The organism is Azospirillum sp. P4_B5, assembly GCF_056402275.1.
On sequence record NZ_JBFUHT010000011.1, the window covers coordinates 1 to 57,671 of the forward strand.

The following is a 57,671-nucleotide window of genomic DNA, read 5'->3' on the forward strand; positions in this document are numbered from 1 at the left end:
TGGACGTAGCTCGCACCGTCCGCCGCCCCGTTGAAGCGGTTCCTCAGCACGATCTCATCCGCCGCGTTGCGGAAGCGCAGGTGGAGGTCGTTGCCGAAGCGCGCGTAGTAGAGGTCCGCCTTGGTCAGTCCGGCACGGATCTCCAGGACATCCAGGCCGCCCTCGTTGGCGATGATGTCCCGCCCGCCGCTGTGGCGGATCAGATCATCGCCCAGGCCCGTCGAGATCGTGTTCGCGCCGGAGCCGCCCTCCAGCGTGTCGTCGCCGGCTTCGCCGTACAGGCTGTCGTTGCCGTCATCACCGCTCAAGCTGTCGTTGCCGGCCCCACCGAACACCGTGTCCGAGTCCGCGCCGCCGCTGACGGTGTCATCCCCCGCGCCGCCCTCGACATTGTCGGTTCCGTTGCCGGCGACGATGACGTCGTCGCCGGCTTGGCCGTAGTGCAGGTCGTTGCCGTCGCCACCCTCCAGCGTGTCGTTGCCGTCCCCGCCCTCCAGCCGGTCGTCGCCGATGTTGCCCAGCAGCCGGTCGTCGCCGGTGCCACCGTAGAGCAGGTCGTTCCCGGCGCCGCCGTCCAGCAGGTCGTCGCCGGCATAGCCATAGATGGAATCGACCCCGCCCAGGCCCTGGATGGTGTCGTTGGCGTTGTAGCCCTCCAGCTTCTCGTACGCATCGGTCGCCACCGTGTCGAGCACCAGCATCGGGTTGGTGATGTCCACCAGCGTGCCGTCGGCGAAGCGCAGCGTCTGGAGGTAGGACGCGCCGTCCCCCGCCCCGCTGAAGCGGTTGGCGAGGATCACCTCGTCCGACCGGCCGCGGAAGCGCAGATGGAGATTGTCGGCGAAGCGCGCGAAATAGAGATCCGACGCCGACAGGCCACCGCCGATCTCCAGAATGTCCTGACCGCCGCTGTTGCTGATCGTCTCGCGCCCGCCGTCGTAGCGGACGAGGTCGTCGCCGAGACCGGTGAACAGCGTGTCGGTGCCCTCCCCGCCGGTCAGCGTGTCGTTGCCGTCGCCGCCCTCGAGCGTGTCGTTTCCGGCATCGCCGTTCAGAACATCGTCATCGGCGCCGCCATACAGGTAGTCGGACCCGTCGCCGCCAGACAGCGTGTCGCGCCCCGCCCCTCCGTAGAGGAAATCGTTGCCGAGACCACCGGACAGCGTGTCCTCACCCGTCTCGCCGTCGAGGGTGTCGCCGCCGTCGCCGCCCTCAAGGCTGTCGTCGCCGGTTCCGCCGAGGATGGAATCGCTGCCGGCCCCGCCATCGAGGGTGTCGTTGTCCGCGTAGCCGCAGATGGTGTCGTTGCCGGCCATGCCACGGATGACGTCGCCGACGTTGTAGCCTTCCAACGCCTCGCTGCCGGGATTCGCCACCGTCTCCAGCGCGATGTCCTTGCGGGTCACGTCGAAGGTCGACCCGTCGGCGAAGCGCAGGGTCTGCACGAAGCTGGTCCCGTCGCCCGCCCCGTTGAAACGCCCGGTCAGAACGATCTGCTCACCCGAATTGCGGAAGCGGATGTAAAGATCTTTCCCGAAGCGCGCGAAATACAGGTCCTCCAGCGCGATACCGGAGCCCATCTCCAGAACGTCGTTACCGCCTTCGTTGGTGATGGTGTCGCTGCCGCCGCCGTAGCGGATCAGATCGTCCCCGGCGCCGCTGTAGAGCGTGTCGTTGCCCGTCCCGGCGGCCAGCGTGTCGTTGCCGGCCCGGCCATAGACGGTGTCGTTGCCGCTTCCGGCGATCAGCAGATCGTCGCCGTCCTCCCCATCGATGGAGTTGTCGCCCTCCCCGCCGTCGATGCTGTCGTTCCCGGTGCCGCCGAACAGCACATCGCCGCCGCCGCCGCCCAGGATGGTGTCGTCGCCGTCGCGGCCATAGGCCACGTCGCGGGCGCCGTCGGTGCCCGGATCGTCGCGGCTGTCCAGCAGGTCGTTGCCGGCCCCGCCGTCGAGGGAGTCCGACCCCGTCCCGCCGACCAGCGTGTCGTCACCGGCGTAGCCGAGGATGCTGTCGTTGCCCGCCCCGCCCTCGATCCGGTCGCCGACGTTGTAGCCGAAGAGCTGCTCGTTGGCGGCGGTCGCCACCGTCTCCAGCGCGATGTCGGTCCGCGTCAGGTCGAAGCGGGTGCCGTCGGCGAAGTCGATCCGCTCGACGTAGGACGCACCGTCGCCCGCCAGACTGAACCGTCCGGTCACGATGATCTCGTCGGCCGGTCGGCCGCGGAAGCGGATGTGCAGGTCGTTGCCGAAGCGCGCGAAATAGAGTCCGCCGCGGGTGATCCCCGGCCCCATCTCGATGGTGTCGAACCCGCTGGTGTCCAGCAGCGTGTCGCGCCCGTCGCCGGACCGATAGACGTAGGTGTCGTTGCCCGCGCCGCCGTCCAGCGTGTCGTTGCCGATCCCACCGACCAGCGTGTCGTTGCCGCCGCTGCCGCTCAACCGGTCGTCGCCATCCTGGCCCAGCAGAAGATCGTCGGTCGCCGTGCCGGTCAGCAGGTCGCCCGCGGTGCCGCCAAGCATCGCCAGCTCGCCCAGCGGCAGGGTGGTGCCGTCGGCGAACTGGAGCCCGGCCAGCCCGGTGGTGCCGTCGCTGTACGAGAAGTGATTGACGATGCGGATCTGGCGGCCCGTCTCGCGGATCACGACGACGAGGTCGCTGCCCGATCGGGACAGCACCACGTCCTTCCAGTCCAGCCCGGGCGGCAGGCCGACCGTGTCGCCGCTGCCGGGGAAGACCGTCTGGTCCGACCCCAGATCGTCGAGCTGGAAGACCGAGGGGCCGTCGCCGCCGATCCACACATGCTCGACACCGAGATTCCACGACGGTCCCGAGGGGAAGCTCACCTCGTCGAGACGGTTCTCGAAATGGTTGACCACCAGGATGTTGACCGTGCCGTCCGCCGAGACGATGCGCAGGTCGTCGTGGATGCGCACCAGCCGCAGGTTGGCCGGCGGCACTCCGGCGGTGAAGCTGAGCCGGTTGAGCTCGCCGCCCGGATGGATCGTGGTCGGTCCGCTGTTGGCGCCGACGTTGAAGGTGTTGTTGCCCAGGCTGCCGATCAGGATGCCGTTGCCGCCGACCGTCCAGCTCTGCCCGTTCCCGTAGGTCACGGTGCCCAGGCCCGAGCCGGACCCCGCGACGCCGTTCGGCCCGAAGTGGTTGACGGCGATCAGGTCGATGCGCCCGTCGTCGGTGAAGATGTGAAGGTCGACGCCGTCCCGCTCCATGCGGACGTCCGCCGGCGCGATGCCCGGCCCGAGGGTGAGGCGGTCGGTGCCGCCGCCGGGGAAGACGTAGAGCCGCCCCTGGCCGGACAGGATCGTGAAGTCGTCGGTTCCGGCGTCGCCGAACACGACATTCTCACCCCACACGTTCACGACCTTGCCGCCGGAGAAGGTCACCGCCTCCAGACCGCGCGACATGCCCTCGGTCGGCGGAGCGAACTGGTTGACGACGCGCACCGTCCGTCCGCTTCCGATGAAGACCACCAGGAGATCGTTGCCGTCACGGGCGAGCGTCACGTCGCCCGGACCGACGTCGGGGCCGAAGTTGATGGTGCCGCCACCGCCGGAATGGATTATCTGCTGGGCCGGGCCGGTCTTGCCGATCTGGAAAACGTCGCCCCGGCCTCCGCCGATCAGCGTGTCGCGGGAGGAGAGGTCGAAGCTCCGCCCGTCGGGGAACGTCAGGTCCTTGATGGCGCCGTAGTAGTTCAGGACGGTGATGACTTGGCTGGTGCGGTCGATGTGGATTTCCAGGTCCGAGCCGGTGCGGAACATCACGACTTCGGTGCTGTCGATGTCGCTGAACACCAGCGAATCGCCGCCTTCGGTGTAGATCGTCTGCGAGCCGCTGTCCCGCCCGACCAGGAACTGGGTCGGCCCCTTCCCGCCGAACACCACCCCGTCGCCGGTCAGCGGCATCACGCTGCCGTCCGGTCGCTGGATCGCCTCCAGCGGCGCCCCCGCAAAGTGGTTGACGATGGTCAGGGAGTCCTTCGTGCCGTCCACCGTCACGCGCAGATCGTCGCCGAAGCGGGTCAGCCGGATCTTCGACCCGTCGACGGTGTCCACGATCCGCACCCGGTCGTCTCCGGAGGTGTCGGGATAGAGGATGACGTCGCCCATGCCGGCCTGGATGACGAACTCGTCATGGCCGGAGCCGCCGATCAGCACCTTGCCGCCCTGGATGTTCCAGGTGGTGCCGTTGTCGAAGACGAGGTCGCCGACGCCGTCCATCGCGAAATGGTTGACGACGACGATCTCGTCCTGCCGTCCTTCGATGGTGATGTGCAGATCGGCGCCGACGCGGACCACCCGCGTCTTGCCCGGGTCGGCGTCGATGCTCAGATGCTGGCCGGGGCCGCCGGGATAGATGATCGGGGCCGCCGGCAGGATTTCCCGGCCGCCTCCGCTGATGTGGACGGTGGATCCGGCGATCGGCCAGACCACGCCGTTGAGGAAGATGATCTCCGGGATCATCACCACCCCGCCCGACGCGAACTGGTTGACGATGGTCATGCTGTCGGCGCCGAGCGTGACGCGCAGGTCGTCGCCGACGCGGGTCAGCCGCAGGTCCTTGGGATCGACACCGGGGGCCGCGACGATCCGGTCGCCGTTGGCCTTGCCGCCGCCATACACGATGACGTTGCCCATGCCGGGCGTCAGCGTGAACACGTCGTCGCCGTCGGTGCCGACCTGGACGCCATTGCCGCCGACCGTCCAGACCTTGCCGTCGCCGAAGGCGACGCTGCGGAGCGCGTTGCCGAGGAAGTGGTTCAGGATGGTGACGACGTCGCCGCCGTCGCCCATGACGATCTCGAGGTCGCCGCCGGAGCGGCGCAGCACGGTGCCGAGGCTGTCGATGCGCGGATCGAAGCGCAGGACGTCGGTCCCGCCGCCGGGATAGATCGAGACGTGGCCGACGCCCGGCCTGGCCTCGAAGGTTTCGGTGCTGCTGCCGCCGAGCTGGATCTGGTGGCCCCAGATGTTCCAGATGTTGCCGTCCACGAACCGGATGGAATGGACGCCGCCGCTGGCCCCGCCCGCGAAATGGTTGAGCACGGTCAGCGAGTCGCCGAGGCCGTAGACGGTCACCACCAGATCGTCGCCGACCCGCTGGAGCCGGACGTTGGCCGGGTCGATGCCCTGGCCGATGGTGATCTGGTCCATGCCGATGCCCGGCAGCACGATCCGCGAGCCGGTGCCGGGCGCCAGCGTGAAGCTGTCGTCCCCGGCGCTGCCGACCAGCACGCTGGGATCGGTCAGCCGCCATGTCCGCCCGCCGACGACCACATTCTCCAGCACCGACGCGCCCCATCCGGTCGCGAAGTGGTTCAGCACCGTGATCCGCTCGGCGCTGCCCTGCACGGCGATAACGAGGTTCTCGCCCTCCCGCACAAAGCTCAGCTTGTCGGTCGGGATGCCGGTGCCGAAGGTCAGCGTGTCGAAGCCCTTGCCGGCGAACAGGGTCACCGCGCCGTCGCCGGGCTTCACCGTGAAGAGGTCCGCGGTGTCGCCGCCGATGCGGAAGCCCTCCGCCGCGCCGATGCTCCACACCGTGCCGTCGGCGAAGGTGATGGTGCGCAGCCCGCTGTTGCCGGCGGCCAGCCCGTCGAAATGGTTCAGCACGGTGACGCGGTCCGTGGTCCCGGCGATGCCGATGACCAGGGCGTTGCCGTCGCGGCTCAGCGCCACGTCCGTGGGGCGGATTCCGGCGCCGAGCACCAGCCCGTCCGTGCCGCCGCCGCCGGCCAGCACCCGCCCGCCGAGGCCCGCCGTGATGGTGAAGACCTCGTCGGTGCCAGTGCCGACGATCAGGCGGGTGTTGTCGACGGCCCATGCCGTGCCGTCGCCGAAGCGGATGGTGGAGACGCCGTCCGGGTTGCCGTCGAAGTGGTTCTTGACGATCCAGGAGTCGGAGCTTCCGGTGTAGGCGATGCGCAGGTCGTCGCCCTCGCGGGTCAGCCGCATCCGGTCGGGGTCGATGGTCAGAGCGAAACTGATGGTGTCGGTGCCCTCGCTGCCGTAGAGCGTCACCTCCCCGCCACCGAGGCCGAACACGGTGGTGTCGTTGCCGGTGGTGCTGATGACGATGTCGGCGCCGCTCACCCGCCAAACGGTGCCGTCGGCCAGCTCGATGGCCTGGATTCCGCCGTTGCCGGCCCCAGCCAGAACGTCGGCGGAGAAGTGGTTGAAGGCGATCACCGAGCGGTCGGTCCCGGCGATGCGTATCTCCAGATCGTCACCGCGGCGCGACAGGCGAAGGTCGGCGGCGGTCACGTCGTCGCCGAAGCGAATGACGTTCGCCCCGTCGTCGGCATGGACCGTGCGGCTGGTGAATCCCGGCTCGATGGCGATGGTGTCGTCGCCCGTGCCGCCCATCAGCAGAATGTCGCCCCACACCGGCCAGACCACGCCGTCCGCGAACACGAACTCACGGATGCCGCCGATGCCCGCCCCCGCGGCGCCGTTGGCGGCGAAATGCTCCATGATGGTGACGCGGTCGCGGGCGTAGCCGTCCTCGCCCGCCGGGCCGCCGCCCGCGTCGAACAGGATGTGCAGGTCGTCGTCGATGCGCACCAGATGCGCGATCTCGTGCCGGAAGCCCGAACCCAGCCGGACGACGTCGTTCCCGCCCTCGCCGAAGACGACGACATGGCCGGCGCCGGACGGCGCGGTGATCACGTCGTCGCCCGGCGTGCCGGTCAGCACGAGGTCGCCGAACATGCGGATGCCGTCCTGGACGTTCACCACGCTGTCGCCGCGGCGGTAGCTGTTGTAGAGGACGCCGTCCTCGGTCAGCGTGCCGACCCGCCGCCAGCCCGACTCCTTGAAGGTCACGAAGTCGTCGCGGTCGCCGGTGACGTAGAGCGGCGCGCCCCCCGCGTTGGCCCGCACACCCTGCTCGTTGAAGATCAGCGTCTGGTGGCCCTCGGCGGTCAGGTCGAACCGCTCGATCCCGTGGACGTTCACGGCGGTGCCCAGCAGCATCAGCCGGTTGCCCTCGAACCGCAGCGTGTCGTTGCCCGAACCGCCGTCCACCGAGACGAAGCCCTCGTCCAGGACCCGCAGCGTGTCGTTGCCGGCCCCGCCCGCCAGCGCGTCGGCCCCGCCCCGGCCATCGAGGTAATTGTCCGCGCCGTCGCCGGTCAGGCTGTCGGCCTGCCCGGTGGCGATCACCCATTCCACCCCGGACAGGCGATCCCCCTCCGCGTCGCCGCCGCTGCCGGTGCCCGCCGCGAGATCAACCGTCACCCCGGCGGCGGAAGCGGAATAGTCCGCAGTGTCAATGCCCGCGCCGCCGACCAGCGTGTCGGCTCCGGCCCCGCCGATCAGCGTGTCGTCGCCAGCATCACCGTCCAGCCGGTTGGCCCCGCCGTCGCCGATCAGGAGGTCGGCGTGGCCGGAACCCGACAGGTTCTCGATGCCGGTCAGCCGGTCACCTTCGGCGTCGCCCCCCAGGCCGGTCCCCGTGGTGAGATCGAGCGTGACCCCCGCGTCCGATCCGGAATAGTCGGCGGTGTCGGCCCCGCCGCCGCCCTCCAGCGTGTCGGCGCCCGCCCCGCCCTTCAGGACGTTGTCCAGGCCGTCACCGGTCAACCGGTCGTCGAAGGCCGAGCCGATCAGGTTCTCGACCCCGCTCAGCCGGTCGCCCTCGGCGGTGCCGCCGCTGCCGGTGCCGGCCGCGAGGTCCACGACCACCGCGTCGGCGGAGGCGGAGTAATCGGCGGTGTCGATGCCCGCCCCACCGACCAGCGTGTCGGCACCGTCGCCGCCGATCAGCGTGTCGTCGCCGGCCGCACCGTCGAGGCGGTTGTCCCCGGCATCGCCGGTCAGGCGGTCGGCCTGGTTGGAACCGGTCAGGTTCTCGATGCCGGTCAGACGGTCGCCTTCGGCGTCACCGCCGGTCCCCAGGCCGGTCGACAGATCGACGGTGACTCCATTGGCCGAGGCTAAATACTCCGCGGTATCGATGCCCTCGCCGCCGATCAGCGTGTCCGCGCCGCCCAGGCCGGCCAACGTGTCGTTGCCGTCCTGCCCGTCCAGCCGGTTGCGGTTCGCGTCGCCGGTCAGCCGATCGTTGCCGCCGGAGCCGAGCAAATTCTCGATTCCCGACAGCCGATCGCCCTGTGCATCGCCGCCGGTTCCCGTGCCGCTCGCCAAGCTGACCGTCACGGCGGCGCCCGACGCCGTGTAATCCGCCGTGTCGGTCCCCGCCCCGCCGACCAGAGTGTCGGCGCCGGCACCACCGACCAGCGTGTCGTCGCCCGCAGCGCCGTCGAGCCGGTTGGCCCCGCCGTCGCCGATCAGGAGGTCGTTGCGGCTGGAGCCGGTGACGTTCTCGATGCCGGCCAGGACGTCGCCCTCCGCATCACCGCCCAGACCGGTCCCGGTGGAGAGATCGACGGTCACCGCGGCGGTCGAGGCCGAGTAATCCGCGGTGTCGGTTCCAGCCCCGCCAATCAGCGTGTCGGCCCCGCCCAGGCCGGCCAGGGTGTCGTTGCCCGCCCGCCCGTCGATCCGGTTGCCCCCGGCGTCGCCGGTCAGACGGTCGTTGCCGTCCGAGCCGAGCAGGTTTTCGATGCCGCTCAACCGGTCGCCCTGCGCGTTGCCGCCGCTGCCGACCCCGGTCGTCAGGTTGACGGTGACCGCCGCCGCCGAGGCCGAATAATCCGCGGTGTCGGTGCCCTCGCCGCCGACCAGCGTGTCCGCCCCGGCGCCACCGGCCAGCGTGTCGTCGCCGGCCCCGCCGTCGAGCCGGTTGCCGCCGCCGTTGCCGGTCAGACGGTCGCCGAAGGCGGAGCCGATGACGTTCTCGATGCCGGTCAGGATGTCCCCCTCCGCGTCGCCGCCATGGCCCGTTCCGGCTTCGAGGTCGACGGTCACCGCCTCCGGAGAGGCCGAATAGTCCGCGGTGTCGGTGCCCTCGCCACCGATCAGCGTGTCGGCCCCGGCCCCGCCGGCCAACGTGTCGTCGCCAGCATCACCGTCGATGCGGTTGGCGCCGCCGTCGCCCGTCAGGCGGTCGTCGTGGCTGGAGCCGATGATGTCCTCGACCCCGCTGATCCGGTCGCCCTCGGCGTCGCCGCCGGCCCCGGTGCCCACGGCCAGATCGACCGTGACGCCGCTGGCCGATCCGCTGTAGGCGACGGTATCGGTGCCCTCGCCGCCGATCAGCGTGTCGGCCCCGGCGCCGCCCTCCAGGCTGTCGTTCCCGGCGGCTCCATCCAGGCTGTCGTCGCCGGCCCCGCCGGAGAACTGGTTGTCGCCCGCATCGCCGATCAGCGTGTCGTTGCCCGCCCCGGCCCGAACATTCTCGATCCCGGACAGGCTGTCGCTCATCCAGTCGCCGTGCTGCACGCCCCCATTGGACAGATCCACGGCGATGGGTCCGGTGCCCGCCCCGAAATCGACGGTGTCGATGCCGTCGCCACCGATCAGGACATTGTGCCCGCCGCCACCGGACAGCACATCGTCGCCGTCACCACCGATCAGCGTGTCGTCGCCCATTCCGCCGACCAGCGTGTCTGCGCCGTCCCCGCCGTCCAGAAGGTCGCCGTTGTAGTCGTCGCCGACGCTGAGTCTGTCGTTGCCTGCGCCGCCGATCAGCGTGTCGCTGCCGAAGCCGCCCTCCAGCGTGTCGTCGCCGTCACCGCCGTCGTAGCGGTCGTTGCTCCAGTAGGAGCCGCCCTCGCCCAGCCGGTCGTTCCCGGCGCCGCCCAGCAGCGTGTCGGCGCCCTCGCCGCCGTAGAGCACGTCGTCGCCGGCTCCGCCGTCCACATGGTCGGCGCCGCCGTCGCCATACACCGTGTCGTCACCGTCGCCCGCGGTGATGCGGTCCGCGCCGCCGCCCGCTAGGACGACGTCGTTCCCGCTGCCCGCGTCGATGGTGTCGTTGTTCTCTCCGGCGTCGATCCAGTCGTTCCCGGCGCCGCCGCGGATGCTGTCGTCGCCGGTTCCCGCGATGATGCGGTCGTCGCCGCTGCCGCCGTCCAGAAGGTCCTCGTTGCCGCCCCCCAGCAGCGTGTCGTCGCCCGCCCCGCCATGGAGCGTGTTGGCGTTGGTGCCGCCGTCCAGGAGGTCGTCGCCCAGCCCGCCGTACAGAACGTCTTCGTTGCTGCCGCCGATCAGCGTGTCGTTGCCGGAGCCGCCGTAGAGCGTGTCGTTCTCGCTGCCGCCGTCGAGGAAATCGTCTCCGGACCCGCCGGACAGCACGTCGGACTGGCTGCCGCCGGTCAGCGTGTCGTTGCCGGACCCGCCGTCCAGGCTGTCGTCGCCCCAGTCGCCGGTCACCACGTCGTTGCCGGCGCCGCCATGCAGGGCGCCGCCCCCGCCGCCGCTGGACAGGGTGTCGTCCCCACCGCCGCCGGACAAGGTCTCGGCCTGCCAGGTGCCGCCGATGGAAACGCCTCTGCCGTCCCGATCCTCCCCCGCCTCGGCGGCCAGTTGCACCGAGGCCGGGAGGCCGTTCTCGTCGGCCGCGCCGTCGTTCCGGCCGTCCGTCACGTCGATGTACAGCACCGTGTCCGTGCTGAGGCCGCCGCCGTCGGTGACCCGCACCGTGACGGCGTGGGCGGGGGCCGCGCCGGCATCGAGGCTGGCGCCCTCCGCCACGGCGATCCGCCCCGTGGCCGCATCGATGGTGAAGCGGCCGCCGGCGTCGTCGATCAGGCTGTAGGCGAGCGCCCCGCCCTCCGGATCGGCGGCCTGCACGGTGCCGACGACCGTGCCCGCCGGCGCGGCCTCGTCGACGCGCCCGCCGGCCAGCGTCGCACCGGCCAACGTCACACCGGTCGGGGCATCGTTGACCTCGGCCAGGGTGACCGTGATGGTCTGGGTCGCCACGCCGCCACGCCCGTCCGACACGGTGATGCGGAACAGGTCGGTGCCCGCGTAATTGGCGCCGGGCGTGTAGGTGAAGAGGCCCCCGGCGGTCAGGTTGAGGGTGCCGTGGGCCGGCCCCTCGGCGATGGCGTAGCTCAGCGCGTCGTTGTCAGCGTCCACCGCGCCGACGCTGCCGGTCAGGACGGTGTCCTCCGTGCCGGCCAGGGTCTGGTCGCTCACCACCGGGGCGCTGTTGGCCCGGCTGGCGAGGCTGCCCACGTCGGCGGCTACGCCGTCCACCAGCACCTCCAGCGCGTTCCAGTTGCGGACGGCGAGCTTGAGCGCGTCGCTGCTGAAAGTCTGGCCGTCGTCGCCATGCTGCCGGATGAAGTCGCGCAGTCGGACGAGTTCGCCCGCGACCGCTCCGGTGATCTGGGCCGAGGTCAGTTCGACCCGCAGCCGGTCGCTCCCCGCGCCGCCGTCCAGCGTGTCGGCGCGCGTCTGGGTGGACAGGCTCTGGATCGCCAGATCGTCGCCACCGCCGCCCTGGACGAGATCGCCGCCGTCGCCGCCGATCAGCGTGTCGCTGCCGTAGCCGCCGTCCAGCGTGTCGTCGCCGTCACCGCCGTCATAAAGATCGTTGTTCCAATAACCGCCGCCCTCGCCCATCCGGTCGTTGCCGGCGCCGCCCAGCACCGTGTCGTCGCCGTCGCCACCATACAGAACGTCGTTGCCGTCCGCGCCGTCCACCCGGTCGGCGCCGCCGTCGCCGTACACCGTGTCATCGCCGTCACCCGCGGAGATGCGGTCCATGCCGCCGCCGCCATAGATGGTGTCGTCGCCGCTGCCCCCGTCGAGGGTGTCGTTGTTCTCTCCGCCGTCGATGCGGTCGTTTCCGGTTCCGCCCAGGATGCTGTCGTCGCCCCAATTGCCGGACAGCACGTCGTTCCCGGCCCCGCCGTCAATAACGCCGCCGCCGCCGCCGCTCGCTATGGTGTCGTGCCCGGCCCCGCCCAAAAGGGTTTCGGTCCGCCAGTCGCCGGAAATGACTGAATTGGTGGCTGAGGTGGTCGTATCGGTCATCAGCGTCCCCTTTTCGGGCGTTCGGTCCGGTTGGGTCGAATGGTTGGAATAGGATCAGGCGGAGGGGTAAGACGCCGTCGGCAAGCGCGAGCAGGGTGTGACGACGGGTGACGGGCAAGCGGCTGTCGGCGGGCCGGATAGGGAACCGGAGCGCCTTACGTTAGAAACTGCATACCTTTGCGCGAAAACATCGCCTCAAATACGTCTATGAGCATCAAATTTCGCTCAATCTGATGGTATATTTTCGTGTTATCAATAATAAAATTCTACCAACACGGGATTATCCTGATGCCTGTGCGAGCCATTGTGTCGCATGGAAGGACGGTGACGTGAAATTCACGCAGCCCGGCCGGCGAGGCGCTCCTTAAGCGCGTCCAACATGAGACGCGGATCAACCCATACGTCTCCCGGATTCCATGGGAGAGCGGCAGTGCGAGGAGCGGGGCCTGACTCACACGAGCCCGGCCGCACCTGGGGATTTCGCCGAACCATCTGAACCAGCTCGAACGCAACCGGCGGCTTCTGACGGTAGCGCTGCTGCGGATTGGTCCGTGGAACTCCTCGACTTCGGCCCGCCGGCCTTTGAGCCGGCCTTTAAGGTGCCGGCCCTCAAGAAGATGTCGTCAGGTTGGCGAGCGGGAGCTGCGCATGGCAATTTGCCGGCTGTGAACACGACACCCAATCCGTACCGCGGTTTTCGCTCGTCAACCGGACAAGACCGAACAAGCACCCCGATAAACCGGCCTTGAGCACGAGTTGAGGCCGATGAAAGGGGCGCTCCGGTGGGAATGCGGCGTTCTTGAGGGTAAAGACCCTCGATTTTGCCTGAAAAGGCGCAAATATGGGGCAATTTTGCCGCTATACGGGCGCAGTTCGCCCCTCAAGCCAAGTCAGACGTCGGAAATCGTAGGCGAGGTTGGCGGCGCCGATCTTCATCGTCGCGCGACCGACGCCGAAGGTGGGAATGAACTCGTCTTGCACGGTTGGCCTTGTCCGGCGTCCGGCTCTCGGCGCTTCAGCGGGCGCGCCTCCATACCCGCTCGCCCGTCCGATCACCACCAGTCCGGCTTCTTGCACCAAGCCGTCCGGATCCGCCAATGCGCCGCCCCTTCCACCAAAATCCCTTCGGTGCGGATCCACAGCGTTACGGTTGGTCTCCGTACAGCCGATTGCTCGGGTAGCCCGGCACAGGTCCGGCCGCCAGCCCGCGGCACAGGAGAGCCGCCGACGCCTGCGCGATCTCGCTGATCGTCCAAGCTCCCTCGGGCCGATGCCATTTCGTCACCCAGTTTGCGGCACCCAGGACGGAAAAGACGGCGAACTTCGGATCGCAGCGCAGGATGCTGCCATCCGTCACCCCGGCGCGCACGACATCCTGCAAGCGGCGCTCGAAGGCATCGCGCTTCTCGATCACCACCCGCAATTGTTCGTCGCTGAGCGACCGCTCCTCCAGGATGACGACGCTGAAGCTGTCCTCGCCAATGATCGAGATGACATAAGCGACAAGGCTGCGCCGCAACCGCTCAAGGCCGTTCAATGACGTGTCAGTACAAATGGTCGCCAGCGCTTGGTCGGCTGCGGCCAGATGGCACTGAAAGAGAAGGTCCTGCTTGTTCTTGACGTAATAATAGAGTGTTGCCTTGGACACTCCAAGAATATCGGCAATATCGACCAAAGACGTTCCGTGATAGCCGTTTCGACGGAAGGCAGCGGCGGCAACCTTATAAAGCACCTCAAGCTTGAGGTTTCTTTGCTGCTCAGGGTTGAGGACAGATTTGTTCCAGCGTGCCATGTCGTCCGTTGCCTCAGCCTTTGCGATGTGCCGTGACCCGCTCCACCAGCGTCCTTCCCTTGGAACACAACCGAGCGTTCCGATCAAGCCCCCATCGACCCCCAGGGCGTCGATTTGACTTTCAAGTTGAAAAGCCGTCTTAGGAGTTGACACATCGATCCGCGAATCTGATTATTGACAAAACAATCATGAATGGGATTGGGGGAGAGACCATGGACAACGCGACGAACAGGTCGCCGCGTTTTGGGCATGCGCGCTGGGCGCCGCCGGGATTCAAGTACCCGTCGCGCAGCGTCGCCCATTCCGCGGCCTATCAGGCCGAACGCCTGACCGCAGCCGACGTCGATCCCGCTCTCTACGGCGACCAGTACGAAGCCGGCCTGTTCGGGCTGGACTGCTTCGACTCGATGGTCGCCAGCGGCCTCGACATCGATGGCTACGTGTTCTTCTCGCAGGTCTATCGTCAGATCCGGCCGTCCAGGGTCGGGGAACCGCTGACCGTGACCGGCTGGGTTCGCGACCTGCACCGGGTGAGAAAGGGCCACAGCGTCACCGAACTCTACCACCTGACCGACGGCGAGGGCCGCGTCTGCATCGAGACCGAACTGACTGGCCTCCTCGCCGATCCGCCGGGCCAGACGCCGCAGGACTCCGGCGACGCACCGCCGATGCCGCGACGGGCGGAGGCCCCGGCCGATGGCTGGACCCTGCTGCGCGAGAAGCAGGTGACGCCCGACAAGGTCCGCGTCTTCTCCCAGGACGTCGGCAACGACATCCACTTCGACGAGGAGTTCGCGCGCCGCCACGGCTTCCGCGCCCCGCTGGCCCAGGGAATCATGACGGCGGTCTGGCTGTTGTCCGTGCTGGCGGACGAGCGCCCGCCGACCGCCTTCGACGTCGAGGTGCGTTACCTGCGCCCGGTCTTCTGGGACTCCCGCGCCAGCCTGTGGGTCCGCCGCTCCGCCGACGGTGCCCTGGAGATGGTGCAGAGCCGCAACGACGAGGGCAAGGTCACGGCGGACATGCGGGTGAGGTCGGTGTCCTACGACCTGGCGCCGTCCCAGACTCCGGCAGGGGGATGACGCCATGTCGGCCATCATCGTCCAGCTCGTGGTGTCCGGCCTCCTGCTCGGCGGCATTTACGCGCTGATCTCGATCGGGCTGACGCTCATCTTCGGCGTCTCCCGCATCAAGAACTTCGCCCATGGCGACTTCGTCATGGTCGGCATGTACCTGACCTATGTGCTGAACAGCTGGAGCGGTCTGGACTCCTACCTCGTCCTGCTGATCGTCACGCCGCTGATGTTCCTGTTCGGCCTGTTCCTGTCCTGGGCGATCATCCGGCCGATCCAAGGGGCGCCGCAGGTGGCGCAGATCTTCGCCACCGTCGGGCTGGGGCTGGTCCTGCAGAACGTCACGCTGATGATCTTCGGCGGCGATTTCCGCACCACCGCGTCGGTGTTCGCCGGCAAGGTGCTGCGGATCGGCGAGATCGCCCTGCCGGCGCCGCTGCTGATCGCCTTCGCGGTCGCGATGGCGGTGGTCGCCGTCATCTACCTGTTCCTGAAGACGTCCTACACCGGCAAGGCGATGCGCGCGGTCGCGCAGGACCGTCGGTCGGCGTCGCTGATGAGCATCGACGTGAAGGGGATCGACCTGTTCACCTTCGGCCTCGGCACCGCCTGCGCCGGGCTGACCGGCGCCCTGCTGGCGCCGATGTTCCCGGTTTATCCGACGGTTGGCATCAACCTCGTGCTGATCGCCTTCGTGGTGGTCGTGCTCGGCGGTCTGGGCAGCATCGCGGGCGCCCTGATCGGCGGTCTGGCGATCGGCCTGATCGAGACGCTGAGCGGTTTCTTCATCGGTTCCGAGATGCGCCAGATGGCTTATTTTCTCGTCTTCCTGGCCGTGCTGCTGCTCCGGCCCGCCGGGCTGTTCGGTCAGCGCGGCTCCGAAAAGCTGGGGGCCTGACCCATGACGCTGACGTCCCTCCTGGCCCCCTACCGGCCGACCCGCAAGGGCCTTCTGCTGTCCCTGGCGATGGTCGCGGTCCTGGTGGCGCTGCCATTGATCGCCGCCGATTCCTACACGCTGCACTTCCTCTGGAAGGTCCTGTTCTGGGCGCTGGCCGCCGCCGCCTGGAACATCGCCGGCGGCTACGCCGGACAGTTCTCGCTGGGCCATGCCGCGTTCTTCGGGCTCGGCGCCTACGGATCGACGCTGCTCTACATGCATTTCGGCCTGTCGCCCTGGATCGGCATGTTCGTCGGGGCGGGCGCGGCCGTGGCCTTCGCGACGCTGATCGGCGCGCTGACCCTGCGCCTTCAGGGGCCGTTCTTCGCGCTGGCCTCCATCGCCTTCGCCGAGGTGCTGCGCATCGCCATCGTCAACTGGCGCTCCTTCACCGGCGGGGCGGAAGGGCTGTCCCTGCCGTTCGACCCGAGTTTCGCCAACATGATGTTTTCCGACCGGCTCTGGTACGTCTACATCATGATGGCGGCGCTTCTGGTCGTGCTTCTCATCACCTACGTGCTGGAGCGCTCCTGGATCGGCTACGCCCTGGCGGCGATGCGCGAGAACGAGGAGGCGGCCGAGGCGCTGGGCGTCGACACCGTGCGGACCAAGCTGTTCTCCATCGGCCTGTCGGCCTTCCTCAGCGCCATCGCCGGCACGCTCTACGCCAACTACATCCTGCTGATCGAGCCGTCCACCGTGCTCAGCATCGGCTTCTCGGTGGAGATCGCGCTGATCGCCATCATCGGCGGCATGGGCACGCCGCTCGGCCCCGTCCTGGGCGCGGTGCTCATCGTTCCGCTCAGCGAGTATCTCCGCGCGGAGTTCGCCGGCAGCCTTCAGGGCCTGTACCTGCTCGTCTACGGCGCGCTCCTCATCGTGATGGTCATCGTCCTGCCGCAGGGACTGATGAGCGCCATCCGCGCGCCGCGCGCCACCGCCCGGCGCCTGCGCGGAGCGTTCGGCGGGTCCACCCGTCGCCGTCCGGTCCGCGAGGAGAGCCGCCATGCTTGAAGTCCGGGGTATCAGCAAGCAGTTCGGCGGCCTCCGCGCCGTCAACGACGTCCATCTCCGCATTGGAGAGGGTGAGATCGTCGGCCTGATCGGTCCCAACGGGGCCGGCAAGACCACGCTGTTCAACTGCATCGCCGGGGCCTTTCCGCCGACGGAGGGGCAGGTGCTGCTGGAGGGCAGGAGCATCACCGGCCTGAAGGCGCACCAGGTCTGCCGCGCCGGGCTGGCCCGCACCTATCAGATCGTGAAGCCGTTCGGCGGGCTGTCGGTGCTCGACAACGTGGTGGTCGGCGCGATCAACCAGACGCACAACATCGCCGAGGCCCGCCGCATCGCCGAGGAGGCGCTGGTCCTGACCGGGCTGGCCGACCGCCGCGACGTGCCGGCCGCGAGCCTGCCGCTGCCCGGCCGCAAGCGCCTGGAGATCTCCCGCGCGCTGGCGACCCGGCCGAAGGTGCTGCTGCTGGACGAGGTCATGGCGGGCCTCAATCCGTCGGAGGTGGAGAAGGCCATCCTGCTGATCGAGGCCATCCGCGCGCACGGCGTCAGCATCCTGATCATCGAACATCTGATGCGCGTCATCACGGCGGTCAGCGACCGGATCGTGGTCATGAACCACGGCAGCAAGCTGGCCGAGGGGCTGCCGGCGGACGTGCTGAACGATAAGGCGGTGATCCAAGCCTATCTGGGGGAGGACTTCGGTGCTCACGGTTAGAAAGCTCGATGCCTTCTATGGCGAGATCCAAACGCTCCATGGAATCGACCTGGACGTCCGGGAAGGCGAGGTGGTGTCCGTCGTCGGCGCCAACGCGGCGGGAAAGACCACGCTGCTGAACGCCATTTCCGGGACGGTCGAACGGTACGGACGGGTGTCCTTCTTCGACAAGGACATCGGTTCCCTGCCGCCGCACGCGATCGCCCGGCACGGACTGGTCCAGGTGCCGGAGGGCCGGCGGCTGTTCCCCTTCATGACGGTGCGGGAGAATCTGGAACTCGGTGCCTTCGCTCCGCACGCCCGCGCCCACCGCGCGGAGAATCTGGAGAAGGTCTTCGACCTGATGCCCCGGCTGAAGGAACGCTCCGGCCAGCTCGCCGGGTCGATGAGCGGCGGCGAGCAGCAGATGTGCGCCATCGGCCGCGCGCTGATGGCGATGCCGCGCGCGATCATGTTCGACGAGCCGACGCTGGGTCTCGCCCCGATCATGGTCGACGTCGTCTTCAAGCTGGTCCGCACCATCAAGGAAACCGGCATCACCATCCTGCTGGTCGAACAGAACGTGAAGCATTCGCTCGCCATGTCGGACCGGGGCTATGTGCTGGAAAACGGCCACATCGTCCTGTCCGGCCCGGCGGCCGACCTGCTGACCGACCCGCGCCTGAAGGAAGCCTATCTCGGCGGTTGATCCGCGAGAGGGCAACGGCGCGACGATACAAAACATATCGGGAGGAAAAACCATCATGAGCTTGAAATCCATCCTCGCCGCGGCGGCCATCGCCGCGGCGGCGGCCGGTGCCGCCGTTCCGTCCCAGGCCGCCGATCCGCTGAAGATCGGCGTCCTCTTCCCGCTGTCCGGCCCGATGGCGCTGATCGGCAACGAGGCCTATCAGGCCGCCGAGGTCGCCCGCGACATGATCAACAAGCGCGGCGGCGTGCTCGGCCGTCCGGTGACCTACGCCGTCGCCGACGCACCGGCGCCGACCGCCGCCAACGCCGAGGCGACCCGGCTGATCGTGCGCGAGAAGGTTCCGGTGATCGCCGGCAGCTACGCCAGTTCGCTGGCCCTGGCCGCCAGCGAGGTGGCGGAGCGCGAGGGCGCCCTGTACTGGGAGACCATCGCCGTCGCCGACAAGATCACCCAGCGCAAGTACAAGAACACCATCCGCCTGACCTTCAACGCATCGATGATGGGCCAGACGGCGGCGGACTTCGCCAAGGACATCGCCGGCAAGCTGGGCAAGGACCCGAAGGATCTGCGCATCGCCGTGATCTCCGAGGATTCGGAATTCGGCCAGTCGGTCGGCGACGCGGCGGCGAACCAGACGAAGACCCTCGGCATGCAGCTGGTCGCCAACGAGCGCTACAGCCGCACGGTGAACGACCTGTCGTCGCTGGTGCTCAGCCTGAAGGCGGCCAAGCCCGACGCGGTCATCGCGACCTCCTACCTGAACGACGCCGCCCTGTTCTGGCGCCAGGTCCGCGAACTGGACCTCCACATTCCGGCCATGATCGGCATCGGCACCGGCTACGCCCTGCCCGACTTCCTCGCCGCGACGGGCGCCAGCGCCGACGGCATCTTCGACGTGGACGCCCCGGCCTCGCCGAACGTCTCCAACCTGCCGGAGGCGACGCAGAAGCTGTACGCGGAGTTCATCGAGGGCTTCCGCGCCAAGGAGAAGCGCGATCCGGGGCCGCTGGGCCTGATCGCCTTCGGCGGCTTCTGGACGCTGTTCACGGACGTCATCCCGCGCGCGGGCTCGACCGATCTGGCGGCGCTGCGCAAGGCCGCCTACGCCACCGACCTGCCGGACGGCAGCCTGCTGACCGGCGCCGGGGTGAAGCTGAACCAGATCGGCGAGAAGGAAGCGGGGCAGAACACCCGGGCGCTGATCTCGGTCATGCAGTGGCAGGAGGGCAAGCTGCAGGTCGTCTGGCCGCAGAGCGCCGCCAACGCCGAGATGCGCAAGGTTCCCCTGCCCAAGTGGAGCGACCGGTAACGGCGCCGGGCCATCGGCCCGACGGGGCGTCCCCTCTCCCAGGCTTGGGGGAGGGGACGCCCTCCTTCCCCAACCCGCCCTTCTCTTCAACGGCTTATCGGATGCCGACAGGACCGTGATGACGCACATGGCCTCCCCCTTCACCGTCACCCCCATCGACCAGCTGCGCCACGCCGCCGCCACGGCACCCGGCGCGCGCATCCGATGGAACGAGCACTCCCTGTCCTACGGGGATCTGCTGGACCGCAGCCTGCGCTGCGCGTCGGCGCTCCGGGGACTCGGCGTCGGTCCGGGCGACCGGGTTGCCTTCTGGCTGCCGAACGGCATCCCGTATCTCGACCTGTTCTTCGCCTGCCTGCACATCGGCGCCATCGCCGTCTCGGTGAACACCCGCTTCCGCCGGGCCGAGGTCGAATCCATCGTCAGCCGCACCGGCGCATCGGCCATCGTCGTCTGGCCCGGCTTCAAGAACATCCCGTTCCTGACCATGCTGGGCGAACTCGACCCGGCCGCGATGGCGTCGCTGCGTCTGGCGGTCCTGTGCGAGGACGACGGACGGTCCGGCTTCCCGCTGCCGGGTGTGCGGGTGGTCCATCACCGCGACCTGCTGGCCGAGGCGGCCGGCGAAAGCGCCGCGGCACCGGAGCTTCCCTGCATCATCTTTCCGACGTCGGGCACCACCGGTCTTCCCAAATTCGCCCTGCACCGCCAGGGGGCCGTCGCCCACCACGCCGCGCAGGTGGCGGCCGCCTTCGGCTATGACGCCCCTGATGCCCATCTGCTGCAAGCCATCCCGTTCTGCGGCGTGTTCGGCTTCTCGCAGTTCGCCGCCACCCTGGCCGGCGCCGCGTCCGTCACGCTGATGAGCCTGTTCGAGCCAGTGGAGGCCCGCGACCTGATCCGGTCGCGGTCGATCACCCACCTGAACGGACCGGACGACCTTTTCAAGCGCCTGCTGGACGTCTGCCCGGAGGACAAGCCGTTTCCGTCCCTGCGCGACTGCCTGATCGCCTCCTTCAACCCGACCCTGGCCCTGTTCCCCGAAGAGGCGGAGCGGCGCGGCGTGCCGATGACCAACGGATTCGGGATGAGCGAGATCTTTTCGTTCTTCTCACGACAGGCCCCGAACGCCCCGATCGGCCTGCGCAAGCTGTCCGGCGGCCATCCGGTCAATCCCAACGCGCGGGTGCGGGTGCGTGACACCGCCACCGGGCACGTCCTGCCGCCGGGTGGGATCGGCAGCCTGGAGATCGCATCGGACACGCTGTTCTGCGCGTATTTCGGCAATCCCGAAGCGACCCGCGCCGCCTTCACCGAGGACGGCTTCTTCATCACCGGCGATCTGGCGACGATGCGGGTGGATGGCGGATTCATCTTCAAGGGCCGCAGCGGCGACGTCCTCCGTCTTGGCGGCTTCCTGGTCGATCCGGCGGAGATCGAGGCGGTGCTGCAACGCGACGACAGCGTGGAGACCGCGGTGGTCGTCGAGGCGGCGACGGAGCGCGGCAACAAGCCCGTCGCCTTCCTGCGCCTGCGCGAGGGCGCCGTTCTCGACGAGGCCGCCCTGCGCGACCGTGTCGGAACCGCGCTCGCCGATTTCAAGATTCCGGCCCGTTTCGTCGTGGTGGACCAGTTCCCGACGGCGATGAGCCCCAACGGAGAGAAAATCCAGCGCGGCAAGCTGAAGGAGCGGGCGCAGCTGGCTTTCTCCGCAGGCGGCTGACGCGCGGCCCGCATCGTCCCCCGACATTCGACAAATTCCGCAACAATTCCCGTCGCCGAAAAAAGGACCCAACCATGGCCGAAACTTTCAAAGCCTTCGTGATCGAAGACGTGGACGGCAAGCCCAAGGGCGGCTTCAAGCAACTCGCCCTCACCGACCTGCCGGACAACGACGTGTTGGTCGAGGTCGCCTATTCCACTGTCAACTACAAGGACGGACTCGCGGTCAGCGGCAAGGGGCGCATCGCCCGCAAGTTGCCGATGGTCGCCGGCATCGATCTGGCCGGCACGGTGGTCGAATCCCGCTCCCCCGAGTGGAAGCCCGGCGACAAGGTGGTCGCCAACGGCTGGGGCCTGTCGGAAACGCAATGGGGTGGCTACACCCGTTTCCAACGCCTGAAGCCCGAGTGGCTGACCCGGTTGCCGGACGCCTTCTCGTTCGAAGAGGCGATGGGCATCGGCACCGCCGGCTACACGGCGGCGCTCTGCGTCGATGCCCTGGAGAAATGGGGCGCGGTCCAGCCGGGAGGCAAGGAGGTTCTGGTCACCGGGGCCGCCGGCGGTGTTGGTTCCGTCGCGGTGGCGCTGCTCGCCAAGCGCGGCTACCCGGTGGTCGCCTCCACCGGCCGGCCGGACACGCATGATTACCTGCGCGGTCTCGGCGCCAGCGGATTCATCGACCGCGCCGCTCTCCAGGAGAAGGGTGCCCCCTTGCAGAAGGAGCGCTGGGCCGGCGGCGTCGACTCGGTGGGCGGTTACACGCTGGTCAACGCGCTGTCGCAGACGGTCTGGGGCGGTGCCATCGCCGCTTGCGGTTTGGCCGGCTCATCCGATCTGCCGGGGACGGTCCTGCCGCACATCCTGCGCAGCGTGGCGTTGCTGGGGGTCGATTCCGTCATGGCTCCGCAGGATCGTCGGGACGCCGCCTGGACGCGGCTGGCCCGCGACTTGGACAAAGGCCTGCTGAAGACGATGTACGAGGTGCAGCCGTTCGAGGCGCTGCCGGATCTGGCAAGCCGGATCCTGGCCGGTCAGATTCGCGGTCGCATCGTCATCGACGTTCGCGGCTGAGGAGGCGCCGCCTCCTCGTGGTGGCCACCCCTCCGCTTCGGGTGGCCACCGTGCTGGCCAGCTTGACCGAAGCGGGAGGCGAACAGAGAGGATCACCTCCCTTCCGAAGGTGACGCACGCGCTGCCCGCACCGCCAATTGGGCGACCGCCAAACACTCGGACCGGGCAATGTATGGCTGTCGGCGGTTTCGCTGCGGGGAATGCCCGCAAGGCTTCAATGAGCGAACCGGCTGCAGGTGCCCAACGACGCCATCTTTTTTCTTCCCGAGAGATCGAATGCGCTGGACGGTCAGCCTTTGGTCGCGGAACCGTGATGCGCATCCTCCGTTCCGTCCGCTCCCGTCCGGTAGCGGGCGGGGGAAACACCCATGATCCGCCGGAAAGTGGCGCTGAAGGCACTGTCCGACAGGTAGCCGAGCGACGCGGCGATGGCGGAGATTGGTTCCTGCCCGCGCCGCAGCCGCGTCGCGGCGAGGCGCATGCGCCAGCGCAGAAGGTAATCGATCGGAGGCACCCCCACGCGTTCCCGAAAGGCGGCGGCGAAGCTGGAACGCGACCGCCCGGCGATGCCCGCCAGCTCCGCAAGCGTCCAGTTGCGGCAGGGTTCGGCATGAATAGTGCCAAGGGCCCGGCCAATGGAAGGGTCCAGGCTGGCTGCCAGCCAATTGGCGCCCTGCGGCGGCTGTTCGCTCAGATGCGTTCGCAAGGCGTGGACGAACATCAACCGCAGCAGGTCGTTGCAGGCGAGTTGAGACCCCACCGTCCCGCCGCGCCATTCCCGGTCGAGCTGGTCCAGCAGCCAGCCGACCGGGGCGGCGCCCGGAGCGCCGCCGCGAATCATCAGCAGCCGCGGCAGCAGGTCGAACAGCAAGCCGCCGTCCAACCGGTCGAACCGCACGCTGCCGCCGAGAAACCGCACCTCGTCACCGTCGCCGTCAGACGCGCCATCCCCCACGTTGACGCGGGCCTCACCGCCCGGCGCCTGAAACACCTCCGCGGCCGGAACAGGGGTTAGGTCCGGCGCGCTCGCCAGGACGAAGCCACCGCGCACCACCACGAAGCAATCGCCGGCGTCAAGGCGCTGGGGCGCTTCCGTCCCGTCCGGTCCATCCGCCCGAATCCAGCAGGTTCCCGCGGTCACCACATTGAACTTGATGGTGTTCGGCGGCTGGAAGCGGATCGACCAGTCACCTCTGGCGGCGAGGCGCGCCGAGCACAGGGTCTGGGCCTCCATCAAGCGGAGCACGTCCGACAGCACGTCGGTGGGTGCGTTCTGGACGATCACGACAGGATTCCGGACGAGGCTGGATGGATCATTCCGCGCATATAGGCGACAACGGCTCCCGACGCCACATCCCGCGAGAAGGCCCCATAATATCCCCCGACCAGACACCCATCGGGTCCGGCTTCGGTCCCGCCACCACCGCCGCCGAGGCTGTCCGCGGCATCGATCTCCGCGGGCGCGTGGCGGTCGTAACCGGCGGCTATTCCGGCATCGGGCTGGAGACGACGCGCGCCCTCGCCGATGCCGGCGCGATGGTCATCGTGCCGGCCCGGGATCGCGCCCGGGCGGCCGCCGCGCTGGGCGGCCTCGACCGCGTCGAGCTGGAGGCGCTCGACCTTGCGGATGCCGCCTCGGTCGCCGCTTTCGTCCGTCGCTTCCGCAGGTCCGGACGGCCGCTGTCGATTCTCGTCAACAGCGCCGGCATCATGGCGACGCCGCTTCACCGCGACCCCGAAGGGTGCGAGGGGCAGTTCGCGACCAATCATCTCGGCCATTTCCGGCTGACGCTGGCCTTGTGGCCGGCGCTGCTCGCGGCGGGACGCGAGGCAGGCGGCGCGCGCGTCGTGTCGGTTTCGTCGCGTGGGCACCAGATCGCCGGGATCGACTTCGAAGACCTCCACTTCAAACGACGCCCCTATGACAAGTGGATCGCCTATGGCCAGTCCAAGACGGCCAACGCGCTGTTCGCCGTCGCCCTGGATCGCCGCGGCCGGGACCACGGGGTGCGCGCCTACGCGCTGCACCCGGGACAGATCCTCACCGAGTTGAGCCGCCACCTGACCGCCGAGGAAATCGCCGGTTTCGATGCCCTGGACTCGGAGGGACGCCCACGCATCGACCCGTCCCGCGGCATGAAGACCGTCGCGCAAGGGGCAGCCACCAGCGTTTGGTGCGCGACCAGCCCGCGGCTCGATGGTCTCGGCGGGGTCTATTGCGAGGATTGCGACATCGCGCCGGTCCATAGCGTGGCGATGGGGCGGCGCGGCGTGCATCCCTGGGCCGCGGACGATGCGCTGGCCGAGCGGCTGTGGCGCGTCTCGGAGGCCCTGACCGGCGCCTCCCTGCCCTGACCCGTCACCGCGCGGCCGCCGCCCAATCCGCCGCGACCGCTGGGTTCCGCGGGATGTGGCGTGACCGGCTCCAATTCAGCAAGGCCGGGGTGATCCTGGCCGGGCTGGTGCCGGTCGGGCATACGGCACCCGGCTCATGGCGGCTATGGACGCGATCAACAACCGGATGGGCCGGGCGTAGCGGATGAAGCAGGACAACCGGTCGCCAGGCAGCACGACAGAACCGGCAGACGTGCCGGTGGTGCGTGCGCAATCCGCCCGCTTGATATGACCGGGAGGATCAGGCCAGCTTCTGAACGACGGTCGCGATGTTGGAGCCTAGGTCTCCCAGCGTCTTGACCGTCGAACTGTACTCATCCGCATATTTCTTGAGAATCGTCTTCCAGTCGGCGTTTGGAATCGCCTCGTAGGTGGATGGGTCGAATGCCCGTCGCGCTCCGTCGATCAAGGCGTCCAGCCGCTTCAGGTCGGCGCGGGCTGCGTCCAGCAGAGGAGTGAGGCGGTTGATCAGATCCTTGTACTGCTTCACCTTCTTGACGAGATCCAGGATGGAGGCATCGTCGGTGATGGCGATTCCGTCGATCTTCTTCTGATTGAGGATTCGCTCGACGTCTATGTACTTGGCCTCCGCAGCCCGAACCTGCCGTTCCAGCTTGTTCACGGACTCCGCCATGAGAAAGCGTCGGCTTTCAGCTCGTTCGACCGCCTTCATCGCCTCCTGCGCACTGCTTCGGTGTTTCTTCACGGCGCTTTGCAAGGCGACCACCTCGTCCGCGCCGTCGTTGAAGCTGTCGTAGGCCGCTTTCCCTTCCTTAACCACATCGAGCGTGATTTTGGCACCTGCCACGACCAGCGGCAGCGCCGCGCCTCCGGTCAGTACCGTGGCCGTGATTGCGAGCGCCGTCGCTGTCAGAGCGAGAGCGATCTTTCCCACCGTCTTGGCGTAGACCTTCCACTTCATGTCTTCGAGCATCTTGCGCACGGCCGCGTCCAGGCCGGCAAAGGCTTTCTTCACGATCAGCTTCATGACCGTCGCGATACCGCCGGCAATTCCCCCAAAGCGGTCAGCAGCCCGCTTCTCCATAGTGTCGTTGATCGTGTTTACGAACAGAAACAGGTTGCGGCCGTCGATCTCGTGCTTGGCAATTTTTTGGTCCCACGCTTGAATTTGCTTTCTTATTTCGGCCACTGTCTTATCTTCTGTCTTCATTAACTCTTGAATAGCCTCACGCACATTCTTGTTGAAAAGATCGATCACCTTCTTCGGCATCGGTTTTCCCGATGGGTCGGTTTTCGGAGAATCCCAGGAAAACTCAACCTCCACCGTATTCCCGTTTCCGGCGAATTCGAAATATTTGTATTTACCATAGTCATATGAGAATTTTACCGACTGGTCCGCCATGCTGTCCATCCTTCCACTGCCAAATGCCGCAAGGCCGAGGCACAACGGTGCTGTTCGAGGCGGCAATAAACCCCGCTGCACGCAAGGCGTCTCCCAGTCGGGAAGAGCACCAGTCCAACATGGTGATGTCCCGATGAAGGCAGTGGTAGAGGAATTGCCTCCAGTCAGGATCAAACACGTTTGCAACCCCACCATTCTGCAGAAGATGGGGTCCAAAAGCATGGTTAATACGCCGCTCGACGATTTAGCGGACTCAGCCATGGCCAAGCATCGAGTGGAATAACGACGTGCTTCACGTCCGTAATACAACGGCCATCGTTTCCCTGGCAAAGTCATTGCGACGGTAGCCTACCTCAACTTATAATTTTACCAAAGCCTCCGAATGGTCGAGAAAATATTGGCGGTGCGGGGCATCTTCGCCAAGCAAGGAACGGTGCGGCAGCGTGGCCTGTGGCGCTTCGCGCGCTGCTGGAGAAGAGCCCTGACGCCGATGTGCTGAGCGAGATGATCGGTTTCGCGGCCGAGCGGTTGATGGAACTGGAGGTGCAAGGACTGACCGGCGCCGGCCATGGCGAACGCTCCGCCGAGCGGCCGGTCCAGCGCAACGGCTACCGGGATCGCGACGCACTCCGTGGATGATCTGGTGAAGGCGTTCGGCATGAACGGCATCTCCAAGAGCCAAGCCAGCCGGCTGTGCGAGGAGATCGACGAGCGGGTGAAGACCGTCCTGGAGCGTCCCATCGAAGGCGATTGGCCGCACCTGTGGATCGATGCCACCCACGTGAAAGTCATCATCGCCGTGGCAGTGAACACCGATGGCCGGCGCGAGGTGCTGGGCATGGACATCGGCGCCTCGGAGGCCACGCGTCGGTCTGGGCGGTAACCTGAACGCGCTGCACGCCGCCGGCCAGGACGCCCTGCCCTCGGCCAAGCTCAGCCCGAGCGGTTCGCCGCCAGCCGGAGGCGCCGCACCGTCCTCCCCAAAGTCTGCGATGCACTTATGACGGTCCCAAAACGATCAGGAAACCGGCGCGCCAATATTATCATATTATGAGAAGATACTTCCATATTACGAGAAGATTTGTTGACGAGACGTTTTGGTTGGCCAATCATCCGGAAATCAGCCACACACCGCAGAATTGATCGTCCCCGTGTCAAAGGCACCGTCACCAAACCCAGCCCCATCTCCCGAACGCGCGGCCGGCAGCGCAGGCCCGAGTGGAGCACAGGCGATCTTGCGGGCGATCACGCTTCTCCGAGCCGTTGCGCGAACCAACGATCGTGGCGCCCGCGCCAACGCACTGGCGGCGGAGACGGGGCTGTCGGTCGCCACCACCCATCGCATCCTCGGCGTGTTGGCGCAGGAGGGGCTGCTGACGCACGATCCCTACTCCAAGCTCTATCATCTTGGGATGGAGCTTTCCGTGCTCGGCGCGGCGGCCCAGGAATTCTCCATCCGTGACCGCCTGCGTCCGGCGCTGGAACAGATCGCCCTGGAGGTCGAGGACACCATTTTCCTGCTGATCCGGTCGGGCAACGACGCGGTGTGCATCGACCGGGTGGAGGGCAGCTATCCGATCCGCACCCTGACGCTCGATGTCGGCGCCCGCCGTCCCCTCGGCATCGGTGGCGGCGGTCTGGCCCTGCTCGCCTTCCTGCCCGACGCCCAGCTCGAGGCCGTGCTGGCGGCCAACGCACAACGCTACTCCAGCTATGCCGACTTCACAGCCGACGACATCCGGCGCTTCGTCTTCGAAGCCCGTGAACTCGGCTATGCGCTCAACAACGGCATCCTCCGTCCGAACGTCGCGGCGGTCGGGGTGCCCGTTCGCGGTGCCGACGGCCGAATCGTCGCCGCCGTCAGCGTCGCCGCCATTCCCGACCGTCTGCCGGAAGACCGGCAGGAGCGTGTTGCCGAAATCATCGCCCACCACGTCCAGCGTGTCTGGGTCCAGCGTGTCTGGGACGCCGCCGACGGCCGTCCATGACACCCGCACTCTGACCACATCCGACGCGCACCGAAGAAGGCGCGCATCCCAGGAGGAAAAGAAATGAGCCATGCCCTGAGGGCGGCCGCCGCGGCCGCCACCGCCATCCTTTTGTCTTTTGCCGCCCCGGCGCCGGCGTCGGCCGGCAAGGCCGACGACACGCTGAACATCGCCTGGGCTGGCGAACTGCCGACGCTCGACCGCTACTTCAACGTCCTGCGCGAAGGCGAACTCGTCGCGCGCATGGTCTTCGACTCGCTGCTGACCGTCGATCCGCAGACCTTCGACTACAAGCCGCTGCTCGCGTCCTCGTACCGCTTCGTCGACAACCGGACGATCGAGTTCGAACTGCGCCGTGGCGTGCGGTTCCACGATGGCGAGCCGTTCGACGCCGACGACGTGGTCTACACGCTGAACCTGATGGCCGATCCAGCGACCAGGGTCCTCAGCCGGCAGAACGTGGATTGGATCGAGAAGGTCGAGAAGATCGACACCCACATGGTGCGCCTGACCATGAAGGCGCCGACACCGCTGGCCCTGGAGTATCTGTCCGGACCGCTGCTGATCTATCCGCGCGACTATTATTCCAAGGTCGGCAGCCAGGGCATGGGGTTGCGGCCGGTCGGCACCGGCCCCTACAAGGTGACCGCGTTCGACCCCGGCAAGCGCATCGTCTTCGAAGCCAACCGCGCGTATTTCGACGGCAGCCCCAAGGGCCGGCCGACCATCGGCCGCATCGTCCAGCGCACCATCCCCGACCAGAACACTCAAATCGCCGAACTGCTCAGCGGCGGCGTCGACTGGATCTGGAACGTGCCCAACGATCAGGCGGCCAAGCTCGCGTCCATGCCCAACATCGTGGTGCAGAACGCGCAGACGATGCGCTTCGGCTATCTGGCGTTCGACGCCTCCAACCGCACCGGCCACGCCTCGCCGGTCAATGACGTCCGGGTCCGCCAAGCCATCGCCCATTCCATCGACCGCAAGATGATCGTCAAGCGGCTGGTCCGCGGCGCCTCCGAGGTCATCGACGCGGTCTGCTTCCCGACCCAGTTCGGTTGCGTCCAGGACGTGGCGACGTACGACTACGATCCGGTCAAGGCGAAGGCGCTTCTCACCGACGCCGGCTATCCCAACGGACTCGACATCGAGTTCCACGCCTACCGCGACCGTCCGGTGGCCGAGGCGATGATCGGTTACATGAAGGCCGTCGGGATCAACGCCAAGCTCACCTACCTGCAGTACGAGGCGCTGCGCGACAAGGTCTACAACGGCGAAACCGACTTCACGTTCATGTCCTGGGGCTCCTACTCGATCAACGACGCGGCGGCCAGCGTCAGCCAGTTCTTCAAGGGTTCGAAGGACGATTACGCCCGCGACCCGCAGGTGATCGGCTGGTTGGAGGGCGCCGATTCGGCGATCGATCCGGCGATGCGCAAGGACCTCTACGGCAAGGCGTTGCGGCGCATCGCCGAACAGGCCTATTGGCAGCCGCTGTTCACCTACAACGTCAATTACGTCCACAGCAAGGACATCGCCTTCACCCCGACGGCGGACGAGATCCCGCGCTTCTACGCGGTGACCTGGAAATGAGCCGGCCGCCGGCCGCCGCCCCGCCATCCCTTCACCACCCCTCTCTTCCGTGGAGTCCGCCATGCTGGCCTACAGCTTGAAGCGTCTGCTTCTGGCCGTGCTGGTCGCCGTCACGGTCTCCGTCGGCTCCTTCGCCCTGCTGCGGGCGGCCGGAGACCCGGCGGTGGCCATGGCCGGCCACTCCGCCACGGCGTCCGACATCGAGTTCATCCGCGAGACCTACGGCTTCAACCGCCCCCTGCCCGTCCAGTACGCCGACTGGCTGGTCAAGGCGCTGCAGGGCGACTTCGGGGAAAGCCTGTACTTCCGCATGCCGGTCAGCCGCATGCTGGCCGACAAGCTGCCGACCACCATGACGCTCGGCGGGCTGGCGCTGGCCTTCGCGCTGTGCGTGGGGCTGCCGCTCGGCATCATCGCGGCGATCCGGCCGAACAGCTGGATCGACCGCACGGCGCTGCTGGTCTCCGTCACCGGGCAGGCCATGCCGACCTTCTGGTTCGCCCTGGTGCTGGTCGTGCTGTTCAGCATCACCTTTCCGCTGCTGCCGCCGTCCGGTTCGGGAACCTGGAAGCACTTCGTCATGCCGACCGTGGTGCTCGGCTATTACGCCACACCGGCGATCATGCGGCTGACGCGGGCGGGCATGCTCGACGTGCTGGCATCCGACTACATCCGCACCGCGCGGGCCAAGGGCCTGCATCCGGCCGTGGTGCTGCTCAAGCACGCCCTTCGCAACGCCGTGATCCCGGTGGTCAGCCTGTCGGCGGTGCAGTTCGGCTTCATGCTGGGCGGCTCGGTGGTGGTGGAGACGGTGTTCGCCCTGCACGGCACCGGCCAGCTCGCCTGGGAGTCGATCAGCCGCTCCGACCTGCCCACCGTGCAGGCCATCGTGCTGGTGCTGTCCAGCTTCTACGTCGTCCTCAGCCTGATCGCCGACCTTCTCAACGCGTGGCTCGACCCGCGTATCCGGGTGGCTTGAATGACCATGTCCGAAACCTTCCGGGCACCGGCCGCGTCCGTCGCGGCCGCGCCGCCCCCGACCCCCGGCCAGATCCTGCGCCGCCGCATCCTCGGCCACTGGAGCCTGATGGGTGGACTCGCGGTGCTCGGCCTGATCCTCCTGCTCGCCGTGCTGGCCCCCTTCGTCGCCCCCGACGACCCCTACCGGCAGGACCTCATGGAGCGGCTGGTGCCGCCGGTGTGGAACGCCGAGGGGAGCTGGGCCCACCCGCTCGGCACCGACCATCTCGGCCGCGACTATCTCAGCCGGCTGCTGTACGGCGCCCGCGTGTCGCTGCTCATCGGCTTTGCCGCGGCGCTCGGCTCCGGGGTGATCGGCACGACGCTCGGCGTCTGCGCCGGCTATTTCCGCGGGCGCGTCGACATGGTGGTGACCTTCCTGGTGACCGTGCGGCTGTCCACACCGGTGGTGCTGGTGGCGCTGGCGGTGGTGGCGCTGTTCGGCGGCTCGCTGGAGGTGGTCATCCTGGTGCTGAGCGCGCTGCTGTGGGACCGCTTCGCCATCGTCATGCGCACCTCCACCATCCAGGCCACCAGCCAGGATTACGTCCTGGCGGCGCAGGCGGTGGGCTGTTCGGTGCCGCGCATCATCTTCGGCGAGATCCTGCCGAACGTGCTCAACAACCTCATCATCGTCGCCACCCTAGAGATGGCGCACGCCATCCTACTGGAGGCGGCGTTGTCGTTCCTCGGGCTGGGCGTGCAGCCGCCGCTGCCGTCCTGGGGCCTGATGGTCGCCGAGGGGCGCTCCAACCTGTTCTTCGAACCCTGGCTCATCGCCATTCCGGGCGTCGCCCTGTTCCTGCTGGTGCTGGCCATCAATCTGGTCGGCGACGGCGTCCGCGACGTCACCGCCCCGGACGGCCGCACGTGAGGTCCCCGTCATGACTCCCATCCTCGAAGTCGAAGGGCTGTGCGTCGACATCCCGACGCCGGCCGGAACCCTTCACGCCGTGCGCGATGTCTCCTTCCGGGTCGGCAAAGGCGAGATCCTCTGCATCGTCGGCGAGTCCGGATGCGGCAAGTCGCTGACCTCGCTGGCGCTCATGGACCTGCTGCCGGCGCGCGCCCGGCGCGAGGCCCGATGGTTGTCCTTCGCCGGCACCGACCTGGGCACCCTGTCGCAGAAAGCGATGCGGAGCCTGCGCGGCAACCGGATGGCGATGATCTTCCAGGAGCCGATGACCTCGCTCAATCCGGCCTTCACCATCGGCAACCAGATGGCCGAGGCGCTGCGCTGCCACACCCGCGCCAGCGCCGCCGAAGCGCGCGAACGGGCGGCCGAGCTGCTGGCCCTGGTCGGCGTGCCCGCCGGCCGGGACCGGCTGAACCAGTACCCGCACCAGCTCTCCGGCGGCCTGCGCCAGCGGGTGATGATCGCCATGGCGCTGATGGGCTCGCCCGACCTCCTCATCGCCGACGAACCGACGACGGCGCTGGACGTCACCATCCAGGCGCAGATCCTCCACCTGCTGGAGGATTTGCGCGACCGCACCGGGCTGTCGATCGTCCTCATCACCCATGACCTCGGCGTCGTCGCCCAGCTCGCCGACCGGGTCGTCGTCATGTACGCCGGCTCGGTGGTCGAGGAGGGGCCGGTGGACGAGGTCTTCGGACGGCCGGCCCATCCCTACACGCGGGGGCTCCTGGATTGCGTTCCGGTTCCAGGGCGCACGCCGCCGGGATCGCTCCTGGGCTCGATCCCCGGCGTCGTGCCGAGCCTGATCGGTGCCATTCCGGGCTGCCCCTTCGCCGCCCGCTGCAGCTTCGCCGCGGACGCCTGCCTGACCCGTCAACCACCCCTGCGGCCGGCCCCCCTGCAACCCACCGGCGTCGGCCACAGCTTCCGCTGCATTCTGGAGGGCTCGGCATGATCCCGGTCACCATTCCCGGCCCCGAGCGGGCCGCGTCCACCGACGCCGTCCTCGAACTGCGCGGGGTCAGCCACACCTATCAGGTCCGCCGCTCGCCGTTCCGCCGGAGCGTGCCGTTGCGTGCGGTGGACGACGTGTCGCTGTGCGTCCACCGCGGTGAGGTTCTGGGTCTCGTGGGAGAATCCGGCTGCGGCAAGAGCACGCTGTCCAAGATCCTGCTGGGCCTGCTCCCGCCCAGTTCCGGCGAGGTGCTGATCGACGGCGCCGCGGTGTCCGGAGCCGGGCAGGCGGCGTTCGCCCGTCGGGTCCAGCCGGTGTTCCAGGACCCCTACTCATCGCTGAATCCGCGCAAGACCGTCGCCCAGATCATCGGCCTGCCGCTGGCCGTGCACAGCGTCGGCGACCGCGCGGGCCGGCGCCAGGCGGTCACCGCCATGCTCGATTGCGTCGGCCTGCCGCGGCGAGTCCTGGACACCTATCCCAAGCAGCTGTCCGGCGGCCAGCGGCAGCGCGTCGCCATCGCCCGCGCCCTGATCATGCGCCCCGAGGTGGTGGTCTGCGACGAGCCGACATCGGCCCTCGACGTCTCGGTGCAGGCGCAGATCCTCAACCTGCTGACCGAACTGCGCCGCGAGTTGAATCTCGGCATGCTGATGATCAGCCACAACCTTGCGGTCATCGAGCACATGGCGACCTGGATCGCCGTCATGTACCTCGGCCGCATCGTCGAGTCCGGGCCGACCCGCGCGATCTTCGAGCGGCCGCGGCATCCCTACACGCGGGCCCTTCTCCAGTCGGTGCTGACGACGGTTCCGGGCCACGGCATCCCCGATCCGCTTCCCGGCACCGCGATCCCCAACCCGGTCGACCGGCCGGCCGGCTGCGCCTTCCACCCGCGATGCCCCCTGGCGACCGACCTGTGCCGGGCCGTTCCGCCGTCGCGCGTCGCCGATGCCCGTCAAGGCGGGTTTGTCGAATGCCATCTGTACCCGGCCGGCGAAGCGGAGGCGGCATGACCATGCATCGGAGCAACCATGACGGCCCGCACACCGTCGTCGCCGACGAACGCTACATTCCGGCCAAGGACGCCGGCATCCAGCTCTACCTGCGCAACAAGCGCCCGGCCGGTGTCACCGCGTTCGGGGCGGAGCGCACGGTGCTGCTGGTGCACGGCTCCAGCTATCCCGCCCATACCGCGTTCGACCTGCCGCTCGACGGCATGTCGTGGATGGATTACATGGCCGGGCGCGGCTTCGACGTCCACTGCCTGGACCTCCGCGGCTTCGGCCGCTCCACGCGCCCCCCGGAAATGGACCGGGCGGCCGCGGCGGCGGAGCCGGTCGTCGATACCAGCACGGCCCTGCGCGACGTCGCCGCCGCCGTCGAGCACATCCTGGAAAGCCGCTCCATCGACCGGCTCTCCCTGATCGGCTGGTCGTGGGGCGCCACCCTGGTCGGAGCGTACACCGCCGAACACGGCGAGCGGGTGGCCCGGCTCGTGCTCTACGCCCCGCAATGGCTGCGCGACACCCCGCATCCGGCGGGCCGCTGCACGCCCCTTGGCGCCTACCGCACCATCACGGTGGGGGACGCCCGGCAACGCTGGCTGTCCGGCGTGCCGGAGGACCGGCGGGACGCGCTGGTGCCGCCGGCGTGGTTCGACGCCTGGGCCAGTGCGACCTTCGCCTCCGACGCCGTGGGCGCGACGCAGGAACCGCCGGTCATCCGGGCTCCGAACGGAAACATCGCGGATTCCATGACCTATTGGTGCTCCGGGCGTCCGCTCTACGACCCCGGACGCATCCGTTCCCCCACCCTGGTGGTGGTCGGCGCCTGGGACGCCGACACCCCGGTCGCGATGGCCGAGCAGGTGTTCCGGGAGTTGGCGGCGGCCTCCCAACGCCGCATGGTGGTCATCGGCGACGCCACGCACACCGTCCTTTTGGAGCGGAACCGCCTGCAACTGTTTCGTGAGACGCAACTGTTCCTCGAAGAGCAGGTCTGAGGGGGTTGTCAGGCCGGCTGCGCGTCGGGATTTGAGGAGCGGCCGCATCCGGCCGACCCGACCCGCTTCACCGCCTCGATCAGGTCCAGGAAGCCTTGAACCGAGCGGTACGGACCCTGCGGATCGTCCGCCAGCGCGAAGCAGGCCTGCAGGCGGTCCCAGTCCGGCGTGGGGCAGAACTCTTCGAACCAGGCGCCGCAACTCCGCCACGGGGCGAGGATCGCTGCGGCATCCGCCGGCAGAATGCGCCCGCTGTCCCGCTCCTGTTCCAGGAAGGTCAGGGCGGACCGGCAGCCGCCGCTCAGATTTTCGGCGAAGACCCCGATGCCGTCCGGATGCAGGGCTGCGCGCCCGTCCGGACCGAAATGGATGATGGGAAGTACCGGCGCCAACCGGGGAAACAGAGTGTTCGCCCAGAGGGAGCCGCCCCAATAGACCTGCGCGATCCGGGCGAAGTGGCCCACGTCGGCGATCGGCTCCAGCCCGGACAACGCCAACTCCAGGATCTCGACCTTCGGCTCCGTGACGTCCACCGTGTCGTTGGCCGCATCGACGTAGAGGGCACCGACCTGCAAGGCGTTCTGGAAGTAGCAGCCGCCCAGGGCTCCCCAGACCGGTGACAGGACGCCTCCCTCCCGGACAAAGGCCGCCAGCGCCTCGGTGACCGGCGTGTCCGGCGCGGCGATCCGCTTGCCCAGCCGGTCGAAGACGGCGTCCGTGATCTCCCGGCAAAAGCCCTTCGGGTACGGGTAACGGCGCCTCGGAAAAGTCAGCCGGCCGTCTTCGAGGTCGCGGTCGACGGAGTGGCGCAAGTCCAGCATCAGCCGCTCCAGGCCGGCCCGATGCGGCCCGAGCCGCCGTTCCGTCAGGACGCGCATCGGTTCGTCGGGAGCCACCGGGCGGCGGTGGCCCCTCCAGAGGCGCAACTGGCGCTCCACCGGGGACTCGGCATCCGTCGGCGGAGTGGAGGGGGCGGCTTGGCTCACGGGCGGGCGACCTCCGGGGCGCGGGAGCCGCCCGGCCGCCCGGTCAGGCGAACCAGCGCGCGACATCCCCGGTCTGGCCCTGGATGGTAACGCTGCTGCCGGGCCGCAGGTCAAGCACCGTGCTGCCGCCGACGATCCGCGCCGAGGCGATCACGCCGGCAAGGCTGATCGAGGCGTCGGTCAGAGCGAGCCGGTCGGTGCCCGCGGTGAAGTCCATCACCACCGATCCGCCGCCCCCGGTGCCGAGCGCGAAGAGGTCGCTTCCGGCTCCGCCCCAAACGGTGTCGGCCCCGTCGATGAGGAAGATCACGTCGTTGCCCGCCCCGCCGTCGATCAGGTCCGCCCCGGCCCCGCCGAAGATGGTGTCGTTGCCGGCCCCGCCGAACAGCGTGTCATTCCCCTCTCCGCCGTCCGCGATGTCGTTGCCGGCGTCCAGCGACAGCAGGTCCGCTCCGGCCCCGCCGAAGAGGGTATCGTTGCCATCGCCGCCGAAGAGGGTGTCGCTGCCGTCGCCTCCGTCCGCAATGTCGTTGCCGGCCTCCAGCGACAGGATGTCGTCGCCCTCCTGGCCGAAGGCCATGTCGTCGCCGTCGCCGCCGAAGACGGTGTCGTTGCCGCCCTCGCCGAACAGCAGGTCGTTGCCGGCCCCGCCGGACAGGATGTCTCGGCCATCACCGCCGATCACCCAGTCGTCGCCATCCTCGCCGAACAGCAGGTCGTCACCGGTGCCACCGAACACATAGTCGTTGCCGGTGCCGCCGCCGACCGTGTCGTTGCCGGCGCCGCCGATCACGGTGTCGTTGTCATCCCCGCCATGCACCACGTCGTCGCCGTCGTCGCCGGACAGCAGGTCGTTGCCGGTGGTGGAGGCGATGGTGTCGTTGCCGCCGCCGCCCGACAGCGTGTCGTCGCCGGGCCCCATCCGCATGAATTGGGCGCTGGAGTCGCCGTAGGCCGCGTTGTTGCCCGCGCCGCCGCCGATCCGCGCCTCGCCCAGGATGACCGCGATGCTGACGTTGTCCAGGTTGACCTCGGTGCTGCCCGCCGCCTGCCGGGTGTCCAGCACGACCGCTGCGACGCCGTCACCTTGGTCGGCCGTGCCGCGGATGGTCACCGGGCCGGTGGTCGCCCCGCCGGAGCTGGCGGTCACCACGATCTGGCGCACCGTGACCGGTGGGGAGGAGCCGAGGAAGCCGGTGGCCGCCGGCATTTGGCTGGCGATCTGCTGCAGGGCCGTCTTTTCGGTCTCGTCGGCGCTGGCGGCGAGCGCCAGCAGGCTGTTGCTGAGCGTCTGGCCGGCCACCGCGCTGCTCTGCTGCGTTGCCGGGCCGCTGGCAACCAGCCGGGTGCCCGCCGACACGCTGGCCGTCAGCATGGGTTCGCCGTCGTCCTCGGTCTGGTCGGTCAGCACCACCTCGGCGAACGCACCGGCCTGTTCCGACACCGCCTCGACGTCCACCCGCTCGTTGCCGTCGCTGTCCAGACTGCTTTCGTTGGTGACGTTGGTGCCGGAGCCGGTCTCCACCGTGCGGAAGCGCTGGATCACGTCGAGCGGAGCGGAGCGGTGCCCATCGGCGTCCACCGCCACCAGGATCAGGTCGGTCAGCGCGTTGTTCGGCAGCGGCACGTTGATCGTGAAGGCCGTCTCCGCGTTCCCAAGCTGGACCGAGGTCAGCAGCGTGTCCTCCGGATCGAGGACGCCGTCGTTGTCCAGATCGCGCCACACCTCCACCTTCGAACCGGCGTCGGCGGTGCCGGTGACCCGGGCCGTGGGGTCGCCGGTGGTGCTGTCGTCGCGGGTGGCCGTGGCGAGCGCGATGGACGGCGGATCGTCGTCGGCGTTGCTCAGCGCCACGTCCGCCGGATCGAGCCCGGCGTAGCGGCTGTCGGTGCTGGCGATCGCGCCGAGCACGAGGTTGTAGGCCTGCGCGCCATCGTTCACGCCGTCGTCCAGGCCGGTGACCGTGACCGTCTGCGGGGTGTCCCAGTTGGCCGTGGTGAAGGTCAGGCTGCCGACCGAAATCTGCGCCTCGCCGGGTTTCGAGATGGACAGCGGAATGGTCACGTCGCCACGCGGCCGGGTCGCCAGGACGATGGCGACGGGGACGGCACCGCCGGCCTCGCTGGTCACCGACCCGGACGGGGTGGCGATGACGCCCGCCGCACCCAGCGTGTCGATGGAGAAGGCGGGCGAGGACGCCGTGGCCGCGGGCGCGTTGCCCGCCGCATCGGTCCAGCCGGTGCCGAGCGTGACGGCGCGGCCCGTCGCCTCCACGTCCGGGTCCGGAGTCAGCGTGGCGGTGTAGACCAGCCCGTTGGAGCCCGCCTGGACCGTCAGGTTGGACAGGGTGGCGTCGCTCACCGACAGGTCGTCGAGCGCGAAGCCGACCGGAGCCTCCGTAAAGGTGATGGTGAGGGTCGCGGGCGCGCTCTCGTCCAGGCTGGTGCCGCTCAGCGTCAGGGTGGCGGACGGGGCGACGGTGTCCACCGTGGCGTTGGTCGTGTCCGCCCGGGTGGTCGTGTTGCCCGCGTTGTCGGTCACGGTGACGGAGACGTTGCGGTTGGCCGCCTCCGGCGAACCGGCGGCGATGGTGTGGGTGGCGGTCCAGACGCCGTTGCTGTTGGTCGCCGCGACGGCCGAGCCGCCGCCGAACTGGCTGAAATCGAACGTCACGCCGGACAGCGTGTCCGTGTTGTTGTCACCGGCGAGCGTGTTGTTCCAGGTCGCGGTGACCGTGTCGCCGGCCTTGAAGGCACCGCCGGTTCCGGTCCCGCCGGAAATCGACAGATTCGCGTCGGTGACGGTGGGGGCGACGGTGTCCACCGTGGCGTTGGTCGTGTCGGTCCCCGTGGCCGTGTTGCCGGCGTCGTCCGTCACGGTCACCGAGACGTTGCGGTTGCCGGCGTCGATGGAGCCGGCCGTGATCGTGTAGGTCGCCGTCCAGACGTCGTCGGTCTGGCTCGCCGCGACCGCGCTGCCGCCGCCGAAGGCGGAGAAGTCGAACGTCACGCTGGTCAGGGAATCGGTGTTGTTGTCACCCCCCACCATCCTGTTGTCCCAGGTCGCGGTGACGGTGTCGCCGATCTTGTAGGCGCCGCCGGTTCCGGTCGCGCCGGAGATCGCGATGAAGCTGTCCCTCGCCCACGGTTCCCGGTCGTCCACGATGGCGTTGCTGCTGTCGACGCCGGTCTTCGTGTTGCCGGCGTCGTCGGTGGCGGTGACGGACACATTGCGGCCCGTGGCGTCGATGGAACCGCTGACGATGGTGTGGGTGGCGGTCCAGACGCCGTTGCTGTTGGTCGCCGCGACCGAACTGCCGCCGCCGAACTGGCTGAAGTCCACCGTCACGCCCGCCAGCGTGTCGGTGTTGCCGTCGGCGGTGCCGTTCCACACCACGGTGACCGTGTCGCCGATCTTGAACGCCCCGCCGATCCCGGTCGCGCCGGAGATCGAAATGTTCGTGTCGGTGACGGTGGGCGCGATGTTGTCCACCGTGGCGTTGCTGGAGTCCGCCGTTGTCGTCGCGTTGCCGGCATCGTCGGTGACGGTCACCGAGACGTTGCGGTTGGTGGCGTCGATTGAGCCGCCGGTGATGGTGTGGGTCGCCGTCCAGACGCCGCCGTTGTTGACGCCGGCCACCGCGCTGCCGCCGCCGAAGGCGGAGAAATCGAACGTCACGCCGGTCAGCGTGTCGGTGTTGTTGTCGCCGTTGAGGAGCGTGTCGTCCCAGGTCGCGGTGACGGTGTTGCCGATCTTGAAGGCGCCGCTGGTCCCCGTCGCGCCGGAGACCGAAATGTGGCCGTCGGTCACCGTGGAGGCCTGATTGTCCACCGTGGCGTCGGTCGTGTCGGCCGTCGTTTTCGTGCCGCCCCCCGCCAGCGAGGCGGAGACCGAGACGTTGCGGCTCGTGCCGTCGATGGAGCCGGCGGTGATGGTGTAGGTGGCGGTCCAAACGCCGTTGCTGTTGGTCGCCGCGACCGCCGAACCGCCGCCGAACTGGCTGAAATCGAACGTCACGCCGGACACGGTGTCGGTGTTGTTGTCGCCGTCGATCGTGTCGTCCCAGGTCGCGGTGACGGTGTCGCCGATCTTGTAGGCCCCACCGGTGCCGCTGCCGCCGGAGATCGCGATGTTGCCGTCCGTCACCGTGGGCACGGCGACCTCCAGCGTGGCGTTGGTGGTGTCCGCCGTCGTCTTCACATTGCCGGCGTCGTCGGTGACGGTCACCGACACGTTGAGATTCGTGGTGCCACCGGGCGCCGAGGTGATGGTGTGGGTGGCGGTCCACAGGCCATTGCTCAAGGTCGCGGCGACCGCCGTGCCGCCGCCGAACTGGCTGAAATCCACCGTCACGCTGGACAGGACGTCGGAGTTGAGGTCGCCGAGGAGCCCGTTGCTGTCGTTCCAGGTGGCGGTGACGGTGTCGCCGATCTTGTAGGCGCCGCCGGTACCGGTACCTCCAGAGATCGCGATGTTGCCGTCCGTCACCCTGGGCGTCTGATTGTCCACGGTGGCGTTCGCGGTATCCGCCGTCGTCGTCGCGTTGCCGGCGTTGTCGGTGACTGTGACAGACACGTTCCTGTTCGTGTCGTCGATGGAGCCGGAGGTGATGGTGTAGGTCGCCGTCCACACGCCGTTGCTGTTGGTCGCCGCGACCGTGGAGCCGCCGCCGAAGGCGGAGAGGTCGAACGTCACGCCGGTCAGCGTGTCGGTGTTGTTGTCACCGCTCAGCGTGTTGTCCCAGGTCGCCGTGACGATGTCGCCGGTCTTGTAGGCGCCGCCGGTGCCCGTCCCGCCGGAGATGGCGATGTTGGCGTCCGTCACCGTGGGCGCCACGTTGTCCAGCTTGTGGTTGGCGGTGTCGGTCACCGTCTTGCTGTTGCCGGCGTTGTCGGTGACCGTGATCGCGACATTGCGGCCGGTGGTGTCGAGGCTGCCGGCGACGATGGTGTAGGTCGCCTCCCACACGCCGTTGGTGTTCGTCATGGCAACCGCGGAGCCGCCGCCATACTGGCTGAAATCCGCCGTCACGCTGGCGATCGTGTCGGTGTTGCCGCTCCCGTCGCCGCTTCCGCTGTTGTCCCAGACCGCCTTCACCGTGCTGCCGATGCGCAGCGTGTTGTTCGCGCCAATCACCGACGCCAAGCCCGCCATGTTCCCCAGCGTCAGCGTGGGCGCAACATTGTCCACCGTGGCGTTGGTGCCGTCGGCCCGCGTGGTGCTGCCCGAGGCCGCGGTCGCGGTGACCGAGACGTTGCGGTTGGTGGCGTCGATGGAGCCGGACGTGATGGTGTAGGTGGCGGTCCAGACGCCGTTGACGTTGGTCGCCGCGACCGCCGAACCGCCGCCGAACTGGCTGAAGTCCACCGTCACGCCGGTGAGGGCACCGGTGTTGTTGTCGCCGGTGGCGGTGTTGTTCCAGGTCGCGGTGACGGTGTCGCCGATCTTGTAGGCGCCGCCCGTCCCGCTGCCGCCGGAGATGGAGATGTTCGCATCGGTGACGGTCGGGCCGGTCGGAGCGGCACTCATCGTGATGTCGGCGAAGGCCCCGTTGTTGGTGACCGTGAAGGTCGTCAGGCTGGGAGCGTCGGTGAAGGTGATGACGACGTCGGACCCTCCGCCGAAGGTGCCGCTCTTGTCCCAATCCACCGTCAGCGTCTTGGTGCCGCTGTCGTAGTGCAGATGGCTCGCGTCGAGCATCTGGGCAGCCCCACCGGTCAGCCGGATGATGTCGCCACTCTCCAGCGTCGTGATGACGTCGCCGTTGGGGTCGACGAAGATGTCGTTGCCGGCGCCGCCGGTCAAAGTGTCGTTGCCGCCGCCGCCGGTCAAGGTGTCGTTTCCGACGCCGCCCCCCAGGGAATCGTTGCCGTCGCCGCCGTTCAGGGAATCGTTGTTTCCCCCGCCGATGAGGGTGTCGTTTCCGGCACCGCCGTCCAGCGTGTCCCGACCGTCCCCACCGTTGATGGAATCGTTTCCGGCCCCGCCCTCGATCGAATCGCTCTGGGCGGTTCCGGTCAGCACGTTGTTTCCGGCGCTGCCGAAGATCTTGACGCCGCTGCCCAGCGTCACGGCGGACGCGTCGACATTCACCGAAGCGCTGCTGGCCGCGCCGTCGACGTCGCCGGTGATCGCGATGGTGAAGGTGTTGCTGCCGTTCTTCAGGTTGCTGTTGAGGGTGAGGGTGTCACCGTCCGTCGCGCTGTAGAACCGGATGGTGTCCGAGCTGGTGCCGCCATCGATGGTTTCGTTGGCCGTGTGATCGGAACCGGCGGCAATGCCGAAGACGTCGTTGAAGCTCCCCCCGAAGAGGGAGTCGGTTCCGGCTCCGCCGATGATGATGTCGTTGCCGTTGCCGTTGCCACCGATGATGGTGTCGTTCCCGGCGCCACCATCCAGGACGTTCTCCCCGTTGCCGCCGTTGATCGAGTCGTTGTAGGCCGTTCCGGTCAGAACGTTCTTTCCCGCGTTGCCGATGATCGTGACGCCGCCCGTCAGCGTCACGGCGGACGCGTCGACCCCCAGCGCCGTGTTGGTGGTCGAGCCATCGGCCCGGCGCGAGACGTCGATGGTGATGGTGCCGTCGCTGTCGGTCAGGTTGCTGTTGAGGACCAGAACGGCGTTGGACGACGAGGCGTAGAAGCGGATGACATCGTTTCCGGCGCCGCCGTTGATGGTTTCGTCGGCGGTATGATGGGTGGCATCGGAAATGAGGAAGACGTCATCGCCGGCGCCGCCGATCAGGCTGTCGGTGCCAATGCCACCGCTCAAGGTGTCGTCGCCATCGCCGCCGATCAGGCTGTCGTTTCCGGCGCCGCCATCCAGGTAGTCGTTTCCGGTGCCGCCGACGATCGAGTCATCGCCGTTGCCGCCGCTCAGGCTGTCGTCACCGGCACCGCCGAACAGGGTATCGTTGCCATTGGCGGCGCTGATCGTGTCGTTCTGGGCCGTTCCGGTAAGCGTGTTGGCCTGGCCGTTGCCGGCTATGTTGACGCCGCCCGTCAGCGTCACGGCGGACGCGTCGATGTTCACCGCCGCGTTGTTGATGCTCCCGCCGGTTGCGTCGCCCGATATCACAACGCTGATGGTGCCGTCGCTGTCCGTCACGTTCCCGTTGAGGACCAGGGTGTCCCCTGCCGTCGTGCTGAAGAAGCGGATGGTGTCGTTGCCGGCCCCGCCATCGATGATGTCGTCGGCGGTGTAGTCGGAACTGCTGCCGATGCTGAAGGTGTCGTCGCCGCCACCGCCGACCAGGGAATCGTTGCCGGCGCCGCCGATGAGATTGTCGTTGCCGGCGCCACCGACGAGGGTGTCGTTCCCGGCGCCGCCGTCCAGATAATCGTTGCCGTCACCGCCCTCCAGGCTGTCGTTGCCGACGTCGCCGTAGAGGCTGTCGTCACCGTCGCCACCGTCCAGGGTGTCGTTGCCGTTGCTGCCCCTCAGGGTGTCGTTGCCGGCAAGTCCGGAAATGCTGTCGTCGCCGGCGGTGCCGGTCAGCGAATCGTTACCAGCGGTGGGGGCAAGGGGAGTCAAAGCATAGGCATAGCCCTGGAACGCCATGGGTGACGTTTCCAGGCTTCCGATCCCGGCCTCCAGAACCCAGTTTCCGCCGGCGGCGAGGCCGCCCGTCCGGTCGGTGGAGGCCGCGACGTCGGCTCCGGTCGCCGTGGCCAGAGCGGCGACGAACGCTGCGCCGTTTCCGCCCGCCACGTCGCAGCCGTACAGCAGCAGGTCGCCCCCATCCGCCAGCGCGCCGCCCAGGGCGGCCAGTTCGGCGGAGCGGGCGGAAACGGCAGCGGTGTCAAGGACGAGCGATCCCAGCCGGAGTTGCCCCTCGGCGCCATGGCTCAGCACATGGATGGCGTCGTAGCCCTCCTTGCCCGCCGCCCAGGCCGCCATCTGCGCCAGCCCGTCTTCCGCGCCGTCCAGGAGCACGACGTCGATCCCGGCCGCCACGCCCGCCACGAGCGTCTGCCAATCGGCAAGGCCGCTATCGATGAACACGGCCTCCTTGCGCCCACCTTTCGCGACGGGATCGTCAGGATGCGGAATCGACCCGGCGACGGTGGAGGCGGTGAGGTTGGTCGTGTCCACGCTTGCGCCCCTGCTTGTTTCCATCGCCCGGGGCAACCGGCCTACCGCATTCGCCCTAGGATTGTTTCGCCATAGAATGATTGTCTATTCATTTCTATCTACCAGATTGCATATTGCGTGTTCAATCGACGGAGCGTTATGTCAAAAATTGCAGAATATTGTCGTAATGCAAAAAATTTGCGTCCATCCCGCTGGGCGGCTCGGAACAGGACACGGTTCCAGCCCTACCAATGGTTGATCGGCGCTTCCAAAATGCGAAGAGGCGCCCAAGCACGCAAGCTCTGGATCCGGTCGGTCGCCTCTTTTCGCGCGTATCGCACTTGGCGCCACCGGCCGTGCGACGAGTGGTTGCTGGACAAGGTGTTCATCCGCATCCGCGGCAATTGAAGACGAATTTGAGATTCGGCGACGAACACCGGAAAAGCCGATATCTGAACAACGCCTGCGGAATCCCGCATCGACCGACCGGGCAGCGTCAGCGGCCCGCGGCCCCGGTGCACGTCACCAGGAAGTCGATCAGTCGCTGCGCCGACGCGTCCAACTCGTCCCCCGCGCGGGTGCAGATGGCCAGTTCGCGCCGTGCCCACGGCTCGTCGAGCAGCAAGAGCGTCAGCCCGAAAGCGGCGACCAACGGCTGCGCCGCCAGTTCCGGCAGGATGCCCAGCCCCAGCCCGTGCCGCACCATCTGGCACATCGCCTCGAAACTGCGGACTTGCACCCGCACCCGCAGGGTCTGCCCGCTGCGGCGCGCCTGATCGGCCACCAGCCGGTGCACGGCGGTCGCCTGGTCGAGCGTGACGACCTCCTCCTTGAGAACCGACGCGAAGGCGACCGGGCCGCCGTGCGCCAGCGGATGGTCGGACGGCACGACGATGGCGAGGCGGTCTTCGGCGTACATCCGGGTGCGCAGTTGCCACAACTCGCCACCCCGCACGATGATGCCGATGTCGGTTTCCTTCTGGTAGAGAGCCTCGACGATCTCGACGCTCGGACGCTCGTGCAGCTCCAGGCGGATCGAGGGGAAGGCGCGGGCGAAGGCGGACAGGTCGCCGGCCAGCCGCTGCACCAGCGCCGAGCTGCTGGCGAACACCCGCACGGACCCCCGCACGCCGGCACGGTAGTCGGCCATTTCGGCGTCGAGCTGCTGGTTCATCGCCAACACCCCGCGCGCGTAGCGCAGCACCGCCAGCCCCGCCGGGGTCGGCTCCACGCCGTAGGGCAGCCGGTGCAGCAGCGCGGTGCCGCAACCGTCCTCCAGGAGCTTCATGCGCCGGCTCGCCGCCGACAGGGCGAGGTTCGACTGGCTGGCGGCGCGCGTGATGCTCTTCGTCTCGCACACCCGCAGGAACAGCAGCAACGTCTGGACATCGTGCCGCACCATCCACCGCCCCTTCCCGCTTGAGGATCCCGGCGGCGGCTTTCGACGGGCCGCCTTGTCCGATTCCGCAGGCAACCAGTGTGCAGCAGCCCCGACACCGGCGCAACGGCGCTTCCGCCTTCGAATTCCGCGAAGGCTGACTACAGGGAAATCTAATTCGTTTGCGAAGCAAACAAATGATACCGTTTCTTCCAGAGCGCACCTGGAGCCTCAAGCAAGGGCCGGGTGCACGGGCAGGGATGGAAACGAGGGCGATCACACATGGCCGCGTCGAGCACACCCCATGAACGAGTCAGCAGCGGGCCGGCACCGGGCCGTCCGATGGCGTCGGACGCCTTGGCGAACCTCCGCGTGCTGGACCTGACGCGGGTGCGGGCCGGTCCGACCTGCTGCCGCGTCCTCGCCGACTTCGGCGCCGACGTGATCAAGATCGAGGCGCCGGCCGGGGCCGATCCGAACGATGGCATGAACGGGCCGCGCGACGGCTACGACATGCAGAATCTCCACCGCAACAAGCGCTCGCTGTCGCTCAACCTCAAGACGCCCGAGGGCAAGGCCATCCTCGGCCGCCTCGTCCGCACCGCGGACGTCGTGGTCGAGAACTACCGCCCCGACGTCAAGCACCGCCTGGGCATGGACTACGAGACGCTGCGGGCGATCAACCCGCGCATCGTCCTGGCCTCCATCTCCGGCTTCGGGCAGACCGGCCCGTACCGCGACCGGGGCGGTTTCGACCAGATCGCCCAGGGCATGGGCGGGCTGATGTGGCTCACCGGGCTGCCCGGCCAGGGGCCGGTGCGCGCCGGCGTCGCCATCGCCGACAGCGCCTCCGGCCTCTACGCCGTCGTCGGCATCCTGATCGCGCTGGCCGAGCGCGGAAACTCTGGAGAGGGGCAGTGGGTGCAGACGTCGCTGCTGCAGAGCCAGATCGCCCTGCTCGACTTCCAGGCCGCCCGCTACCTGATCGACGGCGTGGTGCCGGAGCAGGCGGGCAACGACCACCCCACCTCGACTCCCATGGGTCTGTACCGGACGGCGGACGGCTTCATCAACATCGGCGCCTCCGGCGAGGATCTGTGGCGGCGCCTGTGCCGCGCCATTGGGCATCCGGCCCTCGCCGAACGGCCCGAGTTCCGCAGCGAACCCGACCGTCTGGCCAACCGGCCGCGGCTCAACGCTGAACTCGGCGCCATCCTGGCGGAGCGCCCATCGCGCGAGTGGCTGGACGCCTTCACCGCGCACGGCGTGCCGGCCGGGCCGGTCAACCGGATGGACGAGGTGTTCGCCGACCCGCAGGTCGAGCATCTGGGCATGGCGGTGCCGGTGGAGCACCCGCGCCGCGGCGCCATCCGGCTGGTCGGCCAGCCGGTGGTGCTGTCGCGCACCCCGGCCGGCATCGCCGCCCCCACGCCGGAGGCCGGTGCGCACACCGACGACATCCTCGGCGGCCTCGGCTACACGCCGCAGGAAGTCGCCGATTTCCGCAGCCGGAGGGTGATCTGATGGATGCGCCGTCGCTCCGCTACCGGACCACCGGCCCGGTCGCCCGGCTGACCATCGACAACCCGGCGCGCCGCAACGCGATGACGCTCGACATGTGGTCGGCGCTGCCGGAGCTGGTGCGCCGCGCCGAGGCGGACCCGGAGGTGCGCGTCATCCTGCTGCGCGGGGCCGGCGACGCCGCCTTCTGCGCCGGCGCCGACATCTCGCAATTCTCCGAGAAGCGCAGCGGCGAGGCCGAGGGGCGGCTCTACGACGCCGCGGTCGAGGCGGCGCAGGCGGCGCTGTTCGCCGCCGGAAAGCCGACCGTCGCCTATGTCCGGGGCGCCTGCTTCGGCGGCGGCGTCGGCATCGCCTTGAGCTGCGACCTCCGCGTCGCCGCCGCGGACGCCCGCTTCCGCATCCCTGCGGCGCGGCTGGGCCTGGGCTACACCTTCTCCAACGTCGAACTGGTGGCGGCGCGCCTTGGCGCGTCGGCGACGGCCGACCTGCTGTTCACCGCCCGCACGGTCGATGCGGAGGAGGCACTCCGCTTGGGCCTCGTCGGACGCCTGTTCGGCGCCGACGCGGCCGACGCGGCGGTGGAGGATCTGGTGACCGCCATCGGCGGCAACGCCCCGCTCACCCTGCGCGCGGTCAAGCGCGCCCTGGTCGAGCTGGCACGGCCGGCGGCGGAGCGCGACACCGCCGCTGTCGATGCGCTGGTGCGGGCCTGCCAGGGCAGCGACGACTACCGCGAGGGTCAGGCGGCGTTCAAGGAGAAGCGTGAGCCCAGGTTCCGCGGGGTCTGAACGAACAACGGGAGAGGGACATCCGGATGAGCGAGCTTTCGGCCCAGGAGGCCTTCGAGATCGGCAGTCTGTACAGCCGGTACAACCTGTGCAGCGACCTTGGCGACCCCGACGGCTACGCCGACTGCTTCACGGCGGACGGGGTGTTGGAGCTGATGCCGCACGAGCTGCGCATCGCCGGCCGGGCCGCGCTGCACGGGCACAAGGTGCGTGACCTCGCCACCCGGCAGGGCTACCGGCGGCACTGGAACGGCAACCTGCTGCTGGAACGGCGCGGCGACGGTACGGTGCGCGGCCGCTGCTACTTGATGGCCTTCAACGGCCCATCGGGCGAACTGCCGGCCATCGGCGACTGCGGGGTGTACGAGGACGACATCGTGCTCGACAGCGGCACTTGGCGGTTCCGCCGCCGCCTCCTGACCATGGACGCCAGCACCTGGACGCGGAGGTGACGGCGATGGACGACATCCTGACCATGGGCGCGGCGGAGCTGGCGCGGGCGGTGGGCAACCGCCAGATGTCGGCCCGCAGCGTGGCCGAGGTGTTCCTCGCCCGCACCGAGGCGGTGAACGGCGTGGTCAACGCCGTGTGCACCCTCAACCCGGCGCTGCTCGCCGAGGCCGACGCCTGCGACGCCCGCTTGGCCTCCGGCGCCGCGCCGCGGCGGCTGGAGGGCGTGCCCTTCGTCGTCAAGGACAACGTCGACACCGCCGGCCTGCGCACCACCTACGGCTCGCGGCTGCGCCGGGACTTCGTGCCCGCCGAGGACGCGGTGGCCGTGGAGCGGTTGCGCCGGGCCGGCGCGGTGCTGCTCGGCAAGACCAACGCGCCGGAGTTCGCGCACGACGTCAACACCACCAACGCGCTGTTCGGCACGACGCGCAACCCCTGGCGCCTCGACGCGACCTCCGGCGGGTCGAGCGGCGGGACGGGCGCCGCCGTCGCCGCCGGCATGGCGCCGATCGGCATCGGCACCGACCTCGGCGGCTCGATCCGCGTGCCGGCCGCCTTCAACGGCATCGTCGGCGTCCGCCCGACGCCGGGCCGCGTCCCGGTCTATCCCAGCGCCTTCGCCTGGGACACCCTGGTCGAGCATGTCCAGGGCCCGCTGACCCGCAACGTCGAGGACGCCGGGCTGATGCTCGCCGCGATGGCCGGGCCGGACGACCGCGACCCCGCGTCGCTGCCCGACGACGGCATGGACCTCGCCGCCGCCGCCCGGCGCACCCACTCCGTGCGCGGCCGGCGGATCCTCTACGTCGAGGATTTCGACGGGCTGGTGCCCACCGACCCGGAAGTGGCGCGGCTGTCGCGCGCCGCCGCCCTCGCCTTCGAAGACCTCGGCTGCGTCGTGGAGAGCGGCTCCCTCGACGTGAGCGGCCTGCGCGAGATCGTCATGGGGACGCGGGCGTTCGGCATGGTCGGGCGCTATGCGGACCTGCTCGACCGCCACCGGGCGGAGATGACGGTGCCGCTGGTCAACCAGATCGAGGACGCGCTCAAGCGCTCGGTGCGCGAGGTGGCCGCGGCGGAACGGCTGCGCGGCGACTACTGGCACCGGGTGCGGCGGGTGCTGGAGCGTTTCGACCACATCATCGCCCCCTCGGTGGGGATCGCCGCGTTCGACCTCGACCGGCCCTTGCCGACCGAGATCGCCGGACGGCCGCTGGAGCGCTTCTACGACGTGTTCCTCGGCACCTACGCCTTCTCCGTCACCGGGCTGCCGGTGGTGGCGGTCCCTTGCGGCTTCACCTCCGCGGGACTGCCGGTGGGCGTCCAGATCGTCGGCCGGCGCCTGCGCGACGACCACGCGCTGGAAGCGGCCGCGGCCTTCGCGCAGGCGCGCCCCGAGCATGTCCGCCGGCCGCAGGTCGACACCGCGTGGCGGCCGCCCGAACACGGGGAAACGGGCACGACCGGCTACCAAGTGGCGTGAGGGGAGGACGGGCATGGAAGGACGGACATGGAAGGACTGACATGGATCTCGACCTGAAAGGCAAGCGCGCGGTGGTCACCGGGGCCAGCAAGGGCATCGGCCGCGCCGTCGCCGAATCCCTCGCCGGGGAAGGCTGCGACGTCACGCTGGTGGCCCGCGGGTCCGCGGAACTGGAGGAGCTGGCGGCAACCCTGTCGGCGCGCTTCGGCGTCGCGGCGGCGGCGGTGCCCACGGACATGGCCGACGAGCGGGCCCGGCAGGCCCTGGCGGCGGACTGGGCCGGCGCCGACATCCTGGTCAACAACGCCGGCGCCATTCCGGGCGGCGAGATCGGCGAGGTCTCCGACGAGGTGTGGCGCGGTGCCTGGGAGCTGAAGGTGTTCGGCTACATCGCGCTGTGCCGGCTGTTCTACGCCGCCATGAGCGAGCGCGGCCGCGGCGTCATCGTCAACGTCATCGGCACCGCCGGCGAACGGCCCAACGCCGCCTACATCGCCGGCACCACCGGCAACGCCGCCCTGATGGCCTTCACACGGGCGCTCGGCGCGCGGGCGCCGGACGCCGGGTTGCGGGTGGTCGGCGTCAACCCCGGCATGACCGCCACCGACCGCGCCGTGACGATGATGCGGACCTTCAGCGCGCAGAGGCACGGCGACGCCGAGCGCTGGCCGGAGGTGGAAAGCGCCCTCGGCCTGCCGTTCGGACGGATGGGCACCCCGCGCGAGGTGGCCGACGTGGTGACGTTCCTGGCCTCGCCGCGGGCCGGCTACGTCAGCGGCACCATCGTGACGGTGGACGGAGGGGCCAGCAACCGCAGCGCCTGAACGGAACCGGACGACGACGCGGCAGGACCGCACACAGGACAGCGCCCGGAAAAGGGCCAACGAAATGGGAGGAAGGCACATGCGCACGCTCACGATGACCGGCTTGGCCACGATGACCGGCTTGGCGTCGGTCGCAGCCCTGTCGCTGATGGCGGCGCCGGCCGCCTTGGCCGAGACCGGCGTCACCGCCGACACCATCGTCATCGGCGGCATGGGCGGGCTCACCGGCCCCTCCGCCGGGCTCATCATCCCGCAGCTCAACGGGGTGCAGGCGGTGTTCGAGGAGGCCAACGCCGCCGGCGGCATCCATGGCCGTAAGATCGTCTATACCAAGCAGGACGACGAGTGCCTTCCCAGCCGGGGCGTCGGCGCGGTCAAGAAGCTGATCCACGAGGAGAAGCCCTTCATGATCGTCGGCGGCGGCTGCTCCAACGCCGCCATCGCGCAGAAGCCCGAGGTCATCGAGGCGAAGATCCCCTGGGTGATCGTCGCCTCCACCGCCGACTCCCTGACCGAACCGGTCAACCCGTACGTCTTCACGACCATGTCGGCCGCCTGGATGGAGGTCTACGGCCAGCTCCAACTCGCCCTCGACCAGGGCAAGAAGCGCATCGCCGTGGTCTGGCAGCCGGACGCCTGGGGCAAGGCGCGCCTCGATCCGATGAAGGAGGCCTTCAAGGCCAAGGGCATCGAGCCGGTTTCCATCCAGGAGATCGCCGTCGAGCCGACCGACACCACGCCCACCGTCCTGCAGATCCAGGCCACCAAGCCGGACGCCGTGCTGCTGCTGCTGTTCCCCAAGGCGGCGGTGCCGTTCCTGCGCGACGCCTACAAGGTGGGGCTCCAGCCGCTGATGGTCGGGGGATCGCCGCTCGGCGAGATCGACGTGCTGGCCAAGGGCGTCGGCTCGCCCGATTCCGTGAAGAATCTCCGCGCCGTCACCGCCGCCGGCTACGGCGTCGACGACCCGCAGGTGGCGAAGTGGAAGGGCATCGTCGAAAAGCGGTTCGGCGACCGCTTCAACGTCCTGCACATGTACGGCATCTCCGCCGGGCAGTTCGCGGTCGAGGCGCTCAAGCAGGCCGGTCCGGAGCCGACGCGGGAGAAGATCCTCCAGGTCATGTCGAACTTGACGGTGAAGACCGACACCTACGCCGGTCCGCTGGAGTGCAAGCCCACCGACCATCAGTGCCACAAGGCGCTGGGCATCTTCGCCTTCCAGGACGGCCGCGTCACCGGCATCGGCGTCACCAAGCCGACCCGCTGATTCCGCATCCCCTGCGCCGGCTCCCCAAGGGGACCGGCGCAGCCCTCCAGAGAAAGGAGCCCGGCGGTGCTGCTCGCCTACGCCTTGTCCTCGGGGATCACCAGCGGCGCGCTCTACGCGCTCGTCGCGGTCGGCCTCGTGCTCTGCTACCGGACCACCGGACACATCAACTTCTCGCACGGCGAGCTGTTCATGATCGGCGGCTTCCTCGCCTTCACCCTGCATGTGATGTGGGAGTTGCCCTACATCGTGGCGCTGCTGGGCGCGGTGGCCGGCTCGTTCGTGCTGGGCGTGCTCACCGACCGCGTCGTCTACCAGCCGCTGATCAAGGCGCCGCCGATCGCCATGGTCATGGCGACGGTCGGGCTGTCCTTCGTGCTGAAGGGGATCGGCCGCCACTTCTGGGGCGGCCAGGGCGAGGTGGTGCCCTTTCCGCCGCTGGTCAGCCCGGCCCCGGTCCTCATCGGCGGCGTCGCCGTGTTCCCGCAGCAGCTCGTGGTCATCGCCAGCGTGGCGGTGTGCATGTTGCTGCTGACCCTGTTCTTCACCCGGACGCGGGCCGGCAAGATGATGCAGGCCACCGCCGAGAACGCGCACGCCGCCTACCTCGTCGGCATCCGCGTCGAGCGCGTCTACATGCTGACCTGGGGCGCCGGGGCGGCGCTCGCCGGGGTGGCCGCGGTCTTCGTGGCGCCGCTCACCCTGCTCACCCCGGACATCGGGCTCAGCCTGCTGCTGAAGGCGTTCGCCGCCACCATCCTGGGCGGGCTGGGCAGCATGACCGGCGCGGTCATCGGCGGGCTCCTGGTCGGCATCCTCGAAGCGCTCGCCGGCACCTACATCGCCAGCAGCATCCAGGACGTCTCGGCCTTCATCATCATCCTGGCCGTGCTGGTGTTCCGGCCGACCGGCCTGCTGGGCGCGCGCGCCCGACGGGAGGTGTAACGCGATGGTCACCCTGTCCAACGATCCCTCGGCCGAACCCTCGGCGCCCCGCGCCCTCAGGCGCCGCAACCTCGGCCGGCTGGTCGGCCGGCGCCCGGCGCTCGCCGTCGGCGTCCTGCTGTTCGCCGTGCTGCCGCTGGTGGCCAACCCCTATCAGGTCTATGTCGGCAACCTGGCGCTCATCTACGTGATCCTGGCCGTCGGCCTGAACATCCTGCTCGGCCTCGCCGGGCAGCTCTCCTTCGCCAACGGCGCCCTGTTCGGCGTCGGTGCCTACGCCACCGGCCTGCTGCGCCTCGACGCCGGCCTGCCCTTCTGGCTGGCCCTGCCCGCCGGCACCGCCATCACCGTGGCCATCGGGCTGGCGGTCGCGCTGCCGGCGCTGCGCCTGCGCGGGCTCTATCTGGCGCTTGCCACCATCGCCTTCGCGCAGTTCGCGTTGTGGACCTTCGTGCACTGGGACTCGGTGACCCACGGCACGGCGGGCTTCGTCATGGCGCCGGTCGACTTCACGGCGCTCGGCCTGCGCACCACCACGGGCATCTACTATCTGAGCCTCGTCCTCGCCGTCCTGCTGGTGGCCGCGGCGTACGGCGTCATGCGGTCGCGCATCGGCCGCGCCCTGGTGGCCCTGCGCGAGAGCGAGGTGGCGGCGGAATCCATCGCCGTGGACATCACCCGCACCAAGATCGTCGCCTACACGCTGACCGCCGTCTACGCCGGGGTGGCGGGCGGCCTGTTCGCCGGCCTGCTGAACGTGGTGGTGCCGGAATCCTTCAACCTGTTCCAGATCGTCCTGCAGTTCTGCATGGTCGTCGTCGGCGGCCTCGGCTCGATCGCCGGGTCGGCGATCGCCGCCGTGCTGCTGATCGGCATGCAGGAAGGGCTGCGCGGCATGCAGGATCTGCAGGAGATCGGCCTCGGCCTGCTGCTGCTGGGCATGCTGCTGTTCGCGCCGGGCGGCCTCGTGCAGGCGCTGCGGCGCTGGCTGCCGGGGTGGACGGAACCGCACAGCCGAGGGGGGGACGACTGATGGCCGAACTCAGCATCGAACGCCTGTCGCTGTCGTTCGGCGGTCTCGCCGCGCTCAGCGACGTGGACATCGCGGTGCCGGCCGGCGAGATCCGCGGCATCATCGGCCCGAACGGCGCCGGCAAGACGACCCTGCTCAACGTGATCTCCGGCCTGGTGCGTCCGACCGAGGGCGAAATCCGCCTGGACGGCCAGCCGCTCACCCGCCTCAAGGCCAGCGAGGTGGCCGCCCGCGGCGTCGGGCGCACCTTCCAGACGTCGCTCCTCTTCAAGGGGATGACGGTGCTGGAGAACGTCATGGCGGGGATGCACCAGGGACTGCGCGCCTCGGTTCTGGCCGCCGCCGTCGGCCTGCCCGGCGTGCTGCGCGAGGAGCGGCAGGCCCGCGAGCGGGCGCGCGAGGCGCTGGCCTTCGTCGGGATGCTGTCCTTCGCCGAACGCGACGGCGCGTCGCTGTCGTTCGGCCAGCAGCGGCTGGTGGAGATCGCCCGCTCGCTGGTCGCCGAGCCCAAGGTGCTGCTGCTGGACGAGCCGGCGGTCGGCCTCAGCCCGCCGCGCGTCGCAGAGCTGGACGAACTGCTGCGCCGCATCCGCGACAAGCGTGGCATCACCATCATCATGGTGGAGCACGTCATCCGCCTGGTGATGGGCGTGTGCGACCGCATCACCGTTCTGAACTCGGGCCGGAAGATCGCCGACGGCACACCGGACGTCATCCTCGCCGACCCGTTCGTCAAGGAAGCCTATCTTGGAAAGAGCCCCGATGCTGACCGTGCGTAACCTTAGCGTCTGGTACGGCCTCAGCGAGGTCCTGCGCGACGTCTCCTTCTCGGTCCCGCGCGGCGAGGTCGTCGCGCTGCTCGGCGGCAACGGCGCCGGCAAGACGACGCTGCTGAAGGCGCTGAGCGGCTTGGTCAAGCCGCGTGGCGGCGCGGTGGAGTTCGACGAGCGGCCGATCGCCGGCCTGCACCCGCACGACATCGTCACCAAGGGCGTGATCCAGGTGCCGCAGGGCCGCTTCGTCTGGCCGAGCATGACGGTCGCCGACAACCTCGCCCTCGGCGCCGCGGCGCGCCACGACAAGGCCGGCATCGCCGCCGACCTGGAGCGCGTCTACGACTTCTTCCCCCGCCTGCGCGAGCGGCGGACCGTGCCGGCGGGCACCATGAGCGGCGGCGAGCAGCAGATGGTGGCGATCGGACGCGCGCTGATGGCGCGGCCGCGAATCCTGCTGATGGACGAGCCCTCGCACGGCCTGTCCCCGCGGCTGGTCCAGGAGATGATCGAGGTGATCCGGCGGCTCAACGAGGAGGGCATGACCATTTTCCTCATCGAGCAGAACATCGGCGTCCCGGCCGCGGTTGCCGGAACCACCTACGTGCTCGCCAACGGAGCGATCGCCTTCCAGACCCACGGCTCGAAGGTCGCCGACGACCCGGAGGTGCTGAGCAGCTACCTCGGCGGCGGCCGCCATTGAGCCGCGCGGTGAGCGTCACCCGGAACCGGTTCTTCCGCATTTTGGGGTGACGGCACGGAAGTTCGAATTTGCGCGTTTCAGGACCGCCTCCTCGCTTGGGAACCGGTTCACAAGTCCGGCAGGCACCGTCAAGTCCACGGTGGCGGGAAGGGGTGCGGGTACCGGGTTTGCCATGGCGATGCCTCGTGATTGTCAGGCGTCACCTGAAACTGGGTCACCCGCGTCTTGGCGCGTGGTTGGCCGTCCAGCCAACGCACGATCCACGCGACGTTCATTGCGGTCACGATGAAGGCCTGCTGGAGCGCCGTTTTCGCCGGTTCGATGTCGCGGCATCGGCGCATTATGAAACCCTGCGAGAGCGTGCCCTCCACGCCGGCCCGGACGTGATAGCGCTCCTTCCAAACCGGATCGTCCATCCGCGCCCAGGCGGCATTGAGCGCCTCACACTCTTCGCGAGGATGGAAGAACACATTCCGGCACGCCTCCTTCACCGGCGTGCGGAGGGGATGGGCTCGACAATCGGAACGACTGAACACGGCGTTGATCCGTGGCTTGTCCACCTCGGCACGGCCAAGGCGCCAAGTGACGGACGCCTTGCCCTGCTCATGCTCCCAATCGATCACGAAATGGGACAGGCCGCAACCCTGCCCCGCGCGGGCTTGCCAACTCGACACTCTGCGTACCGGCCCCTCCAATGGGACGGCGCGATCCCGCCAACTGCTCACCGCTCAGGTTCTCCACGAACTGGAAGATCGTGATCGGTGCCGACCGCCAGGGCGCCAGACACGGTTGCCCACGGTTCGGATAGAAGGATTGGAAATCCTCGTCACGGTAAAGGGCACTGAACTCGTCACGCAGCCCCATGAACACCGCTCCTTTGGGAAAAGTGGCACAGGCAGCACGAGTCGTCTCGATGGGATCCCCGCCAACCGGGGCCGGATGCAGACACATGCGGAGCCCTCCCCTGCTGGATGAAGGCTCGACAATCGCCGACGGTATCCAGGTGATGTCGGTAAGCCAGACCTGCTTCGGAGCGGCGGGCGCAGAGTTTCGGTCCAGCAGGTTGGGGGATCGGCGTGAAGCAGCTGGTCCGCGGCCGCAACGGCGTGTTCATCGCCACCAAGATCGCACGGGTGGTGGAACGCTCACTGTCTTTGCCCTTCCGCTACCTCCGATTGAACGTCATCGTCGATCAAACCAAGGCCCACCTCATCGCCTTCGTCAAGATCGCGCTCGTCTCCATCCTGTCCAGGCGTCTGCGGCTGACCACTCGGGATATCTGCGCCTGACGCCTACAAACAGATACTGAATGCCTTTCAAACTCGGCCGACACTTCATTCGTACAAAAATAGTTTTTCCAAAACACTGGAGCCAATTTCAGAAACGCTCATCGACTCTGCAACGCCGCACAATCCCAAGAAGACAATGTATTGGCTCGCCATCAACATACCGGCGCATGCGCTTCATGAATCTGGACTCGGGGTTGCATTTGTTATATTCCTTTCGTATCGAAGGTTCTCCGGTCGCTCGACTTATGTCGCCCGGCAGGCAAACCCCACCGACTTCGTTAGATAACTACTAATTATTCTACTCGTGTTCGAGTGCTGGTTATCATGGATAAGGATATGCGTCTGCAGGCCGCAAGGTTCGAGCAGTTCGTTCGCGGTGTGTTGATTTGGCGGTTCAGGGAGCACGGTTGCACCGTCAAGCCGGTGGAGCGGCGTGGCGGGGAAACGACACACAAGGCGCTGTTCGATGGCGGACGGGATTTGGAACTTGCAACCAGGGAAACAATTGCGGACGGATGTTCCTTCTTTGGAATCCCACTGAAACCAAATTCTCGCTATGCCATAGAAGTGAAGTTCACGCAGACGCAACGGGGTAACATCGAACACGATCGCATCGCCCCGAATCTTTCCCAGATCCATGGAAAGTTCCAGGGAATCGCCGTAATTACAAATGGATACATGCCAACGAGCGCGCACTGGACCGCTCATAATTGCTTTGACCGAGAAGACAGGATGCAGCTCACCATTGTGGATGGGCAAACCCTGCGTGCTTTTCTTGCAGACGCCGGCTTGTCGTGGCCGACCGATATTCCATACTACGGTCCTGTCCGTACCCTCCTGGACGGCATCGCTTACGACAGGTATGTCGAGCCAAGCGGCGATCCGGAAATCGCAAACATCTTCTTGAGCTTATACAACCGGACAAATATGCCGCGCTCCGTGGAGCTGTGCGTCCAGACGGACAGCCGATGGTCGGTAGTCGAAGGCGACAGGCTGGACCGGGTTTCCGTCGATGTTGCCAGTTTCCTGGCGGCGCAGCCCATCGGCGTCCGGCCGGAGGTGATCGCCCCCTTCTCGTCCCGCAGCTTCCGGTTCTGTGCCCGGCTCATCGTCCGGCGGGCACAAGGCTCGCAGGAACCACGGACCGACAGACGCGACCGCCCTCATGACCTGCTGAAGGCCATCGCGACCCTGGGGCTGCAGTGCGCGTCGGGCCGGCAAATCAGGCGCGTCCTGTACAGGAGCAAAACGTCCGCACAGATCATCTACCGATCCCCGTTCATCGGGAAGGGGCATATCAAAGCGCGGGATCAGGTTCTGGAATGCATGAGTTCCGCCGCTGAGAAGGAAGCCGGTCGAACGATCGTCCTGATCGGCGGTGAGGCGGGTGTGGGCAAGAGCCGGATCATCAGCGAGGCAATGGAGAAATATCGAGGCGACGCCTTGCTGTTTTGCCGCTGCACCGTCGCCACCGACGGTACCGTGGCCGGGGCCGCAGTCGAGACGTTGCGCAGCCAGCTTTCCAATCTCTATTCCGCAGGCATGGAGCCGCACTGGCTGACGAGAGCCACCTGCCTGGAGCATATTCTGCTCGGCCTCGAAGCCGAACCGGCGGACGCATCCTATCGCTTGTCCTATCTGACTCCCGTCCTCATCGTCGAGGACATGCACAACG

36 protein-coding genes and 1 pseudogene (1 of these 37 running past the window's edge) are annotated in these 57,671 nt (G+C 68.4%); 29 read left to right on the top strand and 8 right to left on the bottom strand.

Features of this window, described 5'->3' with window-relative positions; translation table 11 throughout:
* The coding region (locus AC1DVI_RS11055; RefSeq protein WP_476958010.1) for a calcium-binding protein at nt 1-11,912 on the bottom strand (11,912 nt) is incomplete at its 3' end.
* 1,144 nt (nt 11,913-13,056) lie between these two features.
* On the bottom strand, nt 13,057-13,704 hold the full coding sequence (locus AC1DVI_RS11060; RefSeq protein WP_476958011.1) for a TetR/AcrR family transcriptional regulator: 648 nt from the start codon (nt 13,702-13,704) through the stop codon (nt 13,057-13,059).
* A gap of 212 nt (nt 13,705-13,916) precedes the next feature.
* On the opposite strand from AC1DVI_RS11060, the gene AC1DVI_RS11065 reads away from it, so the two are divergent.
* The 8 genes from AC1DVI_RS11065 to AC1DVI_RS11100 all read left to right on the top strand — a co-directional run bounded on the left by AC1DVI_RS11065 (nt 13,917) and on the right by AC1DVI_RS11100 (nt 22,239).
* Nucleotides 13,917-14,786 carry a MaoC family dehydratase gene (locus AC1DVI_RS11065; protein ID WP_476958012.1) on the top strand — a complete coding sequence of 290 codons (870 nt, stop codon included), beginning with the start codon at nt 13,917-13,919 and terminating at the stop codon, nt 14,784-14,786.
* A 4-nt stretch (nt 14,787-14,790) separates the two neighbouring features.
* Nucleotides 14,791-15,675, top strand: coding sequence for a branched-chain amino acid ABC transporter permease (locus AC1DVI_RS11070; RefSeq protein ID WP_476958013.1), 885 nt, complete (start codon nt 14,791-14,793; stop codon nt 15,673-15,675).
* A gap of 3 nt (nt 15,676-15,678) precedes the next feature.
* On the top strand, nt 15,679-16,731 hold the full coding sequence (locus tag AC1DVI_RS11075; protein ID WP_476958014.1) for a branched-chain amino acid ABC transporter permease: 1,053 nt from the start codon (nt 15,679-15,681) through the stop codon (nt 16,729-16,731).
* Nucleotides 16,724-17,446: an ABC transporter ATP-binding protein gene (locus AC1DVI_RS11080; protein ID WP_200486267.1), complete on the top strand. Its 723-nt coding sequence runs from the start codon at nt 16,724-16,726 to the stop codon at nt 17,444-17,446. Before AC1DVI_RS11075 ends, AC1DVI_RS11080 begins: the two co-directional genes overlap by 8 nt.
* On the top strand, nt 17,433-18,134 hold the full coding sequence (locus AC1DVI_RS11085; protein ID WP_476958015.1) for an ABC transporter ATP-binding protein: 702 nt from the start codon (nt 17,433-17,435) through the stop codon (nt 18,132-18,134). The genes AC1DVI_RS11080 and AC1DVI_RS11085 overlap by 14 nt, the downstream gene beginning before the upstream one ends.
* Before the next feature lie 55 nt (nt 18,135-18,189).
* Nucleotides 18,190-19,446: an ABC transporter substrate-binding protein gene (locus AC1DVI_RS11090; protein ID WP_476958016.1), complete on the top strand. Its 1,257-nt coding sequence runs from the start codon at nt 18,190-18,192 to the stop codon at nt 19,444-19,446.
* A gap of 118 nt (nt 19,447-19,564) precedes the next feature.
* A complete protein-coding gene (locus AC1DVI_RS11095; protein ID WP_476958017.1) occupies nt 19,565-21,169 on the top strand; it encodes an AMP-binding protein in 1,605 nt (534 codons plus the stop codon).
* Between the two features lie 74 nt (nt 21,170-21,243).
* On the top strand, nt 21,244-22,239 hold the full coding sequence (locus AC1DVI_RS11100; RefSeq protein WP_476958018.1) for an MDR family oxidoreductase: 996 nt from the start codon (nt 21,244-21,246) through the stop codon (nt 22,237-22,239).
* Between the two features lie 289 nt (nt 22,240-22,528).
* On the opposite strand, the gene AC1DVI_RS11105 is transcribed toward AC1DVI_RS11100, so the two are convergent.
* Nucleotides 22,529-23,524 (bottom strand): AraC family transcriptional regulator, encoded by a 996-nt coding sequence (locus AC1DVI_RS11105; RefSeq protein ID WP_476958019.1) that lies wholly within the window; start codon nt 23,522-23,524, stop codon nt 22,529-22,531.
* Between the two features lie 23 nt (nt 23,525-23,547).
* Between AC1DVI_RS11105 and AC1DVI_RS11110 the strand changes: the two genes are divergently transcribed.
* Nucleotides 23,548-24,594, top strand: coding sequence for an oxidoreductase (locus AC1DVI_RS11110; RefSeq protein WP_476958020.1), 1,047 nt, complete (start codon nt 23,548-23,550; stop codon nt 24,592-24,594).
* A 280-nt stretch (nt 24,595-24,874) separates the two neighbouring features.
* On the opposite strand, the gene AC1DVI_RS11115 is transcribed toward AC1DVI_RS11110, so the two are convergent.
* Entirely contained in the window at nt 24,875-25,996 is a 1,122-nt protein-coding gene (locus AC1DVI_RS11115) for a hypothetical protein (protein WP_476958021.1), read from the bottom strand.
* A 450-nt stretch (nt 25,997-26,446) separates the two neighbouring features.
* Here AC1DVI_RS11115 and AC1DVI_RS11120 point away from each other — a divergent pair.
* The 8 genes and pseudogenes from AC1DVI_RS11120 to AC1DVI_RS11155 form a co-directional block, all read left to right on the top strand.
* Nucleotides 26,447-26,858 (top strand): annotated as a pseudogene (locus tag AC1DVI_RS11120) (transposase); the annotation flags it as partial.
* Between the two features lie 373 nt (nt 26,859-27,231).
* Complete coding sequence (locus tag AC1DVI_RS11125) at nt 27,232-27,984, top strand: IclR family transcriptional regulator (protein WP_476958022.1); 753 nt, start codon at nt 27,232-27,234, stop codon at nt 27,982-27,984.
* 63 nt (nt 27,985-28,047) lie between these two features.
* Complete coding sequence (locus AC1DVI_RS11130) at nt 28,048-29,577, top strand: ABC transporter substrate-binding protein (protein ID WP_476958023.1); 1,530 nt, start codon at nt 28,048-28,050, stop codon at nt 29,575-29,577.
* Between the two features lie 61 nt (nt 29,578-29,638).
* Nucleotides 29,639-30,556: an ABC transporter permease gene (locus AC1DVI_RS11135; RefSeq protein ID WP_040137516.1), complete on the top strand. Its 918-nt coding sequence runs from the start codon at nt 29,639-29,641 to the stop codon at nt 30,554-30,556.
* Entirely contained in the window at nt 30,557-31,471 is a 915-nt protein-coding gene (locus tag AC1DVI_RS11140; protein ID WP_476958024.1) for an ABC transporter permease, read from the top strand.
* A 10-nt stretch (nt 31,472-31,481) separates the two neighbouring features.
* Nucleotides 31,482-32,471 carry an ABC transporter ATP-binding protein gene (locus AC1DVI_RS11145; protein ID WP_476958025.1) on the top strand — a complete coding sequence of 330 codons (990 nt, stop codon included), beginning with the start codon at nt 31,482-31,484 and terminating at the stop codon, nt 32,469-32,471.
* On the top strand, nt 32,468-33,487 hold the full coding sequence (locus tag AC1DVI_RS11150; protein ID WP_476958026.1) for an ABC transporter ATP-binding protein: 1,020 nt from the start codon (nt 32,468-32,470) through the stop codon (nt 33,485-33,487). The genes AC1DVI_RS11145 and AC1DVI_RS11150 overlap by 4 nt, the downstream gene beginning before the upstream one ends.
* Nucleotides 33,484-34,476, top strand: coding sequence for an alpha/beta hydrolase (locus AC1DVI_RS11155; RefSeq protein ID WP_476958027.1), 993 nt, complete (start codon nt 33,484-33,486; stop codon nt 34,474-34,476). Before AC1DVI_RS11150 ends, AC1DVI_RS11155 begins: the two co-directional genes overlap by 4 nt.
* Before the next feature lie 8 nt (nt 34,477-34,484).
* Here AC1DVI_RS11155 and AC1DVI_RS11160 read toward each other — a convergent pair whose 3' ends face one another.
* From AC1DVI_RS11160 to AC1DVI_RS11170, 3 genes are all read right to left on the bottom strand, one after another.
* Nucleotides 34,485-35,462, bottom strand: a complete 978-nt coding sequence (locus AC1DVI_RS11160) for a hypothetical protein (RefSeq protein WP_476958028.1) — start codon at nt 35,460-35,462, stop codon at nt 34,485-34,487.
* 43 nt (nt 35,463-35,505) lie between these two features.
* Nucleotides 35,506-43,557, bottom strand: coding sequence for a DUF4347 domain-containing protein (locus AC1DVI_RS11165; protein ID WP_476958029.1), 8,052 nt, complete (start codon nt 43,555-43,557; stop codon nt 35,506-35,508).
* Between the two features lie 475 nt (nt 43,558-44,032).
* The gene (locus AC1DVI_RS11170) at nt 44,033-44,938 is read right to left on the bottom strand and encodes a LysR family transcriptional regulator (protein WP_476958030.1); all 906 of its coding nucleotides are present in this window, start codon (nt 44,936-44,938) and stop codon (nt 44,033-44,035) included.
* A gap of 258 nt (nt 44,939-45,196) precedes the next feature.
* Between AC1DVI_RS11170 and AC1DVI_RS11175 the strand changes: the two genes are divergently transcribed.
* The 10 genes from AC1DVI_RS11175 to AC1DVI_RS11220 all read left to right on the top strand — a co-directional run bounded on the left by AC1DVI_RS11175 (nt 45,197) and on the right by AC1DVI_RS11220 (nt 54,707).
* Entirely contained in the window at nt 45,197-46,438 is a 1,242-nt protein-coding gene (locus AC1DVI_RS11175; protein WP_476958031.1) for a CaiB/BaiF CoA transferase family protein, read from the top strand.
* On the top strand, nt 46,438-47,226 hold the full coding sequence (locus tag AC1DVI_RS11180; RefSeq protein WP_476958032.1) for an enoyl-CoA hydratase: 789 nt from the start codon (nt 46,438-46,440) through the stop codon (nt 47,224-47,226). Before AC1DVI_RS11175 ends, AC1DVI_RS11180 begins: the two co-directional genes overlap by 1 nt.
* 26 nt (nt 47,227-47,252) lie before the next feature.
* A complete protein-coding gene (locus AC1DVI_RS11185; RefSeq protein WP_476958033.1) occupies nt 47,253-47,678 on the top strand; it encodes a nuclear transport factor 2 family protein in 426 nt (141 codons plus the stop codon).
* Nucleotides 47,679-47,683: 5 nt separating this feature from the next.
* A complete protein-coding gene (locus AC1DVI_RS11190) occupies nt 47,684-49,162 on the top strand; it encodes an amidase (protein ID WP_476958034.1) in 1,479 nt (492 codons plus the stop codon).
* Nucleotides 49,163-49,203: 41 nt separating this feature from the next.
* A complete protein-coding gene (locus AC1DVI_RS11195) occupies nt 49,204-49,986 on the top strand; it encodes a short-chain dehydrogenase/reductase (protein ID WP_476958035.1) in 783 nt (260 codons plus the stop codon).
* Nucleotides 49,987-50,065: 79 nt separating this feature from the next.
* Nucleotides 50,066-51,253, top strand: coding sequence for an ABC transporter substrate-binding protein (locus tag AC1DVI_RS11200; RefSeq protein WP_476958036.1), 1,188 nt, complete (start codon nt 50,066-50,068; stop codon nt 51,251-51,253).
* 66 nt (nt 51,254-51,319) lie between these two features.
* Entirely contained in the window at nt 51,320-52,198 is an 879-nt protein-coding gene (locus AC1DVI_RS11205) for a branched-chain amino acid ABC transporter permease (protein WP_014241452.1), read from the top strand.
* A 4-nt stretch (nt 52,199-52,202) separates the two neighbouring features.
* Nucleotides 52,203-53,231, top strand: a complete 1,029-nt coding sequence (locus AC1DVI_RS11210; RefSeq protein ID WP_476958037.1) for a branched-chain amino acid ABC transporter permease — start codon at nt 52,203-52,205, stop codon at nt 53,229-53,231.
* Nucleotides 53,231-54,010: an ABC transporter ATP-binding protein gene (locus tag AC1DVI_RS11215; protein WP_476958038.1), complete on the top strand. Its 780-nt coding sequence runs from the start codon at nt 53,231-53,233 to the stop codon at nt 54,008-54,010. Before AC1DVI_RS11210 ends, AC1DVI_RS11215 begins: the two co-directional genes overlap by 1 nt.
* Nucleotides 53,994-54,707, top strand: coding sequence for an ABC transporter ATP-binding protein (locus tag AC1DVI_RS11220; RefSeq protein WP_476958039.1), 714 nt, complete (start codon nt 53,994-53,996; stop codon nt 54,705-54,707). Before AC1DVI_RS11215 ends, AC1DVI_RS11220 begins: the two co-directional genes overlap by 17 nt.
* Nucleotides 54,708-54,835: 128 nt before the next feature.
* On the opposite strand, the gene AC1DVI_RS11225 is transcribed toward AC1DVI_RS11220, so the two are convergent.
* A complete protein-coding gene (locus AC1DVI_RS11225; RefSeq protein WP_476958040.1) occupies nt 54,836-55,432 on the bottom strand; it encodes a transposase in 597 nt (198 codons plus the stop codon).
* A gap of 351 nt (nt 55,433-55,783) precedes the next feature.
* Here AC1DVI_RS11225 and AC1DVI_RS11230 point away from each other — a divergent pair, with 351 nt between their 5' ends.
* Complete coding sequence (locus AC1DVI_RS11230) at nt 55,784-55,996, top strand: hypothetical protein (protein ID WP_476958041.1); 213 nt, start codon at nt 55,784-55,786, stop codon at nt 55,994-55,996.
* Between the two features lie 336 nt (nt 55,997-56,332).
* Nucleotides 56,333-57,671 carry the 5' end (the start) of an AAA family ATPase gene (locus tag AC1DVI_RS11235; protein WP_476958042.1) on the top strand. 2,255 nt of this gene lie beyond the right edge of the window, so the window shows 1,339 of its 3,594 coding nt (coding positions 1-1,339); its start codon is at nt 56,333-56,335; its stop codon lies beyond the right edge, outside the window.

Excerpts from the sequence above, each read along its gene's own strand:
- AC1DVI_RS11060 (WP_476958011.1), bottom strand. The coding sequence starts at position 13,704 with ATGGCACGCTGGAACAAATCTGTCCTCAACCCTGAGCAGCAAAGAAAC.
- AC1DVI_RS11065 (WP_476958012.1), top strand. The coding sequence starts at position 13,917 with ATGGACAACGCGACGAACAGGTCGCCGCGTTTTGGGCATGCGCGCTGG.
- AC1DVI_RS11070 (WP_476958013.1), top strand. The coding sequence starts at position 14,791 with ATGTCGGCCATCATCGTCCAGCTCGTGGTGTCCGGCCTCCTGCTCGGC.
- AC1DVI_RS11075 (WP_476958014.1), top strand. The coding sequence starts at position 15,679 with ATGACGCTGACGTCCCTCCTGGCCCCCTACCGGCCGACCCGCAAGGGC.
- AC1DVI_RS11080 (WP_200486267.1), top strand. The coding sequence starts at position 16,724 with ATGCTTGAAGTCCGGGGTATCAGCAAGCAGTTCGGCGGCCTCCGCGCC.
- AC1DVI_RS11090 (WP_476958016.1), top strand. The coding sequence starts at position 18,190 with ATGAGCTTGAAATCCATCCTCGCCGCGGCGGCCATCGCCGCGGCGGCG.
- AC1DVI_RS11095 (WP_476958017.1), top strand. The coding sequence starts at position 19,565 with ATGACGCACATGGCCTCCCCCTTCACCGTCACCCCCATCGACCAGCTG.
- AC1DVI_RS11100 (WP_476958018.1), top strand. The coding sequence starts at position 21,244 with ATGGCCGAAACTTTCAAAGCCTTCGTGATCGAAGACGTGGACGGCAAG.
- AC1DVI_RS11110 (WP_476958020.1), top strand. The coding sequence starts at position 23,548 with ATGGATCATTCCGCGCATATAGGCGACAACGGCTCCCGACGCCACATC.
- AC1DVI_RS11115 (WP_476958021.1), bottom strand. The coding sequence starts at position 25,996 with ATGGCGGACCAGTCGGTAAAATTCTCATATGACTATGGTAAATACAAA.
- AC1DVI_RS11130 (WP_476958023.1), top strand. The coding sequence starts at position 28,048 with ATGAGCCATGCCCTGAGGGCGGCCGCCGCGGCCGCCACCGCCATCCTT.
- AC1DVI_RS11135 (WP_040137516.1), top strand. The coding sequence starts at position 29,639 with ATGCTGGCCTACAGCTTGAAGCGTCTGCTTCTGGCCGTGCTGGTCGCC.
- AC1DVI_RS11140 (WP_476958024.1), top strand. The coding sequence starts at position 30,557 with ATGACCATGTCCGAAACCTTCCGGGCACCGGCCGCGTCCGTCGCGGCC.
- AC1DVI_RS11145 (WP_476958025.1), top strand. The coding sequence starts at position 31,482 with ATGACTCCCATCCTCGAAGTCGAAGGGCTGTGCGTCGACATCCCGACG.
- AC1DVI_RS11150 (WP_476958026.1), top strand. The coding sequence starts at position 32,468 with ATGATCCCGGTCACCATTCCCGGCCCCGAGCGGGCCGCGTCCACCGAC.
- AC1DVI_RS11155 (WP_476958027.1), top strand. The coding sequence starts at position 33,484 with ATGACCATGCATCGGAGCAACCATGACGGCCCGCACACCGTCGTCGCC.
- AC1DVI_RS11170 (WP_476958030.1), bottom strand. The coding sequence starts at position 44,938 with ATGGTGCGGCACGATGTCCAGACGTTGCTGCTGTTCCTGCGGGTGTGC.
- AC1DVI_RS11175 (WP_476958031.1), top strand. The coding sequence starts at position 45,197 with ATGGCCGCGTCGAGCACACCCCATGAACGAGTCAGCAGCGGGCCGGCA.
- AC1DVI_RS11180 (WP_476958032.1), top strand. The coding sequence starts at position 46,438 with ATGGATGCGCCGTCGCTCCGCTACCGGACCACCGGCCCGGTCGCCCGG.
- AC1DVI_RS11185 (WP_476958033.1), top strand. The coding sequence starts at position 47,253 with ATGAGCGAGCTTTCGGCCCAGGAGGCCTTCGAGATCGGCAGTCTGTAC.
- AC1DVI_RS11190 (WP_476958034.1), top strand. The coding sequence starts at position 47,684 with ATGGACGACATCCTGACCATGGGCGCGGCGGAGCTGGCGCGGGCGGTG.
- AC1DVI_RS11195 (WP_476958035.1), top strand. The coding sequence starts at position 49,204 with ATGGATCTCGACCTGAAAGGCAAGCGCGCGGTGGTCACCGGGGCCAGC.
- AC1DVI_RS11200 (WP_476958036.1), top strand. The coding sequence starts at position 50,066 with ATGCGCACGCTCACGATGACCGGCTTGGCCACGATGACCGGCTTGGCG.
- AC1DVI_RS11210 (WP_476958037.1), top strand. The coding sequence starts at position 52,203 with ATGGTCACCCTGTCCAACGATCCCTCGGCCGAACCCTCGGCGCCCCGC.
- AC1DVI_RS11215 (WP_476958038.1), top strand. The coding sequence starts at position 53,231 with ATGGCCGAACTCAGCATCGAACGCCTGTCGCTGTCGTTCGGCGGTCTC.
- AC1DVI_RS11220 (WP_476958039.1), top strand. The coding sequence starts at position 53,994 with ATGCTGACCGTGCGTAACCTTAGCGTCTGGTACGGCCTCAGCGAGGTC.